The sequence below is a fragment of the Microbacterium kribbense genome (assembly GCF_039537285.1).
In the GTDB taxonomy this organism is placed as follows: Bacteria; Actinomycetota; Actinomycetes; order Actinomycetales; family Microbacteriaceae; genus Microbacterium; species Microbacterium kribbense.
Genome location: NZ_BAABAF010000001.1, coordinates 512,012 through 566,718, shown reverse-complemented (window position 1 = coordinate 566,718; position 54,707 = coordinate 512,012). Strand labels below are relative to the sequence as shown.

The window sequence follows — 54,707 nt, the reverse complement described above, 5'->3', positions numbered from 1 at the left end:
CTTGGCGGCCTCCCCCTTGGCCCGCTCGATCTCGACCTGGCGCTGCTCTTCCGTGCGTCGCCGGTAGTTCGCGTACTCGGCCTGCAGTCGCTTGAGGTCGTTCAGCAGCGTCGACTCCAGGTCGGCGAGCTTGGCCCCCTCGGCGTCCTCGGCCGCGGCATCCGCATTCTGCGCCGTGCCCAGAATGTCGTCGACGGTCAGGTCGTCGGTCGAGTCCCCATCCTGCGACGCAGGGTCGGAGGCGTGCGCCTCCGACCCTGCGCCCGGACGGACCTCGTCGTCATCGAAGTCCTTGTCGGTCATGTCCCTACTTCTTCTCGTCCTCGTCGTCCACGACCTCGGCGTCCACGACGTCCTCCTCGGGGTTCGGCACGTCGCCGTTGCCTGGGTCGGCCACGTTCGGGTCACCGGTCTCGCCGGCGGCCTGGCTCGCGGAGTAGATCGCCTCGCCCAGCTTGCCCTGACTCGCGTTCAGCGTCTCGAACGCCGCCTTCACGGCGTCGTCGTCATCGCCGGCCAGCGCCGACTTCAGCGCGTCGACATCGGCCTGCACGCTGGTCTTGACGTCCTCGGGCAACTTGTCCTCGTTGTCCTTGATCAGCTTCTCGATCGAGTACGACAAGGTCTCGGCCTGGTTGCGGGTCTCGGCGGACTCGCGGCGCTTCTTGTCGTCGGCCGCGTTCTCCTCGGCCTCGCGCACCATCCGCTCGATGTCCTCCTTGGGCAGCGACGAGCCGCCGGTGATGGTCATCGACTGCTCCTTGCCGGTGCCCTTGTCCTTGGCGGACACGTGCACGATGCCGTTCGCGTCGATGTCGAAGGTGACCTCGACCTGCGGCACACCGCGCGGCGCCGGCGCGATGCCGGTCAGCTCGAACGTGCCCAGCGGCTTGTTGTCGCGGGTGAAGTCGCGCTCGCCCTGGAAGACCTGGATGGCCACCGACGGCTGGTTGTCGTCGGCGGTGGTGAAGGTCTCGCTGCGCTTGGTCGGGATGGCCGTGTTGCGCTCGATGAGCTTGGTCATGATGCCGCCCTTGGTCTCGATGCCCAGGCTCAGCGGCGTGACATCGATCAGCAGCACGTCCTTGCGCTCGCCCTTGAGGACGCCCGCCTGCAGGGCCGCGCCGACGGCGACGACCTCGTCCGGGTTCACGCCCTTGTTGGGCTCCTTGCCGGCCTCGCCCTTGACGAGCTCGCTGACGGCGGGCATCCGGGTGGAGCCGCCCACGAGCACGACGTGGTCGATGTCGGCGACCTTGATGCCGGCCTCGCGGATGACGTCCGCGAACGGCTTCTTGGTGCGGTCGAGCAGGTCCTTGGTGAGGTCCTCGAACTTGGCGCGGGTCAGGGTCTCCTGCAGGTTGGCGGGGCCCGACTCGGTCAGCGAGAGGTACGGCAGCGAGATGCTGGTCGAGGTGGAGCTGGACAGCTCCTTCTTGGCCTGCTCGGCCGCCTCCTTCAGGCGCTGCAGCGCGATCTTGTCACCCGAGACATCCACACCGGTGGTGTCTTTGAACTGCTTGATCAGCCATTCCACGACGCGCTGGTCCCAGTCGTCGCCGCCGAGGCGGTTGTCACCGGCGGTGGCGCGCACCTGGATGGTGGAGAAGTCGTCGTCCTTGCCCACTTCGAGCAGGGACACGTCGAACGTGCCGCCACCGAGGTCGAACACCAGGATGAGCTCGTCTTCCTTGCCCTTGTCGAGGCCGTAGGCCAGGGCGGCCGCGGTCGGCTCGTTGATGATGCGCAGCACGTTCAGGCCTGCGATCTCACCGGCCTCCTTCGTGGCCTGGCGCTCGGCGTCGTTGAAGTACGCCGGCACCGTGATGACGGCGTCGGCGACCGCATCGCCGAGGTACTGCTCGGCGTCGCGCTTGAGCTTCTGCAGAATGCGCGCCGAGATCTCCTGCGGCGTGTAGGCCTTGCCGTCGATGTCCTGGGTCTTCCAGTCGGTGCCCATGTGACGCTTGACCGAAGTGATGGTGCGGTCGACGTTGGTGACGGCCTGGCGCTTGGCGGTCTCGCCGACGAGCACCTCGCCGTCCTTCGTGAAGGCGACGACCGAGGGGGTCGTGCGGAAGCCCTCGGCGTTGGCGATGACCTTCGGCTCGCCGCCCTCGAGGACGGAGACGACCGAGTTGGTCGTCCCGAGGTCGATTCCCACTGCACGTGCCATGTGTTCTCTTCCTTTCCGGGGGTCGCGGTGGTCGCCGCGGCCCGGGTTGTTCGGGTAAGTCGTGACGCGGCTCAGCAGTGATGTTGAGTCGCGATGACTCAAGTGTAAACACCGCGGGCTCTCATGTCAAGAAAGTTGATATGACTCGGCTCAAGTCTGTTGGGGATGCCGCGCCCGAGCGGTCCGTCAGCTCGCGTGCACGGGCGAGTCGTGGCATCCGCCCGTCATCTCCCGTAGCGTGAGCGACGTGACCGGCAACGATGCTCCCGACCCGCGCTTGTCGACTGCGGCCCTGCACAGCGCGTCCGCGGGCGCGCCGGTGCCACCGCGGCGGGTGTGGTCGTGGGCGATGTGGGACTGGGCGACGCAGCCGTTCAACTCGGTCATCCTCACTTTCGTCTTCGTCTCGCTGTTCCTGGTCTCGGACAGCTTTCTGCCGGCGAACATCGCGGCGCTGGATGCGTCCGATCCGATCAAGCAGAAGGCGCTGGCCGAGCTGACCAGCGGCTACGGCTTCGTCGCGTTCTGGGCGGGCATCGCGATCCTGGTGCTCGCGCCCGTGCTCGGCCAGAGCGCCGACCGCGCCGGGCGCAAGAAGCGCTGGCTGCTGATCGCGACGGCGCTGCTGGCGCTCACCCAGTTCACGCTGTTCCTCGTGCAGGCAGACCCCGCCTACTTCTGGTTCGGCGCCATCACCGTCGCGGTCGGGTCGGTGTTCAGCGAGATCGCCGGCGTCAACTACAACGCGCTGCTGGTGACCGTGTCCACGCCCAAGACGATCGGCAAGGTCAGCGGCCTCGGCTGGGGCATGGGCTACATCGGCGGCATCCTGGCTTTGGGCATCGTGGTCGCGCTGAACTTCGCGCGCTGGTTCGGCATGGACACCTCGGACGGGATGGCCTACCGGCTGATCGCGGCCGGCTGCGCCGTGTGGACGGTCGTGTTCGCAATTCCCCTGTTCGTCAACGTGCCCGAGACGCCGCCGAGCCTGGGCCCGCCCCGGGTCGGCTTCTTCCGCAGCTATGTGGAACTGGTGGGGGACATCGCGAGGCTGTACCGCGACCACCGCTCGACGTTCTGGTTCCTGCTGGCCAGTGCCGTGTATCGGGATGGCCTGGCCGGCGTGTTCGCGTTCGGCGGCGTGCTGGCCGCCGTCGTGTACGGGTTCTCGGCGAACGAGGTGATCATGTTCGGCATCGCCGCCAACATCGTCGCGGGCATCGCCACGATCTTCGCCGGGCGGCTGGATGACCGGTACGGCGCCCGCTCGGTGATCGTCACGTCGCTGAGCATCCTGGTCGCGATGGCGATCCTCGTCTTCGCGCTGCACGACGCCGGCACGCTGCCGTTCTGGATCGGCGGCCTGGTGCTGTCGGCGTGCGTGGGCCCCGCCCAGGCGGCGACGCGGTCGCTGCTGGCGCGGGTCACACCGGACGGCATGCAGGGTGAGATCTTCGGCCTGTATGCGACCACGGGACGGGTCGCGAGCTTCCTCGCCCCGGGGCTGTGGGCGCTGTTCATCGCCTGGTTCGGGGCGACCTACTGGGGCATCCTGGGCATCACCATCGTGCTGCTGGCGGGCCTGATCCTGCTGCTGTTTGTGCGGCTGCCCAGGCACGTGCGCATCGCATGAGGCGGCTCCTTCCGATCAGCGGCGATCGTACTGGCGCCGGGCCGCCGAATAGGGCATCGTCGGCTACATGACATCCCCCGTGCCCCCCGACCCCGAACCAGCCGGCGAGCAGGCCGTGCGCATGCTGCTGCGCGCCTCGGGCGTCGACCCGGACGACCCGGTGCTCGCCCGCACCCCGCAGCGGGTGGCGGCCACGTTCGCCGAGCTGTTCGCCGGTGTGCATGAGGACGAGACCGCGCCGCTGCGGCACGGCGACGCCGTGCCGCGCGGCACCCAGGTGGTCGCCTTGAACGACTTCGAGTTCCGCTCGATCTGCGCCCATCACCTGCTGCCGTTCAGCGGCACGGTCAGCATCGCCTACTCGCCCGTCGAGCGGATCGTCGGGATCGGATCGATCATCCGCACCCTGGAGATCCTCAGCACCCGCCCGCAGCTGCAGGAGCACCTGACCCAGCAGTTCGCCGACGCGATCGTCGCCGGGGCGGGCGCCTCGGGTGCGCTGGTGGCGATGGAGGCCCGGCACTCGTGCATCGCCGACCGCGGCCCGCGCGAGGCGGCCTCACGGCTGCGCACGATCGCCGCCGCGGGCGACCTGGTCGACGGCGAGAAGCGCCGCGAGGCGCTGCGCGCGATCCACGGCTGAGTGCGTCTTGCCGGCGGCGCGGCCGGCGCGGCGTCAGCGCGGCCAGCCGTCGGCGAGCTTGCCGAGCAGGCGGGCGAGGTCGGCCTTCTCGGCCTCGGTGAAGTCGGCGAGCGCTGATTCGACGGCGGCGCGCCGATCGCCGCGGAAGCGACGCATGATCGCCGCGCCCCGGTCGGTCAGCACGATCAGGGTGCGGCGCGCATCGCCCGGATCGGCCTCGCGCGAGACCAGACCGTGCTCGGCGCACTGCTGCACGAGACGCGAGGCACGCGGCTGATCGACGCCGATCTGTGCGCCGATCTCGCCCACGGTCAGCGGGGCGGATGCCGCCGCCAGTGCCTCGAGCACGCGCAGCCGGGCGGGACCCGCGAAGCGGCCACCGCCCCAGGGCCCGTGCCCCGAATGCATCCCGCTCGAGCCGCCGAAGCGGCTGGCATCGGGGTCGCCGTGGCCGAACGGGCCGCCGTGCCCGGGCGGGTGGTGCGGGCCACCATGCGCGAAGCGCCCGGCACGCGAGCCGTCCCAGCCGGGCGGATCGGCGTCGGACGGCTGGGGCCCGCGGCGTCCGCGCAGGCGCGCGAGCGCGGCGGCGATGATCTCGGCGGGGTCGCCGGCCGCGTCGGGCGTCTCGGTCACGGCATCCAATTTACATGTGAGTTGACATGGACCGCATCACATGTCACACTACATATACATGCCACATGACATGTACTGACTCTCTGTCAGCGCATGGCGGCATTCCATCGACACCTATCAGTCCCGGAAGGACTACCCATGAACAACGACGAAGACAACACACCTGCGGCGCCCGATGACGGCGCATCGCTGCCGGCCGACCGCCTCCCGCTGGGTGCGTGGCTGCGACTGGTCGACACTCTGATCACCCAGGAGTTCGCCGCCGCGTTGGCGGACGCGGGCGTTTCGCGGCGGGAATGGATGCTGCTGAACGCACTGTCCGGCGACGTCGGCGCCCCGTGGCCGGCCGCGCCGTCAGCCGGGCCGGACATGAGGCGGCGCCGCGGCAAGACGCTGCGCCGGCTCGCCGAGCGCGGCTGGATCGACGCGGTCGAGGACGGCTCGTGCACTCTGACCGACGAGGGCCGCGCGGCGCGTGAGCACCTGTCGGGCCCGGTTGCGGCGGTGCGCGCGAAGATCGGCGACGCCGTCTCGCCCGAGGAGTTCACCGCCCTGACGACCTCGCTCGAGGCGATCGCCGGCGCGCTCGGCTGGGACCGATCACAGCCGTTCCCGTCCCCGAGACGCGGCTTCGGCCGGCACAGTCGGGGTCGCGGTTTCGGTGACGGGCGCGGGCGCGGGCAGGACCACGAGTTCGGCGGGCGGCCCGAGCACGGTCGGCGCCACGGGTCCGGGCGCGAGTTCGAGCCTGGCTTCGGCCCTGAGCACGGCCGCCGGCATGAGTTCGGGCCGGAGTGCGGGCGTGGCTATGGTGACGCCCACGGGCGAGGTCACGGGTCCGCGCACGGATTCGGCCAGGGTGTCGGGTTCGGGCCGGCGTTCAGCCTCGGTGCGCGGCATGGCGCCTGACACGACGAGCACATGCAACCCGCGGGCCACGACCACCACGGCCACGGCCACGGCCACGGCGGTCACCGTCATGCGAGGCGGAAGGCCGAGCGCACGGCGCAGCGCGTCTTCGAGCGCGGCTACTCAGCCGGGTTCAACGCCGGGCACGCCGCCGACTCGGATGCCGCGGCAGAGGCGTCCACACCGGGCGCCTGACCCGCACCCCAGCTGAGAGCGGGCGCGAGCACCAGCCCGTGCCCGCTCTCTGCATCTCACCCTGCACCGCCGCGCAACGTCCCGGGGCGGCCACGCCCGTCTCGGCTCAGCGCCCGGGCGCTCCGGCATCCGAGATTCCGACGTCGACGACGTGGAAGTTCTGGAAGGAGCGGGATGCCGTCGGCCCGCGCTGACCCTGATAGCGGTTGCCGTACGGGCCGGTGCCATAGGGGTTCTCGGCGGCCGACGAGAGCTGGAAGAAGCAGAGCTGGCCGATCTTCATCCCGGGCCAGAGCTTGATCGGCAGCGTTGCGACGTTCGAGAGCTCGAGCGTGACATGGCCGGTGAAGCCCGGGTCGATGAAGCCGGCGGTGGAGTGCGTGAGCAGCCCCAGCCGGCCGAGTGAGGATTTGCCCTCCAGCCGCGCCGCGATGTCGCCGGGCAGTGAGACCTGCTCGAACGTCGACCCGAGCGCGAACTCACCGGGATGCAGCACGAACGGTTCGGCCGGGTCGACCTCGATCAGCCGGGTGAGGTCGGGCTGGTCCTGCGCCGGATCGATGAACGGGTATTTGTGGTTGTCGAACAGCCGGAAGTACCGGTCCAGGCGCACGTCGACGCTGGACGGCTGCACCATCGCGGGATCCCACGGCGTCAGCCCGATCCGCTCGTCGACGATCTGTTGGCGGATGTCTCGGTCGCTGAGCAGCACGAGGCCAGCCTACCGAGTGCCAGCGGTGTACTCCCACACCCGCCGCGCTTCCGACCCGCTGCGCAACGAGCGGTGGGTGCTCGCCCTGCAGGTCGTTCCAGCGCAGGCGCGCGAACGCGGCTTCGACACTGAGCTGCACCGCGACGTGGGCACGTCCGGCGCGCAGTCGGGGCATGATGCCGCGCACCAGCGCCGCATGAGCGAGCAAGTTCGTCCGCAGGTGCAGCTCGTACCCGTTCTCGGTGAGGTGGCGGGTGCGATCGCCGAGCAGGGCGGCGGCCATGCAGCCCAATCTGCCGGCGCGCTCACCGCCGGCCTCCCCCATAGAGCGTGGTGGTCTCCGCGAACGAGCGCTTCCAGTCCCACTGGTCCATGACGTACATCCCGAACTCGTCCTCGGTCAGCTCGATCTCGTCGTCGATCGACATCTGCGCCATCGCGAGCACGCGGTCGTAGTCGTCGGTGTGGTCTTGCGGTTCGGGCAGGTTGAAGTACAGGTCGATCGCGCGGCCCTTGGCGACGTCGCGCAGTCGTCGTTCGAGTTCCACGGTGAGGCGGTACCGGTACCCTTCCAGCGCTTCTTCGAACGCGGCCCGGTGTCCGTTGCGGTTCTTCTCGACCGCGTGGACGAAATCCTCGCGTCGAACGGTGATCTTCTGCATGGCTACACTCCTGTTGTCCGGGGCATCCGGATCGACGCCCTCACTCATACCTGTCGGATGAGCCTGACCTCAGGGGACAGCGGGAGGGAAAATGGTCGCGCACGAGCCGAATCTCACCGCGCCGGCCGTGCGCAACGACCCCATCTACCAGGCCGCGAAGCGAGCCGTCGCCCGCCGGTCGTCCGAATACCGCGATCTGTTCACCCACGAAGACCTGCAGGACCTCACCGGCGATGTGCTCACGGCCTACCACCGAAAGTGGACCGCCGGCAGTGCGCCGGACAGCCTGGATGCCTGGATGAGCCGGGTGGCCCAGGCTGCCGTCGTGGACGAACTGCGCCGTCGGAACGCGCGCCCCAAACCCGCTCCCCTGCCGGCCGGAACCGACCGTGCGGATGCCGCCGCCCGGCTGGAGCGCGCATTCATCGATCTGCGGACGCCGTCAGCGGTGACCCACTGCGCCCTGCTCGTGCAGACCGCGCTGGAGCGCCTCGGCCAGACGCATCCAAATGACCGCGCTCTCCTCGAACGCCGTCACCTGCTGGGTGCGACCGTCGCAGAGATCGCGCACGATCTGAATCTCAAAGAGGAGACCGTGAAGAAGCGCCTGCAGCGCGCGACGGCGCGGCTGGCGGCCATCCTCGAAACACTGGATGCCGGGGCCTGACGGCACGGTCCGTGTGCACGGGCGCGGCTGCGCTCTGGGTAGTATGGACTGCGGTGTCGTCATACGGTGCCACTTCTCTGTGAACATCGAGCCGTGAAAGGGATTGCGATCCCGTTGTTTCAAGGCCTCGGGGCTGTAGTTCAATGGCAGAACTTCTGCTTCCCAAGCAGATAGCGCGGGTTCGATTCCCGTCAGCCCCTCCACCTGTGGGTTCTCACGCAAGATGAGACTGTCCCGCGTCACGTCGTTGGCCGGCGTGGAAACGTGGCGCGCGCTCCCTCCGACCCAAATCTGAGGTTTTCCTCAAGAGGCGACTTTTGTCCCCTGTATGGGGGACAAAAGTCGTGTATGGTGAAATCCGTTCGCACGCTCTGGGGGCGTGAGGAATGCGGGCAACCGATACCGGTTCACTGCTGGGGAGTGGGCCGGTTGAGGCCTCTAAGTCTTCTGCTCCCGGCGGAAGAAGATGTGGGTGCCGCGGGTAGAACCCTGAGAAGAACCGGCCTGCGACACCCACTGAAGGCGGACATCTCCCGACGCGGCCACATCTGGGGAATGGGCGCTGATCAAGCTGGGGACTCGACGCGCCGAAAGGTGCCGACCCGCGCCCAGGGTACCGCACAACACCGGGACCCCACACTGGGCCTCGCACCCGCCGCATGCTCCGGCGGCGCGTGCAGATCGCTCCTGAAGCACCCGACTGCCGTTGGACTGCGCGGCAAGAGTCGGCCGTCGTTCTGCCCACAGTCCGTTGGGAATCGACCCATGCACACGCACGCACTCCGTGGTCCGACCACGACCGAGCAGATCGGAGGGGGGTCGGCAGAAGCGCCACCGTAGCCTGTCGCCATGGACGACGGTGGAACTCTGGCTCGAGCACGGCCACGGACTCGAGCACGGCCACGCCCCGGCTCGCATGGAGCCGCCATGATCGGGGTATCCGTGCGGCCAGTCGGCCGGGCTCGTCAGGTCAGCAACGGCGAGACGAGCACCATTGCGGCCGCGACCAGCGCGGTCACGATCAGCAGCACGCCTAGGACGATCGCGATCACCGCTGGCGCGAGACCCCGCCCGATACGCCGCGGGCGCGTGATCGCCACGGCTGCCAGAACGAGCGCGAAGACGCCGGCAGCCAGCACGGCACCCAGTCCCGGCCAGATCGGCACGAACGTCATCGCGACCATCGGCACGATGGCCGCGCCGATGCCGCTCACGATCAGCGCGACGACCGTGCTGCGGTTGCGCTCGCGCAGGCGGTCGTCGACGACGGCCTGACCGGTGGCGGGGCGCACTTGTGACGGAACGGAGTTCTTGACCCGCTCCGTCCAACTCGCGCCGTCCCACCACCGCATCTTGGACGGGTCGTGGTCCCGATACCAGCCCGCCGGCATCGCCCCAGTTACCTGTTCGACAGTCATGTCTCTCCCCAGTCAGATCACACCGTCACCCGCGCAAGTCCACTTGCCGACTCGGATGACGTCTCCAGTTGTTTCGGTGTACCTCTGTGCTGGCAGACGGCCTGGAATTCTCAGTAATCCGCGCAATCTGCCACCCTGCGTATGCATCGCACCCTTGAGGGGTGCGGATGATACTCTCATTACGGTTGTCGACTTCCACCGCGTCGGGTCCCCAGCTCGATACTCCATTCCCCAGATGGATGTGGTGGAACAAGTACAACCATCCGGTGGGTGTGGCGAGTTCTCGTTCCCAAACCTGATTACTCGCCGCACCCACCAACTTTCCCCCATGCGTCCGCGTGCACATAAGGGCTCACCGTCGGCAGATAACTCCCCAGTCGTTCGCTCTGCCTCTCAGAAGCCCAGCGCATTGCATTCCCAGCGCATCATGTCCCCTCAATGTACCGGAATCCGCGGACATTTGTCCCCCATATGGGGGACAAAATGTATTCCTGAGCAAATCTTCAGCTCGGCGGATGGCGTCGGCCGGAGACGGGCAGTCGGCCCCTCCGCTCCGAACCGGCCCCGCCGCCGCGGTGCGCTTGTAGCGTGGATGGCATGACCGACGCCTCGGCATCAGCATCCCCCGCACCGCGGTCGGCCGACGTGCCGCTGGCCGACCGCCGCGCCGAAGACGTACCGGCGCACTGGCTGCTGGCGCGTCTGGGCAAGAAGGTGCTGCGCCCGGGTGGCCGCCAGCTGACGACGCGGCTGGTCGGGATGCTGCCGCTGGCCGGCGCCGATGTCGTCGAGCTGGCCCCGGGCCTGGGCCTGACGGCGCGGATGCTGGTGAACGCGCACCCCCGGTCGTATGTCGGCGTCGAAGAAGACGCGGATGCCGCGGCCATCGCCGCCGATGCGGTCGGCGACGCCGGTGCCATCACGGTCGGCAACGCCAAGAGCACCGGCCTCGACTCCGCCAGCTGCGATGTCGTGCTCAACGAGGCGATGCTGACGATGAACACCAACCGCAGCAAGGGCGAGATCCTCGACGAGGTGGCACGCATCCTGCGGCCGGGGGGCTGCTATGCCGTGCATGAGCTGTCGCTGGTGCCCGACGACATCCCCGCCGCCACCGCCGAGGACGTGCGGCTGTCGCTGGTGCGCTCGCAGAAGGTCAACACCCGCCCGCTGACCACCTCGGAGTGGCGCGCCCTGTTCGAAGCGCACGGCATGCGGGTCGAGAAGATCGTGCATGCCCCGATGCGGCTGCTGCACTTCCGCCGGCTGCTGGCCGACGAGGGCGTGCGCGGCACGCTGCGTATCGCCGGCAACTATCTGCGGGATGCCGATGTGCGGCGCCGCGTGAACACGATGCGCGCGTCGTTCCGGCGCAACGAGCGCCACATCGCCGCCATCGCGATCATCGCCAGCAAGCCGTAGCACGCTCCACCGCGCTAATATCCACAACAGAACCTGTGAAAATTGCGAGGCGAGTGCGTGGGCGAAGGGATGCGGCTTTCGTCGCGAGGCGCGCACCCCGTTGATCTCTGCCCGGACGTCTCGGTGTTGACCCCGACGCTCCTGGACCCGTGCCGCGCCGACGCCCTGCTCGCGCTGCATGACGACCTGCTCGACCAGCGCGTCCGGTGGGAATGAATCCTGATCCCGACCTGACCCCCGATCCACCCGCTCCGACCGAAAGGACGACCATGACCGAGAACCTCCCCGCCGAACAGCTGCAGGCGCAGCCCGGCGAGCAGATCGTCGACGCCCGCGCACGCGGCGGACAGAGCTGCGCACAGCTCGCGATGGGCGCATTCGACGCGCTGGATGCCGGTGCCGGCTTCGTGCTGGTCGCCGACCACGATCCACGCGGCATCCACTACATGCTCGATGCCGAGCGTCCGGGCGCGGCGACGTGGGACGTCCTCGCCGACGGCCCCGAGCTGTGGCAGGCGCGGATCAGGCGCACCGCCACCGCCTGACCCGTGTGGACCCGTTGCATGCGCCCGCACGGCGAAGCCGGGCGCCGCGGCGCTCTACCGTAGAAGTGTGACCCCCGCAGCTGCCGCCCCCGGTGGACAGGCCCCGGCCTGGTCGGGGCACGCCCGCGGCTCGCGCGCATACCGGCGCCTGTTGGTGGCGCTGTTCTGCGCGGGCATCGCGACTTTCGCCCAGCTGTACTCACCGCAGGCCACGCTGCCCGAGATCGCCGCACAGCTGCGGGTGGATGCCGCCTCGTCGGCGCTGACGGTGTCGGCGGCCACGCTCGGACTAGCCGTCGGGGTGATCCCGTGGTCGAGCGTGGCCGACCGGCTCGGCCGGGTGCGCGCCATGTCGATCGCCCTGATCGGGGCGACCCTGTTCGGCTTCCTGGTGCCGTTCACGCCGAACTTCACGGCCCTGCTGGCGGGACGCTTCTTCGAGGGGCTGATGATCGCCGGGGTGCCCGCGGTGGCCATCGCCTACCTGTCTGAAGAGGTCGACGTGCGCAGCGCCGCCCGCGCGGCCGGCACCTACGTGGCCGGCACGACGATCGGCGGGCTGTCGGGCCGGCTCATCGCCGGCCCCCTGGCCGAGATCGCCGGCTGGCGCGTCGGCGTGCTGGCCGTGGTCGTGGTGTGCGCGGCGGCGACGGTCGCGTTCATGCTGCTGGCGCCGATCCCGCGCGGCTTCACCCCGCACGGGCGGCGTTCGCCCGGCCGCACCCTCGCGCAGCTGTGCGTGAACCTGCGCTCCCGACGCCAGCTCGCGCTGTACCTGCAGGCGCTGGCGCTGATGGGCGGCTTCGTCGCGCTGTACAACTACCTGACGTTCCGCCTGGCGTCCGCCCCGTTCGGGCTGCCGCCGGGCGTGGTCGCGCTGATCTTCCTCGCCTACCTCGCCGGCACCTGGTCGTCGGCGCAGGCGGGCGCCCTGGCATCGCGGTTCGGCCGGCTGCCGGTGCTGATCGCGAGCACGCTGGTGATGGCCGCGGGCGTCGCGATCACACTCGTCGACGTGCTGGTCGTGGTCATCGCGGGCCTCGTGGTCGCCACCGCCGGATTCTTCGGCGCGCACGCGGTCGCGTCGGGCTGGACGGGGGCGGATGCCGCGACCGGCCGGGCGCAGGCGGCATCGCTGTACAACCTGTTCTACTACACCGGATCCAGCGTGTTCGGCTGGCTCGGCGGCGTCTTCCTCGCCGGCGCCGGATGGCCCGGCGTGGTCCTCATGGTCGAAGTGCTCGTCGTCGCCGCGCTGGGCGTCGCCTCCCTCGTGCTGCGTCCCGGTCTCTGACAAGGGCCCGGGTGGGGCATCGCGGTTACAGCATCCCGCCGAGCCACAGGCCGAGGGCCGCGGCTGCGAGCGCGCCGATCAGCAGGCCGAACGCGTTCAGTGCGGCGGCGCGCCAGCGCGCGTCCTGGGCGAGCCGCACGGTCTCGAGACTGGCCGTGCTGAAGGTCGTGTAGCCGCCGAGCAGCCCGGTGCCCACCACCAGCGCCCAGGCACCGGGCAGCGCGTGCCCGGCGATGCCGGTGACCAGGCCCAGCAGCAGCGCGCCCGTCAGGTTGATCACGGTGGTGCCTACCGGGTAGGGCAGCCTCGTGCGTGCCGTGATCACGCCGTCCAGCAGCATCCGGCATGCCGCCCCGGCGCCTCCGGCGACCGCGACGGCCAGCGCCAGCCACGCCCCGGTCATCGGGCCGCCTCTCGTCGTCCCGATCCGAGCGCGACTCCGGCGAGGGATGCCGCGGCTCCCACCACGACGCTCGCCACCGCGTACAGCACTCCGACCCAGGGCCGATCGGCCGCGAACAGCCCGTCCGCGCCGACGGCGAACGTCGAATAGGTGGTGAAGCCGCCGAGCATGCCGGTGCCGGCGAACAGCCGCAGCGCGCGCCGGATGCCGCGGTCCGGCCCGCTGCGGGCGAGGGCGGTTAGCAGCGCACCGAGCAGGAAAGCCCCGACGATGTTGATCACGAAGATCGGCAGCGGCATGCCGAGCGGGTCGGGGACGGCGAGGCTGATCAGGTAGCGGGCGCCGGTGCCGAGGGTGCCGCCGACGAAGACCAGGCCGACGGACGACCAGCGCAAGTGCACGGGTGCGGGTCGAGTCACTCCCACGGAAGCGGTCCGCCGTCACTGCCCGGATTCAGCGGCACGACCAGCACGGGGCGACGCTGCCGGTGCGCCAGGTGGCTGGCCACCGACCCCTGGAAGAATTCGCGCAGCGTCTCGCGCATCGTGGCCTCGCGGGTGCCGACGACGATGTAGCGCGCGCTGACGGATTCGGCGAGCCGGCCCAGTGCGCGCCCGGGGTCTCCGGCCAGCTCGCGGCCGGTCCAGTCGATGCCGGTGCCCGAGAGCACGTCGTCGATGTGGCCGGCCAGCGATGCGTCGAACTCGCCCTCGCGCTCGTCGGGCAGGTCCGGATCGATCGAGCGGGTCATCACCGAGCCGTCCAGGTGCTCGCCGATCGTGTAGCGCGACAGGTCGACGTGCGCGCAGACCAACTCGGCGTTCAGGTCGTGCGCGAGGCGCGCGGCCTCGAGCAGAACGGCATCCGGCAGCCCCGCCTGCACGCCGACCAGGATCACCGGCTTCGCGCTCTCGTCCATCTCGACCCTCCTCCGCTCTGCTGCCTCCCAGTGTGCCACCCGCCGCCCCGCGAGAAGGTCCCTCCTCCCGCGAGAAGGTCCCTCCGACCGCGAGAAGGTGCGCCCTCCCGCGAGATCGCCTCCCACCACTTCGACGCAGAAAGCACCTTCTCGGCGCACGACGCACCACCTCGCGGCACGACGCACCTTCTCGGCGCACAACGCACCTTCTCGGCGCGGAACGCACCTTCTCGGCGCGGAACGCACCTTCTCGGCGGCGGGCTAGGCGCGGGGCTCGGCGAAGGGCTCTTCGGGGCCGGGCGGGGGCAGGGTCGTAAGCGGCCCGGTCAGCGGAGGGTTCAGGATGGCGAGCGGTCCGGTCGGGTCGGCCAGCATCGCGCCCGGCACGGTCAGCGGCCCGGTGGCCAGGCTCGGCGGGCCGGCCCCGGCGGACTCGGCGTCGGCCACGCCCATCCGCACCGCGCCGATCCCCGCGATGATCACCAGCAGGATGCCGGCCACCTCCAGGGTGCTCAGCTCCTGCCCGAGCACCACGAACCCGGCCAGCGCCGCGGTCGCCGGCGACATGCTCATCAGGATCGCGAACGCCGCCGCCGGCACCCGCCGCAGCGCGATCAGCTCGAACGCGTACGGGATGGTGCTCGACAGCAGCGCGACGGCGGCGCCCAGGCCCAGCACTTCGGGGCGCAGCAGCGACGCGCCCGCGGCGATGATGCCGAACGGCAGCGACAGCACCGCGCCGATCGTCATCGCGATGGCCAGCCCGTCCAGCTTCGGGAATGCCTGGCCGACCCGCGCGGCGGCCAGGATGTAGAACGCCCAACTGGTCGCGGCGCCCAGGGCGAACACTACGCCGAGCGGGTCGAGCCGGTCCCAGCCGCCCCCGCCCAGCGCCACGACGCCGCCCAGCGCGATCAGCGCCCACAGCCACGCCGACGCGCGGCGACTGGCCACGATCGACAGCACCAGCGGACCGAGCACCTCGATCGTCACGGTCACGCCCAGCGGCAGTCGGTCCAGCGCGAGATAGAACAAGCCGTTCATCGTGGCCAGCACGACACCGTAGCCGATCACCGAGAGCCAGGCATCGCCGGCGTATCCGCGCACCCTCGGCCGCGTCAGCACCACGAGGATCAGCGCCGAAAACACCAGGCGCAGCATCACCATGCCCAGCGGCCCCACGGTAGGGAAGACGAACACCGCGATGGCGGCGCCGACATCCATGCAGATCTCGCCCGCGACCACGAGGCCTACGGCGGCGAAGGCGCCGGCCCGACCGGCCGGGAACCGGAGCCCGGTCACTTCGGCTCAGGTGCGCACGCGACGGCCGCCTTGGCGATCGCGTCGTGGTACTGCTTGGCTGTCCACGGCAGGCCCACCGCGGGCGCCTGCCGGCTGCCGGTGGCCGGTGTCTTGGATCCGATCGCCGCCAGCTCGAGGGCCAGGTTGAAGATCGCATTCCGCCCGGCGGTGGAGTCGTTGAGCACCGCCGCCACGGTCAGCCCGCTGCCCGGGTCCGAGAAGACCGCGGTGAGGTAGCCCGGCGCCGACCCGTATTGGCCGACCAGGGGTCCTGCCTGCACCGCGCCGCCGCTGGTGGTCAGCCAGGACGGCGACTTGGCGGTGACCGGCAGCGGCTCGGCGAACCGGTTCTTCTGCGTCACGAGCGTGCCCTTGGCGAGGCTGCTGGCATAGCGACCGAGGTCGTCGATGTCGGAGACGACACCGGCGTTCGTGAAGCCGTAGCTGGCCGACTGCTCGGTGATCTCGGTCTGCTTGGTGCATTCGTACGCCCCGGACTTGGCCTTGGCCTCGAGGAAGAATCCGCGCAGCGGAGTCGAGGATCCCACCACCGGGTCGGCCGGGGCGTCCGCGGGCAGCGCCGACTCGGTCATGCCCAGCGGGGCGAAGACGTAGCTGTGCAGCAGCTGCGCCGCCGTCTTGCCGGTGGCGCCCTGCAGCGCGAGTCCCAGCAGCAGGTATCCCGCATCCGAATCGCGGAATGCCGAGCCGGGGTGCACTTCGCCGCCGACCTGACCGACCCCGTAGCCGACCAATTCCCGCGGGTCCCACACGCGGCCGGGATTGCCGCGCATCTGGCGATCCAGGATCACGCCGTACGAGCCGATGCCGCTGGTGCCCTCGCACAGGTCGAGCAGCGTGACGTCGCCGAACCCCGGCATGCCACCGACGTACGAGGTGACGCCGTCATCGAGCTTCACGGTGCCGGCGGCGGCGAGCCGGTAGAGCACGTCGCAGGTCATCGCGCGGGTGACGCCTCCGGCGCGGAAGGTCATGTCGGCCGTGACCGCGGTCTCGCTGCCGACCGCGACGGTGCCCAGCGCCTGCACCCAGGACCCGCTCCACGGCGCCCAGACCCCCACGATTGCGCCGGAGGATCCGGTCGCGGTCATCGCGTCGGTGACGGCCTTCTTCAGCTGCGCCTGGGTATCGGCCGGCAGGTGCTGCTGCGGGGCGAGCGGCTGCAGGTTCGCCATGACCGGGTCGCCGGAGCATCCGGCCGTCGACAGGGTGAGCGCGATCACGGCCGCGGCCACGGCCATGGCCCGCGTGACCGCACCGCGTGTGAATCTGGTGCGGACCGACATCCTCACCCCCCGATGTTCGTGCATATGCATTCAAACACACCCCGCGTCAGGATGCTGCGGTACGGACGCCGGCCATGAAACGCTGCACGTCGGGGTCGACCTGGATGTCACGCGGGCGCAGCGGGCGGGTCAGATACAGCCCCTCCAGCGAGGTCAGTCGGGACAGCGCGACGTACGTCTGGCCGGGCGCGAACGCCCCCGAGCCCAGGTCGATGACGGCCCGGTCGTAGGTCTTGCCCTGCGACTTGTGGATGGTCACCGCCCACGCCAGCCGCAGCGGGAACTGGGTGAACTCGGCCACGATGTCGCGGGTCAGCGACTTGGTGGACGGCTCATAGGCGTAGCGGAACTTCTCCCACACCGCGGGTTCGACGTCGTGCTCCTGCCCGTCCACGTCCACCCGCACCGAGCCGCCGGCGATGCGGGTGACGGTGCCGATGGTGCCGTTTACCCACCGGGGCGGCTCGCCGAACGAGCCGGTGTCGTTGCGCAGGAACATCACCTGCGCGCCGACCTTCAGCGCCAGATCCACGTCGGCGGGGTAGGAGCCCTCGCCACGCCCGAAGTCGCCGTCGATCTCGGCGACCGCGGTCTGGGCGCGGCCGGGCAGCGCATCCAGGTGCTTCTTGTTGATGGCGGTGACCCGGTCGTTGCGGGTGGCCAGCGTGATGATCGGCGCCTCGCCGTCGCCGACTGCCGGCGGCGTGCGCGCGCCGGTGTCGTTGAGCACCTGCGCGATCTCGGCCGTCACGTGCCCGTGCCGCACCGCGTTGAGCATCGCTTTGAACGCCGGATCGGATTGCCGATGGATGCTGCGCAGCTCGCGGATGTTCAGCGCGGCGCCGTAGGTCCCGACATCCAGCAGCCCGTCGGCATCCGCACCCGACCCCGCCCAGACGTGCGCGTCGAAGAACCAGAACGACCGGTAGTGATCGTGGATGTAGCGCAGCTCGTCGCCGCGCGGCGGCACCGGGGCCAGCTGGTACGGATCGCCGAACATCACCAGCTGCACGCCGCCGAATGCCTCGGCCCGGCGACCGCGGGCCGTGCGCAGAGCGCGGTCGACGGCATCCATCAGGTCGGCGTTGACCATCGAGATCTCGTCGATCACGAGCGTGTCGATCGCGTTCAGCAGCTTGCGGGTCGCGTCGGACTGGGGCTCGTCCTTGCCGCCGATCAGCCCGATCGGCAGTCGGAACAGCGAGTGGATGGTCTGCCCCTGCACGTTCAGCGCCGCCACCCCGGTGGGCGCGCACACCGCGATCTGCTTGTCGGTGTGGAAGGCCAGGTGCTGCAGCAGGGTGGATTTGCCGGTGCCGGCGCGGCCGGTGACGAAGACGTGCTCGCGGGTGTCTTCGATGAGGCGGTACAGCTCCTCCTGCTCGACGGACAGGGCGAAGGAGGTGGTCACCACACCATGGTAGGCGGCGTGCGGATGTCGCCGTGTGGCCGTGCACAGCTAGGTCCCGGGTGCCCTTTCCTACACTGGACCTGTGGACCAGCAGGGAGCAGTCGCGGCGGCGCGCACGGTGGCGCCTGCGGCGGGCACCGTACCGGTGCCGGATGCCCCGGCCGACGTCGCCGCCCCGGGCGACGCGGCCGTCATCCCGCCGCGCAAGAGCCACCTCGGCCGCGACCTGACCCTGATCGTGGTCGTGGTCGGCATGCTGCTGGCCGGCCTGGGCGTCGGCGGCGTCTTCGTGTACCGGGCGCTGTACAGCCCGGCCGCGTTCGTGCAGCACTACCTGGAGCTGCTGGCCGAGGGGCACGCCGCAGACGCTCTGAAGGTGCCGGGTGTGGTGATCGACCGGTCGCAGCTGGATGCCGCAGGCCTGCCCAAGAGCGCCTCCGAGGCGCTGCTGCGCCAGGCCGCCCTGTCGACGCTGACCCACATCTCGGTCACCACCGGCAAGACCGTCGACGGCGTGACCGACGTGACGGCGAGTTATCACGCCGGCGGCAACCCCGGCACGACGACGTTCCAGGTGCGCCGCGGCAACGACATCGGCTTCGTGCCGACCTGGCGGTTCGCCCGCAGCCCGCTGGCCGTGGTCGAGTTGACCGTGCACGGGGCGATGCAGTTCCAAGTGAACCGGTTCCGCGTCGACAAGCGCCAGGTGGGCCTTGCCGGAGCCGAGGTGAATCCCGCCGACCCGGTGCCGCTGCTGGTGTTCTCACCCGGCCTGTACTCGGTTCGGGTGGACACCCCGATCTCATACTCCCCCGGCGTCGCCGTGCTCTCGGATGCACCGCTGAAGAACGTGCCCGTGACGCTGCAGACCAAGCCCACCGAGACGTTCATCGCGGTCGTGCAGAACAAGGTCGACGACTACCTGAACACGTGCGCGGCGCAGCAGGTGCTGCAGCCGTCGGGATGCCCGTTCGGTTACACGGTGCAGAACCGCATCGAGGCGCCGCCGACCTGGTCGATCGCGCACAGCCCGAAGGTGACGGTCGTTCCCGACGGCGAGAACTGGGCGATCCTGCCCACCCGCGCCGACGCGCACATCGTGGTCGACATCCGCGAGATCTACGACGGCTCGCTGCGGCACATCGACGAAGACGTGCCGTTCACGATGAGCGGCACGATCACGGTCTCCCCCAGCGGCACCGCGTCGATCCGGGTCAGCTCGGACGACGACGGCTGAACCCGGCCGGGTCGCGGTGCGGCCGCGCTCAGCCGCCGATGCGGACTTCGTGCTGCTCGGCGCGGTCGTCGCGCGCGGCCATCGCCGCCAACCGCTCGTTGTAGGCGACCAGCTCCGCATCGCCGGTGCGGTCGGCCTCACGGTCGCGCCGCTTCTCCAGTTTCGCGTCGGACCGGCTCCACTGGATGCCGACCACGACCGCCAGGATCAGCGTCGGGATCTCGCCGATCGACCAGGCGGCACCACCGCCGATGTACTGGTCCATCATCGGCGTGGCGCCCCAGGTGCGGCCCATCGAGCCGAACCACTCGGCGACCATCAGGCCGGACTGCATCATGATCGTCACGCCGAAGAACGCGTGCGTGGCCATCACCAGGATCAGCAGCACCAGCCGCAGCGAGTGCGGCAGGCGCTGGGGCACCGGGTCGATGCCGACCAGGGACTGCACGAAGAGGTAGCCCGAGATCAGGAAGTGCACGATCATCAGCTCGTGCCCGAGGTGGTCGTACATCGCCCAGCGGAACAGGTCGGTGAAATAGAACACCCACAGCGACACGGCGAAGATCGCCGCCGCCACGACCGGATTGGTGACCACGCGGGCGTAGGGGCTGTGCACGGCCCACATGATCCATTCGCGCGCACCGCGGGTGCCGTCGTGCCGTTTGCGGATCGTGCGCAGCGCGAGTGTGACCGGCGCTCCGGGCACGAGCAGCACGGGGATCGCCATCGTCAGCAGCATGTGCCCGACCATGTGCACGCTGAACAGGTACTCCTGGTAGGCGTTGATCGGCCCGCAGGTCACCCAGAACAGGGTCAGGATGCCCAGCAGCCAGAACGCCGTGCGATAGATCGGCCACGAGTCGCCCCGCTGGTGCATGCGGTGCACCGCGGCGAGATAGAAGAAGACGGCGAACCCGCAGATGACGAGCCACGCCATGTCGAAGTTCCACTCGGTGAACCAGCGGCCCACGGTCAGCTCGGGCGGCAGCGATGAGCCGGTGAGGATCTGGGCGGGCGTCTGCGACAGCGGCGGCTCGGTGCCGGCCGGCGGGGGCGTGCGCGCGAGCGCGACGGCGGCGCCGCTGGCGATGCCCATGATCGCCAGCTCGAGCGTGACGAACCCCCAGAAGCGGCGGGATGCGACATCCTGGCGCAATCGTGCGATCAGGCGGGTGCGGTAGACGGCGCCGAACATGCCGAGCGCGACCAGGGCGGCCGCCTTCACGAGCACGATCATGCCGTACCCCGAGTTCAGCCCGGCGATGCTGCCGATGCCGATCGCGGCGCGCGCGATGCCCGAGATGCCCACGACGATGAACGCGACCAGCGCGATCGACGAATACCGCGCCAGCACGTCGGCCATCCGCTCGCGCGAGAGCGCGGGCCGGATCAGCACCATCAGCACCAGGCCGCCCAGCCACACCGCAGCGCCGACCATGTGCATGATCATCGCCGCCACCGCGATCTCGTGCGACGAGAGGTCGCCGGAGTGCCCCTGTGTGCCCATCGGCACCAGCGTGAGCAGCGCGAACCCGGCGGTGCCCAGGGTCAGCGTCCAGCCGCGCACGGCGAAGGTCAGCAGCGTCAGCACGGCACCGGCCAGCGTCGTGATCAGCCAGGTGCGGCCGGCCTCGGTCTGGGTCAGCCACGAGCCGAATTGCGAGCCGAAGGTGTTGTCCAGGCCCACGGTCGCGTTGAAGGTCAGCACGAACGTCAGAAAGCCGGTCAGCGCCGAGGCGATCGTGAACACGGCGGCCGAGACGGATGCCGTGTTCATCGCGATCTCGAACGGCTTCTCGCCGACCCGCAGCGCGAACAGGGCCGTGACCAGGGTGCCGCAGATGCCGGCAGCCGACAGGTTCACGACCATCGTCACCAGCGGCAGGCCCCACCGCACCGCCGGGCCCGGGTCGCCCAGCTGCAGCGGCACCGCGCCGCCGCCGTAGGCGAGCGCCCACACCGCCGCGACCAGCGCGGCCACGACCAGCAGCACTGGTCCTGTGGCCCGCAGCACGCGTGCCGAGCCGCCGCGCCCGGACGCCCCGCGGGGAGCGGTGAGGCCGGGGTGGGTGGGGGCGGAATTCACCCCTTCAGCCTAAGCGTGCCAGCTTGGAACCTGCCGCGGATGCGGAAGGGGGACGCCGCGGTGCGGCATCCCCCTTCACACGTGCGTCGTCGTTACTTGACGGCGGCCTTCAGCTTGGAGCCAGCGGTCACCTTCACGCGCTTGCCGGCCGGGATCTTGATCTCGGCGCCGGTCTGCGGGTTGCGGCCGGTGCGGGCCGCGGTGTCGACCTGCTCGAACGCGATCCAGCCCGGGATCGAGACCTTGCTGCCCTTGGCAACGGCCTCGGAGACGGTGGCGAAAAGGGAGTCGAGAACGCCCGAAACGGCGGCCTGGCTCTGGCCGGTCGCGCTGGCGATGCTCGCAACGAGCTCGGTCTTGGTGATGGACTTGTCGGCCATGTGGTGTGTCCTCCGGACGGCGGTGTCGCCGCCTTCGCTACGTGAACCGAGGGACCGAATTGCCCCCCGGCTGGTCTTGCGACCGGGTTGAATGTACCAAAGTTCCGCGGAATCACGCGGATTTGGCGGCACCTCCGGCGTATTTTCGGCGTGTCGTCCGGACGGGTGCTTGTCGTTGTGTGACTCATGTTGCGTATGTTGCTGATGTGACTGGTGTCACCTCAGCTCCTCAGTGTGGCGGGGATCGGCGCGCCATGCTCTGCCGGCGCCGTGCAGAACTCCTCCACTCCGGTCGTGACCGCGGCCGATACCGCCCCTGGCGGGTGCTTTCCGTCCGGATCGAAGGAGCTGTGCACACCCGGCGGGAACGCCGAAGGCCGGACCCCGGCGGGGTCCGGCCTTCGGATGAAACCTGGTGCCTACCAGCTCGACTTGGTCACGCCGGGCAGCTCGCCCCGGTGCGCCATGTCGCGGAAGCGCACGCGCGAGATGCCGAACTTCGACAGGTGCCCGCGGGGACGCCCGTCGATGACGTCGCGGCCGCGCAGCCGCACCGGCGATGCGTTGCGAGGCAGCTTCTGCAGGCCGACCCGGGCGGCTTCGCGCTCCTCGTCGGTCGCGGTCAGGTCGACGAGCTGCTTCTTCAGCTGGGCGCGCTGCTCGGCGTAGCGGGCGACGACCACCGCGCGCTGGTTGTTGCGCGCAATCTTGCTCTTCTTGGCCATGAGATCAGCGCTCCTCTCGGAAATCGACGTGCTTGCGCACTACGGGGTCGTACTTCTTCAGCACGATGCGGTCAGGGTTGTTGCGGCGGTTCTTGCGCGTCACGTAGGTGTATCCCGTGCCGGCGGTGGAACGCAGCTTGATGATCGGACGGACGTCCTGGCTCTTCTTCGCCATCAGAGCTTCACACCCTTCGCGATCAGGTCCTTCACGACCGACTCGATGCCGCGGGCGTCGATCACCTTGATGCCCTTGGCGGACACGTTCAGCGTGACCTTACGGCCCAGCGACGCGACGAAATAGGTCTTCTTCTGCACGTTCGGGTCGAAGCGGCGCTTCGTCCGTCGGTGCGAGTGCGAGATCGCGTGACCGAAGCCGGGAACAGCTCCGGTCACCTGGCACACTGCAGCCATGGTGGTGTCTCCTCAAATACCGTGAGGCCGGACGGCCTCACCCAAGATCCCTTGTCTGCACCCGCCGAACATCGGACCGATCACGGCCCGGCGATGTGAGGTGGGTGCGTACCACGCGCGGGAGTGCACGCAGACGAAGGATCAGTCTAGCATGGCCGCGCCCGGTGCCTGCGGCATCCTGCCGATGAACGCGCGGGATGCCGCCGGCACCCTCACGCCGCCGCGTGGCGGTTGAGCATCTCGACGGTCTGCGCGTAGTCGCCGCGCACCTCGCCGAAGCGCAGCAGCTTCACGTTCTCGACCAGGATCTCATGCGCATCGCGCTGAGCGGCGATCAGCTGCATCGTCTCGTCGGCGAACTGATCCAGCGGCATCGCGGCGGCGCTCGAGCTCTGCCCGGGCACCAGCTCGGTCGCCACGGCGGGCGGAACCAGCTCGAGCACGCGCACGCTCGTGTCGGCCAGCTGCAGACGCAGCGACTCGGACAGCTGATGGATGGCCGCCTTGGTGGCGTTGTAGCTCGGCGTGGTGCGCAGCGGGGTGTGGGCCAGGCCGCTGGAGACGGTGACGATCGTCGCATCCGGGCGGCTCTGCAGCTGCCCGATGAACGCCGCGATCAGTCGGATCGGGCCGAGCAGATTCGTCGTGACGGTCTGCTCGGCGTCGGCGAGGAAGGCGTCGGTGCGGTGCCAGTCCTCGATGCGCATGATGCCCGCCATCGCGATGAGCACGTTCAGCTGCGGATGCGCGGCGATCACCTCGGCGGCGGCACGGCGGATGCTCGCGGGGTCGGTGGTGTCGATGTGCACGGCGTCGAATCCGTGCTCGGCGCGCAGCCGCTCGAGCACGTCGGTGCGGCGCCCGCCGATGATGACGGTGTTGCCGGCGGCCTGCAGTCGGGTGGCGAGGGCGAGGCCGATGCCGCTGGTCGCGCCGGGGATGAAGACGGTGTTTCCGGTGATGTCCATGCGATCCAGCCTCACCGGCATCGCGCCGCGGTGTAAGAGACCGCTCGATCCAGGGACCCGCGATCCCTGGTTGCCGGCGGACATCCGCCGCACAATGGGACGATGGACCGCAGCGAGCTCGCCGACTTCCTCCGCCATCGCCGCGCGGCGCTGCAGCCCGAGGACGTCGGCCTGCCGGCCGGCGCCCGACGGCGTGCCCCGGGGCTGCGGCGGGAGGAGGTCGCGGGGCTGACCGGGATGTCGGTGGACTATTACACGCGGCTCGAGCAGAGCCGCGGACCGCAGCCGAGCGAGCAGATGCTGACCGCGCTCGCGCGCGCACTGCGGCTGACCGACGACGAGCGCGATTACCTGTTCCGCACGGCCGGGCACACCGCGCCCGACCGGCGCCGCGCCCTCCCCCGCGTCGCGGCTGCCCTGCTGCGGGTGCTGGACCGACTCGAGGACACCCCGGCGCTCATCCTCTCCGATCTCGGCGAACCGCTGGTGGTCAACCGGATGGCGCAGTCGCTGTTCGGTGACGTGTCGGCACGCACGGGGCTTGCCCGCAGCGACATCTACCGCTGGTTCACCGAACCCGCCTCTCGCGAGATCTACCCGGAGGACGACCGTCCCCGGCAGGCCCGCGCCCTGGTCGCGAATCTGCGGGTCGCCGACGGCGCGATGGGCGCGCGGTCCCGCGCCGGCGACCTGGTTCGCGCGCTGCAGTCCGCCAGCGCGGAGTTCGCTGAGCTGTGGGAGCGGCACGAGGTCGCGGCGCGATTCGAAGACCACAAGACCCTCATCCACCCCGAGCTGGGCCCGCTCGAGCTGGACTGCCAGGTGCTGTTCACCGAGGACCAGTCCCAGGCGCTGCTCGTGCTCACCGCCGCGCCGCACACCGAGGCCGCGCAGAAGCTGCAGCTGCTGAGCGTGCTGGGCACGCAGCGTTTCGGCGGTTAGCCGTCAGAGCGCTGCGTGGGCTTCGGCCGCGCCGCGCCCCCAGCGGAACGGCGAGACGCTGCGGTCGCCGGCGATCCAGAACCGCCACGGAAAGGCCCCGGTGCCGGGGATGCCGGCGATGCCCACCCGGGGCCCGACCGCGAACTCGGCCAGCGGCTGGGCGAGCAGCTCGAGCCGGGCCACGGCGCCGCCGAACTCGACGGCGTCGACCACGTCGATGCCGTCGTGCAGCGCGTGTCGCAGCCCCATCGCGTCGCCCAGCCGCCCAGGCCCCCTCGCCAGCTCGCGATCGGTGTGCGCCGCCGGCCGGCGCAGTCGCGCGATCTCGAGCCCGTCGATCACTTCGCCGGCGCGCAGCAGCACGCCGCCGGCCTCGCCGGCCGGCCCGCAGACCACGTTCGCGCAGGAGTGGATGCCGTGGCTGAGGTACACGTACAGGTGTCCCTGCTCGCCCCACATCGTCGCGTTGCGCGCCGTGTAGCCCATCCGGGCGTGCGAGCCGAGGTCGGGCACGGGGCCGGTGCCCTTGCCGTGGTAGGCCTCGACCTCGGTGATCCGCAGCCGGACGGTGGCGTCGTCCATCGTCGTGGTCAGGATCCCGCCCAGCAGCTTCGGGGCGACATCGATCGGCAGCGGGGCGAGGTCGGCGCGGGTGGCGGGGCGATGTGTCGTGGTCATTGGGAGAGCGGTGGTGGCACCTGACACCACGATATGCCGAATCCCGAGAACGTGTGCACGGGGGCGCCATCGGCCAGCTGCACGATGCGGGTGCGCACCGTGGTGGGCATCGGCATCAGGTAGTCGTCGTACGTGTTCGTGACGGTCTCGGGGGCGATCGTGAGGGCGGCGTACCGGCCACTGGGCGAGATGCAGGTCTGCAGCAGGGCGTCGCTGGGCGGAAGCCGCAGCAGCGGGGTCGCCGCGCCGTCGTCGTCGACCCGGAAGACGGTGGTGCCGTCGGGCACCCCCTGCCCGCCGCCCGAGCCACCGGCCACGTCGAGCACCGTGTAGGGCCGCACCGACGCGCCCGTCGTGCCGGGGATCGGGATGACCTGGCCCAGGTGGCCCGGCACGGCGCGGCCGTCGGCGGTCGCGGTGACCAGGTCCGACTCGGTGCCGTCGCTCAGGTCGATGGCCACGATCTCGGTGGTGCGCTGGATAACGGCGACCGAGGACCCGCGGGCGATCCCGTCGATGGCCGCCCCGGTGCCCAGCTGGGTCGGATCCGCCCCGGTCGCCCCCGACAGCAGCGTGCGCCCGTCGTAGGTCAGCACCAGGATGCTGTCGCTGTCGGGCACGAATCGCCAGTCGGCGACGCGCTTCTCGGTGCCGGGGACGTCGACCGCGACCGGTGCGGTGCGGGCGGCGGCATCCTTCACCGATGCGACGTAGAGCCGGCTCTCGCGGGTGCCGCCGCGGCCCAGGTCGGCGTCGGAGAAGGTGTAGCCGATCAGCTCGCCGCGGTCGGCGGTCTGCAGGCCGGCGATGGTGCCGCGGCCGGGCAGCGGCAGGTCGCGGGCGTGGCGGCCGTCCAGGTCCGTGACGATCAGCCGGGCGGCGCCGGTCGCCGCCAGCGTCGAGACGACCAGGTGACCGCTCGTGGCGCGGAAGTCCTCGATGTGGTCGGCGCGCAGCACCGGAACCGGGTCGGAGCCGGTGAGGTCGGTGCGCAGGATGCTGTCGCCGACCGGATTGCGCTGCAGCAGATATACCGCCAGCGCCGGCGTGCGGAACGTCTGGGTCACGCGGGCGGCGGGCCCGCCGCCGAGCCCGGTGACGTCCGTGAAGCGCACGGTGTACTCGGTGTCATCGTACAGCGGCAGCGTGAAGCGCACGCCCATGCCGCGGCCGGAGGTGTCGACCGTGAACGGGGTGGCCGGCGTGATGTGCACCTGTTCGGGCTTCAGCGTGTGCAGCGACTGGTTCATCGTGACGATCAGGCGCGCGCCGGAGGCCGATGCCGCCGCGACCGGGTCCACGTGCACGGCGGTCACCCGCGGACCCTGCGCGCTGCCGACGGCGGCGCCGGCCAGTCCCAGCACCGCCAGCACGCCGAGCACCGCGGTGAACGCGCCGATGAAGGCGCGCCCGCGCCGGCGCCGGGCGTACGCGCGGCGGGTGACCGGCCCGTCAGTACTCATACGGATCCTTGGGTTCGGGGATGCGCTTCAGCCCCGTCGCGGCGATCTCGAGGGTGCCGTCGGCGGCCGAGCGCACCGTGCCGGTCACGGTGACCCAGGCGCCGGTCTTCGGTGCGGTCTGCGACGCGGTGCCGGATGCCTCGACCGGCACGCTGGCCGTCTGCGCGTCGATCACGCAGTGCGTGATCACCAGTCGGGTCAGCTCGAATCCGCGGGAGCCCGGCGTGACGAAGCCGGTGAGGGTGACCGGATCGCCTTCGAAGGCGGCCGGGTTGGTGGCGGTCGCGAACACGCTCGCCCAGTCGCCGACGCCGAATTTAGTGGTGTCGCCGTGCGTGGCCAGGGCGAGCACGTCCGCCCCGGCGAACAGCGGCGCCGCGCCCACGTCGCGGCTCTGCGCGATCTGTGCGGACAGCGATGCCGGCGGCAGCACGAGCACCGCCGCGACGACTCCGGTGGCCACCACGCCGCCGGCAAGGCCGAAGATCGCACCGGCGCTCGGCCGCGGGTGGCGGGCGGGGTCGTGGCCCAGGTCGTGCGTGTGGGCGTTGCCTGAGCCAGTGGCGTGCCCTGCGCCGCTGCCGTGGGCTGCGCCATGCGGCGCCCGCGCGGACGCGGAGCCGGCGTGCCCGTGGTCGTGGCCGTGCTCGGCTTCGGCGCCCAGGGGCAGCAGAAAGCTCAGCACGGCGCCGGCCAGCAGCAGCAGCGCCATCGTGATGACGAACCAGTTCGACGAGGGGTTGACGTACAGCGCGAGGCGCCCGGTCAGGGCCAGACCCAGCGTGGTCACCGCGAGGCAGGCGGCGAGGCCGACGCCGACCCAGCGGTTCCAGGCGGCATCCCGTCGCGTCATCGCGTGGCTGTGGGGATCAGGCAATGAGGTTCACCCCCACGGCGATCGCGAAGGCGGCCAGCACCACGGTGACGACCATGCCCACCAGCACCTTGGTGGTGAAGGTGGTGCGCAGCAGCGCGAGCATCTTGACGTCCACGAGCGGGCCGACCAGCAGGAACGCGACGATCGAGCCGGGGGTGAACGTCGACGCGAACGACAGCGCGAAGAACGAGTCGACGTTCGAGCAGATCGACACGATCATCGCGAGCATCACCATCGCGACGATCGACAGCAGCGGGTTCGATCCGATCGCCAGCAGCGCGCTGCGCGGCACCAGCACCTGCACGGCTCCGGCTACGGCCGATCCTATGATCAGAGCCGGCATCACCGCGCGCAGCTCGACGATGAACTGGGCCAGGCTGCGGCGGCCGCGGCCGCCGGGCTCGGCCGCGACGAGCTCGCAGGTGTCGCGGAAGCGGTCGGTCAGCAAGCCGTCGGGGTCGGGGTGGCGGCTGTAGAGCCAGCCGATCAGGTTCGCGATCAGGTAGCCGCCGACCAGGCGCGAGATCAGGACGCCGTCGCCGAAGCCGAACGCCTGGTGGGTGGTGATGATCACGATGGGGTTGACGATCGGGGCCGCGATCAGGAACGTCAGCGTCTCGGGCACGCTGAATCCGCGCATCATCAGGCCGCGCGCGAACGGCACGTTGCCGCACTCGCACACCGGCACGACCATGCCCAGCAGCGACAGCACGGCCCGGCGGGCCCAGGCACGGCGCGGCATCCACCGCTCGATCACTCCGGGCGGAACCCATACCTGCACGATGATCGACAAGATCACGCCCAGCCCGACGAACGGCAGCGACTCGATGAGCACGCTGATCGCCAGGGTGAGGCCGTCCTGCGCGCGGCCCGGGATGCCCGGGATCAGGCCCGGTGCGAACGCGTCGATCGCGAACAGCACGGCGATCGCGGCGAGCCCGAGGCCCAGCCAGAGCGTGCCGCGGCCCCGGCTTGTACCCGCGCTCCGCGGGGCGCCCGGCCGGGGCCGGGTGGGGTCGCCGACGCCGCCGGTCCCGGGGGAACGGCGGTCGAGGCGCGCAGCGGTCGCGGTGTCGGGTCGCAGCGTCACATCAGGTCGCGTAGGGTCCGGAGTGGGCGGTGGATGGCGCGGGCGCCGCGGCGGTGTCCGCGGGAGCGCCCTGCGCGGCGTCTGCAGGAACTCCCCCGGCGCCGGGCTTACGCCGGGCCGTGCAGTCGGCGCACAGGCCGAAGATGTCCACGACGTGCTCGGCGTGCGTGAAGCCGTGCCGCGCGGCGGTGGCCCGCGCCCACTCCTCGACGTCGGCGGCGGCGATCTCGACGGTCAGCCCGCACGAGCGGCAGATCAGGTGATGGTGATGGCCCGGGCTCGAGCATGCGCGGTACAGACTCTCGCCCTCGGGGCTCTGCAGCGAGTCGGCGTGACCGGCCGAGGCCATGTCGGCCAGCGCCCGGTAGACGGTGGCCAGGCCGATGCCCGTGTTCTCGTCGCGCAGCGTCGCGTGCAGGGTCTGCGCGCTCACGAAGCCGGGAGCGTCGGTGAGCGCCTCGCGCACGCGATCGCGCTGCCAGGTGTTGCGCTGGGCCATGGTTCGAGTGTAGGCGGGCATGCCTGAGTCGGGCCTGGTGGTCTGCCCCGCGGTCAGCCGCTCAGCGGGATTCATCCCTGCGGGCTCATCCGGGCCCTCGGTCACGCCTCGCGAGCGGACGCCACGCGCACCACCCGGTCCCGCCGGCCGCCGGCCGCGCGGCAGACCAGGTAGATCACGAACGAGATGGTCGTGATGTAGGGGCTGACCGGCAGCTGCCCCATGACGGCCAACAGGATGCCGCCGACAGCCGCGACGACGCCGAACAGCGCCGACAGCACCGGCACCGCGAGGGGGCCGGCGGCCACGCGCATCGCGGCGGCGGCGGGGGTCACCACCAGCGCCAGCACCAGCAATGCTCCGATGATGTGCACCGCGACGGCGACGATCAGACCCAGCAGCATCATGAATCCGAACGACACCCACCGCACCGGCACGCCGCGCGCGGCGGCGGACTGCGGGTCGAGCGAGTCGAACCGCAGCGGCCGCCACATCAGCAGCAGCCCGATCAGAACGACGACGCTGATCACGGCGAGCCAGCCCAGCTGCGCGTTCTGCACCGTGACGATCTGGCCGGTCAGCAGGCTGAACCGGTTGGCGCTGCGCCCCGGATACAGCGACAGGAACAGGATGCCCAGACCCAGCCCGAACGGCATCAGCACGCCGATGATCGAGTTGCGCTCGCGCGCGCGGGCGCCCAGCCACCCGATCAGTCCCGCGGCGACCAGGGATCCGACGATCGAGCCGGCCACGACATCCACCCCCAGCAGCAGCGCCGCCGCGGCGCCGGCGAACGAGAGCTCGCTGATGCCGTGCACGGCGAAGGCCATGTCGCGCTGCATCACGAAGACGCCGACCAGTCCGCCGACCAGCCCCAGCAGCGCACCGGCCCAGACCGAGTTGCCCACCAGCGCGAGGATCGCGCCGTAGTCGGCGATGCCGCCGAACATGGCATCGAGCACGTCGTTCCAGCTCATGCGTGGTCTTCCTCGTGATGGTGGTGCGAGACCTCGGCGTCGGGCGCGCCGACCACGACGAGCCGGTTGCCGGCGCGCAGCACGAACACCGATGCGCCGTACAGGTCGGACAGCACATCCGAGCGCAGCACGTCGCGGGGCGCGCCCAGCATGAATCGCCCGCCGGCCAGATAGAGGATGCGGTCGACCTTGCCGAGCACCGGGTTGATGTCGTGCGTGACCAGCAGCACAGCGGCATCCGACTCGCGCCGATGGCGGTCGATCATTCCGACGACCCCCTGCTGGTTGGCGAGGTCGAGGCTGGTCAGCGGCTCGTCGCACAGCAGCAGCCGCGGGTGATCGGCGAGGGCCTGCGCCACGCGCAGGCGCTGCTGTTCGCCGCCCGAGAGCAGTCCGACCGGACGGTCGGCGAAGTCGGCGGCGCCGGCGGCGTGCAGCAGCGCATCGACGCGCTCGCGGTCGCCGCGCCGGCGGATCGGCAGCCCGAAGCGGTGCCCGTCGATGCCCAGCTGCACCAGATCCCGGGCGCGCATCGCGGTGTCCGGCGGCAGCGGGCGCTGCTGTGCGATGTAGCCGATGTCGCGGTTGCCGGCGTGGCGCACCTCGTCTCCGACGGCGCGGATGCTGCCGGCGCTGAGCCGCTCCAGCCCCAGGATGGCGCGCAGCAGCGTGGTCTTGCCCGAGCCGGACGGGCCGAGCACGGCGATCAGCTCGCCCGGGTGCACGGTCAGATCCAGGCCAGACCAGAGGGTGCGCGATCCGCGGCGCAGCGCCGCGTGCTCGATGACCAGCGGCGCGCCCGTGGCCTGGTCGGAATGCATTGTTCCACCTTACTGATAACCGTTCTCATCGCCGCATCGCAGCGCGGATCCGGCTCACCCCAGGGCGCCGGCCAGGGCCTGCACGTTGGCGGTCATCCAGGTCAGGTAGGTCGTGCCATCCGGCAGCAGCTCCGAGAACGAGATGACCGGGATGCCGTCCTTCTTCGCCTCCGCCGCCACCTGCGTCGTCTCGGGTCCGCCGGCCTGGGCATTGACGATCACGGCCGCCGCCTGGCCCGACGAGACGATGCGCAGCGCCTGCAGCAGGATCGCAGGCGCGACGTCCTGACCGTCCTCGACGGCCTGACTGAAGGCATCCGGCGTCTTGTTGGCGAGCCCGGCGGCGTCGGTCAGATACAGCGGCAGCGGTTCCGTGACGAACACGCCCGCGCCCCCGTGCGCCGCCCTCAGCGCGCCCAGCTTCGCGGTGATCGCCGCGATCCCGGCGTCGAAGGTCTTCGCGTTGGCCGCGAACTCGGTCGCCCCCGCCGGGTCGATCTTCGTCAGCGCGGCGGCGATCCGGTCGGCGAGCGCCCCCATCACGGCGGGGTCGTAGAAGACGTGCTCGTTGAAGTCGGCGAGGTGGTCCAGCGCGTGGTCGGCGTCGTGCTTCGCGGCGCCGTCGGCGGAGTACTCCGGCGAGAGCGTGACGGCCGTCAGCACAGTGGCCTTCGTGCCGGATGCCTTCACCAGCCCGTTCATGAACGGGTCGAATCCGCCGCCGTTGTCGATGACCAGATCCGCGCGGGCGACCAGCAGCTGATCCTGCGCGCCGGCCTCGAACTCGTGCGGATCCAGCGCCATCGAGTCGATCACCGACTTCACCTGCACCCGGTCGCCGCCGACCGCCGCCGCGATCGAGCCGTACACGTTGGTGGATGCCACCACCTGCACGGCGGCGGGGTCGCCCGCGGGCGTCGCGGCGCAGCCGGCCAGCATGGTCATCGCGGCCGTGGCCAGCGCCATCAGAGTCAGTCGTCGTCGCACGGGAACAGCCTAAGTGTAATGAGAATCATTCTCAACTTGGGCGGGTGGCCGGCTGTGCAGAACTCCTCCGAACCGGCCGATCCCGAGCCCGCAACGGCCTAGCGGCGCCCCCGCGTGCCGGATCGAAGGAGTTCTGCACGGGGGCCGCGAGCGAGTTCGGCACCAGGGGCCGCGAGCGAGTTCGGCACCGCGGCCGGGGGCGAAGAGGGGCGGGCGGGAAGAGCCGACCTCAGTCCAGCAGCAGCGCGGGCTCCTCCAGAATCGACGCGACGTCGGCGATGAACCGGCTCATTCCGTCGCCGTCGACCACCCGGTGGTCGAACGATCCGGCGACGGTGGTCACCCAGCGGGGGCGCACCTCGCCGTCGACGACCCACGGCTTCTGCTTGATCGTGCCCAGCGCGACGATGCCGGCTTCGCCGGGGTTGATGATCGGGGTGCCGGCATCCATCCCGAACACGCCGATGTTGGTGATCGTGATGGTGCCGCCCTGCTGCTCGGCGGGCGTCGTCTTGCCCTCGCGCGCGGTCACGGTGAGCTTCTCAAGCGCCTTGGCCAGCTCGCGCATCGACAGGTTCTGGGCGTCCTTGATGTTGGGCACCAGCAGGCCGCGCGGCGTCGCGGCGGCGATGCCGAGGTTGACGTAGTGCCGCACCCGGATCTCGGCGCCCCCGTCGACGTCGGCCCACGCCGCGCCGACCATCGGGGTGCGCCGCACCGCCCAGATCACGGCCCGCGCCATGATCAGCAGCGGCGAGACCTTGATGTCGGCGAAGTCCGGTGACGCCTTGAGCCGCTTGACGAGCTCCATCGTGCGGCTGGCGTCGACGTCCGTCCACACCGTCACGTGCGGCGCGCTGTAGGCCGAGCCGACCATCGCCGTGGCGGTGGCCTTGCGCACGCCCTTGACCGGGATCGTCTCGGTGCGCTCATCGACGGCGACCGGCGGCACCGGGATGGTCTCTTCGCGCACGTCCGACCACTCCGGGGTCTCGATGTTGCGGAAGACGCTGGCCTGTGACGCCTGCGCCATGACGTCGTCGCGGGTGATCTCGCCGGCGGCGCCGGACGGCGTCACGTCGGCCAGATCGACGTCGAGGTCGCGGGCGAGCTTGCGGATCGGGGGCTTGGCGACGACGCCGATGGATGCCCGCACCTGCCGCTGGGCCGCCTTGCGCCGCCTTGAGGCGACCTGGCCGCCGGTGCCGTAGCCGACCAGCACCGCGCCGGCCGGCTCGGACTCGGGCTCGCCGTGCGCGCTGCGGCCGACAGTGACGTCGCCGGGCGCCGCGGCGGGGCCGTCCGACGGTGTGCCGGCTTCCTCCCCCGCGATCGTGATGATCGGGGTGCCGACATCCACGGTCACGCCTTCGGCGACCAGCACGTCGCCGACCGTGCCGGCGAACGGCGAGGGCAGCTCGACGAGGGATTTGGCGGTCTCGATCTCGACGATGACGTCGTTGACCGCGACGGCGTCGCCGGGGCCGACGCGCCACTGCACGATCTCGGCCTCGGTCAGCCCCTCGCCGACATCCGGCAGGAGGAACGTCTGGGTGCTCATCGGTGGTGCCTCTCGATCGTCGGCGGGCAAGGGCTCAGTAGGCGAGGACGCGGTCGACGGCCTCGAGGATGCGGTCCGGGTCGGGCAGGAACACGCCCTCGAGCCCCGCCGGCGGGAACGGGACGTCGAAGCCCGACACGGTCAGCACCGGCGCCTCGAGCGCATAGAACGCCCGCTGCATCACGGTGGCCGCGACCTCGCTGCCGACCGAGACGTTGCCGGGCGCCTCCTGCGCACAGACCATCCGGCCGGTGCGGCGGATCGAATCCAGCAGCGGGCCGTAGTCGATCGGCGACAGTGAGCGCAGGTCGATGACCTCGCACGAGACGCCCTCGCCTTCGGCCAAGGCTGCGGCCTGCAGCAGCATCGTGACCATGGCGCCATGGCCGACCAGGGTGACGTCGGTGCCGCGGCGCACGATGCGCGACGCGTGCAGCGCGGCGGCGCGGGCGGTGGTGTCGACCTCGCCCTTCTGCCAGTACTTCGCCTTCGGCTCGAGGAAGACCACCGGGTCGTTCGAGGCGATCGCGTCCTGGATCATCCAGTACGCGTCGTTCGGGGTCGACGGCGAGACCACGCGCAGCCCGGGGGTGTGCGCGAAGTAGGTCTCGGGGCTCTCCTGATGGTGCTCGACCGCGCCGATGTGCCCGCCGTAGGGAATGCGGATCACGACGGGCATCCGCAGCGATCCCTCATGGCGGTTCGTGATCTTCGCGAGCTGGGTGGTGATCTGGTCGAATGCGGGGAAGACGAATCCGTCGAACTGGATCTCGACCACCGGGCGGAACCCGGCCATCGCCAGGCCGATCGCGGTGCCGACGATGCCGGATTCGGCCAGCGGCGTGTCGAGCACCCGCTGCGTGCCGAACTCGGCCTGCAGCCCTTCGGTGACGCGGAACACGCCGCCGAGCCGGCCGATGTCCTCGCCCATCAGCAGGACGTGATCGTCGGCGGTCATCGCGGCGCGCAGGCCCGCGTTGAGGGCACGGCTGAAGGGCAGGGTCTGGATGCCGGGCGCCGGCTGGTCGCTCATCGGACGCCCTCCTCGAAGGAGGCCTCGTACTCGGCCAGCCACGCTTGCTGCGCGTCGATGAGCGGATGCGGCTCGGAGTAGACGTGGTCGAACATCGTCGCGGTCGGGATCGAGCCCAACGCCATGGTGCGCGCGCGGACCTCCTCGGCGGCCGCGGCGGCCGCAGCATCCACGTCCGTGAAGAAGGACTCGGCGGCGCCGCGGTGCGACAGATACGCGCGCATCCGGGCGATCGGGTCGCGCCGGGCCCATGCCTCTTCCTCGGCCGCGGTGCGGTACTTGGTCGGATCGTCGCTGGTGGTGTGCGCGCCCATCCGGTAAGTGACCGCCTCGATCGCGCGCGGGCCGGAGCCGGCGCGGGCCGCGTCGAGCGCGCTGCGGGCGACGGCGAAGCTGGCGAGCACGTCGTTGCCATCGAGCTGAATCGACTCGATGCCGTACCCGGAGCCGCGGCGGGCGAGGGGCACGCGCGCCTGGGTGGTCACCGGCACCGAGATGGCCCACTGGTTGTTCTGCAGGAAGAACACCTCGGGACTCTGGTAGCTGGCGGCGAACACCATCGCCTCGTGCACGTCGCCCTGGCTCGAGGCGCCGTCGCCGTAGTACACGATGACGGCCTCGTCGCGGTCGGCGTCGCCGGTGCCGCAGCGGCCGTCGAAGACCAGGCCCATGCCGAAGCCGGTGGCGTGCAGCGTGTGCGAGCCGAGCACGAGCGTGTAGAGGTGGGTGTTGCCGACCGCCGGGTCGGCAGGGTTCCAGCCACCGTGCGTGAGCCCGCGCATCAGCCGGATGATGTCGATCGGGTCGACGCCGCGGATCATGCACACCGCGTGCTCGCGGTAGGAGGGGAACAGGTGGTCCTGGCGGCGGGCGGCGTGCGCCGATCCGACTTGGGCGGCCTCCTGCCCGTAGCTGGGCGGCCACAGCGCGAGCTGGCCCTGCCGCTGCAGGTTGGTGGCCTGGGTGTCGAAGGCCCGCACCACGACCATGTCGCGATAGAACTGCTCGAGGTCGGCGTCGGCGAGCTGCTCGATGTGGTGCAGGTAGGGCTCCGCGGCCGGAGTGGGGGCGTAGCTGCCGTCGGCGGCGAGGATGCGCACCAGGCCCGGCTCGTCCACGGTCAGGCGCTCGGTCTGGGTCACCGTTCTACGCTAACGCGCGCCCCGAATGGCCTTCTGGGAGGGCTTCGACAATGGATGTCGCGATCTGCAGTATCTTCTCCACAGACTCCTCTTCGCCGACCGAGACGCGGATGCCGTCCCCCGCGAACGGCCGGACGATGCAGCCGCCCGCTTCGAAGCGGGCGGCGGCATCCATCGTCTCGTCGCGGGTGGCCAGCCACACGAAGTTGCCCTGCGCGGTCGGCACGCGCCAGCCCTGCGCGCGCAGGCCCGCCGCGAGCCGGTCGCGGCGCTCGGCGATCACGTGCACGCGCGCCAGCAGCTCGGCCTCGGCGTCCAGGCTCGCCAGTGCCGCCTCTTCGGACTGCGCGGTCACCGACAGCGGCACGGCGGTGGAGCGGGCCGCGTCGAGGATGCGGCGGTGCCCGATCGCGTAGCCGACGCGCAGCCCGGCCAGGCCGAACGCCTTCGAGAAGGTGCGCAGCACGACCACGTTGGGGTGGTCGGCGCGGCCGAGCTTGATCAGGCCGTCGACGGCGTCGGGGTCGGTGACGAACTCGGCGTAGGCCTCGTCGAGGATCACCAGCAGGTCGGCGGGGACCTTGTCGAGGAACGCCTCGAACTCGGCCTGCGTGACGATCGGGCCGGTGGGGTTGTTGGGGCTGCAGACGATGATCGCCCGGGTGCGCTCGGTCACGGCGGCGGCCATCGCGTCGAGGTCATGACGGGCGTCGGGCGTCAGCGGCACCTCGACCGGAGTCGCCCCGGCGATCAGCACGAGCCCGGGATAGGCCTCGAAGCTGCGCCAGGCGTAGACCACCTCGTCGCCGGGGCCCGAAGCCGCCAGCATCAGCTGGGAGAGGATCGCGACGCTGCCGGCGCCGATGTGCACCTCGTCGGGCAGCACGCCGAACCGCTCGGCCAGTCGGTGCCGCAGGCGCGAGGCCGAGGCATCCGGGTACCTGTTCACGCCGACCGTCTCGCGCAGCGATTCGACCACGCTGGGCAGCGGCTCATATGGATTCTCATTGCTGGAGAGCTTGAAGGTGCCCGGCTCGGCCTGCTTGCCCTGCTTGTACGGCGGCAGCGCGGCGATCGCGGGGCGGATGCGGACAGGAACGTCTTCGGTCACGGTTCCGAGTCTACGAGAGTGCGTGCGTGGCAGCTGCGGCGCGGGCGGAACTCCTCCGATCCGCGCTCATCCGGCCGGAAATCACGCGTCTGCCGGGTGCCTGCGTCGATATCAGAGGAGTTCTGCCCGTGCCCGGGTGCGCACTCGGCCGCATCCAGGCGCTTCCACGCCCGTCCGTGCCACAATTGCCCGATGCGCTTCATCATCCGGGTCGTGATCAACGCCTTCGCCATCTGGGTCGTCACGCTGATCCCGGCGCTGACGGTGTCGGTCATCGCCTTCCCGCCCGGCCAGACTCTGCAGCTGGTGCTGACCCTGCTCGCGGTGGCCGCGATCTTCGCGATCGTGAACACGATCGTCGGCACGGTCATCAAGATCGTCGCGTTCCCGCTGTACATCATCACGCTCGGGCTGATCTCGCTGGTCGTCAACGGATTCCTGCTCTGGGTGACGGCGTGGCTCACGCATTGGTGGAGCTGGGGCCTGCGGGTGGACAGCTTCTGGTGGGGCGTGGTGGCGGCCCTGCTGATCACGGTGATCAACTGGATCTTCGGGGTCATCCTGCGCCCGCAGCGCAAGCGCTGAACCCGCCCCGAGGTCTATGCAGCGGAATAGACCAGCGGGCGCCGACGCTGTTCTGGGTATGGCGGATGTGTTCGATGGGCGGATGCTGCCGGTCGTCGTGATCGGCGCGGGGCAGGCGGGGCTCTCGGCCGCCTATTACCTGGCGGCACGCGGCCTGACGCCGTGGACGGACTTCGTCGTGCTCGACGCGAACGAGGGACCGGGCGGCGCATGGCGCCACCGCTGGGACTCGCTGACGTTCGGCGGCGCGCACGGCATCCATCCTCTGCCGGCGGCACCGATCGATTCGCCCGACCCGACCGAGCCGGCGAACCGCATCGTCCCGCGCTACTACGGCGAATATGAGCACCGCTTCGCCCTGCCGGTGCTCCGTCCGGTGCGGGCGACAGGAGTGACCCGCGACGATGCCGGCTTCGTCGTGCACACCTCGCGCGGGCCGCTGGCCGCGGCATCCCTCGTCAGCGCGACCGGCACCTGGGACAGCCCCTACATCCCGCACTACCCGGGAATCGAGCGTTTTGCGGGCAGGCAGCTGCACACGCACGATTACCGGTCGGCGGAGGACTTCCGCGGCGAGCGCGTGCTCGTCGTCGGCGGCGGCACCTCAGCGCTGCAGTTCATCCAGGAGCTGCACGCGCACGGCGCCGAGACGGTGTGGACCACGCGGCGCACGCCGCAGTGGACCGCACGTCCGTTCACCCCGGACTGGGGACTGGATGTCGAGAAGTCGGTGTCGGCGCGCACCCGGCAGGGGCTGCCGCCGCTGTCGGTGTCGGCGGCGACGGGCATCCCGATCAACGAGCTGTACTCGCCCGACACCGCATCCGGGCTGCTGGTCAGCCGGGGACCGCTGGTGCGGTTCGGCGCGCGCAGCGTCGTGCTGGACGGACCGGGGCCGGATGGCACCGACTATCCGACCCAGGGCGCGGCCGATCCGATCGCCGGGCCCGCGGCGCCCCTGCCCGGGCGGATGCCCGCGCCGGGAGGCGGGTCGCTGTGGGAGACCCCGATCGACACGGTGCTGTGGGCCACCGGATTCCGCGCGCACATCGCGCATCTGCGCGGGCTGGGCATCCGCGAGCGCAGCGGCGGGATCCTGATGGGCGCGGACGGCGTCACGGTCGAGAAGATGCCCGGGCTCTATCTGGCCGGCTACGGTGCGTCGGCGTCCACCCTGGGCGCCACCCGTGCGGGGCGACGCGCCGCGATGGCCGCGCTGCGCCGGGTGGCCGAGCCGGCGGAGGATGCCGCGGCCTGAGCCGTGCGCGCTACTGCTGCACGTGCGGGGGCCGGTTCTGGCGCGGGCGCAGCCGCACGGTCGGCAGGGTCGGCGCGGGGATGCGGGTCAGGCTGTTCGGGCCGCCGAGGCCGACGTATCCGTCGACCCGGCCGAAGCGGTCGCCGTGGTCCTGCCACTCCTGCCGGAAGCGGGCGATCTCGTCGGAGTCACGGCCGACGAAGTTCCACCACATCACGATGTCCTCTTCGAACGGCGCACCGCCCAGCAGGATCAGCCGCGCGGGCGAGGTGCCCTCGTTGCTGATGCGCAGCCGGTTCGACCCGATGCCGGTGTAGCCGAGGGCGCCCGCCGGCACCGGCACGCCCTCGAGGCTGACATCCCCCGCATCGACCAGCAGGCCGTGCTCGAAGGCGGGGTCGGCGTCGAGGGTGAGCGTGGCGGCCGCATCCAGGCGGATCTCGGCCCCCAGCAGCGGCGAGTGCACCGCGACGGGGGATGTCGAGCCGAGCATGGCGCCGAGGAAGACCAGGGCCGTGCCGCCGTCGAAGTGCACCGGCTCGGGCGCGTAGTGCTCGAAGACGCGGCCGATGCTGTTGCGCACGGCGTCGGGCAATGCCAGCCACAGCTGCACGCCGTGCAGCGTCGTCGTCTCGCGGGTGGACACCTCGCTGTGGCAGATACCGGTGCCGGCCGTCATCAGGTTCATCTCGCCGGGCAGAACCGCGCCGACGTTGCCGCCCGAGTCGATGTGATCGATCGCGCCGGCGAACAGCCAGCTGACGGTCTGCAGTCCGGTGTGCGGGTGGGGCGCGACATCCATCCCCCCGGTCTTCGACACGTCGTCGGGTCCATAGTGGTCGGCGAAGCACCATGCCCCGATCATCGAGCGCTGACGCTGCGGCAGCGTGCGCCGCACCGTCATCGCACGGGGGCCGCCCAGCGGCACCTCGCGGGCGGTGATGATCTCGACGGGTGCGCCGTCGGCGCACGCCGACCGCGGCCCGGGCAGCCCGCCGTCGTGGCAGACCACTTCTTGCGGGTCCTTCTCCAGGTTGCTCATGCCTGCCTCCCTGTGGCGAGACCGTGTGCACTTCAGTCTGCCCGGGAATTGCTGTGCGCGGGCAGACTGAAGTGCACGCACGGGCCTGCGGCCGCGTCCCGGGCCGCCCCGCGGGAGTGGCGGCTGTGGGCGATCTCATATCCCCGCCGCTTACGGTGGAGGCGATGAGAAAGCGCACCCTCACCGTCCTGATCGCCGGCGGCGTGGTGGCCGTCGGCGCGATCGCCGCGGTCTCCGCTCCGATGTTCTACCGCGACGTCGTCGTCGGCGCGGCGGCGCCGATCCCCGCCGTGACGGCGAGCGCCCTCACGGCGGGAGCCGGCGTCGACCCAGCCGACGTGCAGGGTGCCTGGCAACTCGGGCGCGGGTCGTACGCCGGCTACCGGGTGGACGAGGTGCTCAACGGCACCGACGTCACCGTCGTCGGACGCACCGACCAGGTCACCGGCGCGCTGACCGTCGAGGGGCAGGCGCTGACCGCGGCATCCATCACGGTCGATGTCGCCTCGATCACGAGCGACATGGGAAGCCGTGACTCGTACTTCCGCAACACTGCGATGAAGACGTTCCGGCACCCGACGGCGACGTTCGTGCTCACCGAGCCGGTGACGGCGGCATCCGCTCCGCGGCTGGGCGTCGCCCAGCCGGTCACCGCCACCGGCGAGCTGACTCTGGCCGGTGTGACGCGCACGGTCGCGGTGCAGTTGGATGCCGCCTTCGACGGCGAGTCGGGACAGGTCGCCGGCAGCATCCCCGTCACCTTCGCCGACTTCGGCGTCGACGCCCCCCACCTGGGGTTCGTGCAGGTAGAGGACAAGGGCACGATCGAGTTCTCGCTCATGCTCGTGCGGTGACGGATGCCGCGCGGCACCGGCGGCGGATCACGCGCGCGGAATACGCGGGATGCTCGCGAGCAGCTTCTGCGTGTAGGGGTGTGTCGGCGCGCCGAGCACGGCGGCCATCGGGCCCTGCTCGACGATGCGGCCGCGTTCGAGCACGATGACGTTGCGGCACAGCAGCGCGATGATGCTGAGGTCATGCGAGACGACGACCAGCGTCACCGGCGGCGCACCCGCTGTGCCGGCCGCTGCGGCGTCGCCGGCCGGTGCGCTGAGCCGCTCGAGCAGGTCGATGATCGTGACGCGGGTGACCATGTCCAGCGCCGAGACCGGCTCGTCGGCCAGCAGCACACGCGGTCGGGCCACCAGTGCGCGGGCCACCGCGATGCGCTGGCGCTGTCCGCCCGAGAACTGGTGCGGGTAGCGGCCGGCGGCGTCGGCTTCCAGGCCCACGGCGGCCAGGGCATCGCGCGCCCGCTCGTCGGCAGCAGCGCCCGAGGCGATCTTCAGCGAGCGCAGCGGCTCGCCGACGGTGCGGCCGATCCGCTGCCGCGGATTCAGTGAGGAGTAGGGGTCCTGGAAGACGGGCTGCGCGAAGCGGCGGTGCGCGCGCATCCGCTCCCGGTCGCCGACCTCCAGCGGTGTGCCATCGGCGCGCAGGGTGCCCTCGGTGGCGGCGGAGAGTCCGAGCAGCAGGCGCAGCAGCGTCGACTTGCCGGCACCGGACTCCCCCACGATGCCCAGGTGCTGACCCGGTTCCATCCGCACCGAGATGTCGGTGAGCACGGGGCCGCCGCGGCGGTATCGGAAGCCGACGCCGTCGAGCTCATAGAGCGCGCTCATCGCTCGCCCCCGACATCCAGCGCGTCATCCAGCGACCGCGCGGCGGTCACCAGCAGCCGGGTGTACTCCTCGCGCGGGGCCGTCAGCAGCTGCGCGACGGTGCCGCGCTCCACGGCGCGGCCGCCGCGCAGCACGACGGCGGAATCGGCCATCTGCGCGACGACGGCCAGGTCGTGGCTGACGAACAGCGTGGCCATGGCGCCGCCGGCGACGATGCCGTCCAGCAGCTGCAGCACTTCGGCCTGCACCGTGACATCCAGCGCAGTGGTCGGCTCGTCCAAGATCAGCAGGTCCGGGCGTGCGGCCAGCGCCATGGCGATCGCGACGCGCTGGCGCTGACCGCCCGACGCCTCGTGCGGGTACGACTGCGCGATGCGGTCGGGCTCGTGCAGGCGCACATCGCCCAGCGCGGCCCGCACCGCGGCGCGGCGCTCGGTGCGCGACATCCGACCGCGCGCCATCCGACCGCGCGCCATCTGGCCGCGCGGCGCCTGCCCGCCCGACGCCGTGCCCGACCGCGCGGCGGCGGCGCGGGTGAGCGCCTCGCCGAGCTGGTCGCCCAGGCGCTGCAGCGGGTCCAGTGCGGTCAGCGGCTCCTGGAACACGATGCCCACCGTGCGTCCGCGCACGCGCCGGGCCGCGGCATCCGACACCCCCACCATCTCGTGGCCGGCGACGCGGATGCTGCCGGCGGCCGTCATCCCGTCGGGCAGCAGGCCCATGATCGCCAGGCTCGTCAGCGACTTGCCCGACCCCGATTCGCCGATCAGGGCGAGCCGGGCGCCAGAGGGCACCTCGAGGCTGAGGTCGTCGACGAGCACCCGCCCGTCGTCGGTGCGGATGGTCAGATGCTCGACGGCCAGCGCGGGTTCGGTCATCGCCGCCTCCGGGTGGGGTCGAAGGCGTCCTGCATGCCGTCGGCGAGCAGGTTCATCCCCAGCACCAGCACGATCAGCGCGATGCCGGGGGCGATCGCGCCCAGCGGCGCGACGTAGACGGTGCCCTGCGCCTGCTGCAGCAGGCTGCCCCACGAGGCGTTCGGCGGCGGCGCGCCCAGCCCCAGGTACGACAGGCTCGCCTCGGCGAGCACCGCCAGCCCGAACTGCAGCGCCACGATCACCGCGAGGGTGGGCCAGATGTTGGGCAGGATGTGATGGATGACGATGCCCAACCACCTCGTGCCCGAGGTGCGCGCGGCCAGCACGTACTGCTGGCTCAGCACGCGTTTGGCCAGGATCCGGGTCAGCCGTGCCACGACGGCGCTGGAGGCCAGGCCGATCGCCAGGATCGCCGAGCCCAGGGTCGCCCCGCGGGCAGCGACCACGAGCATCGCCAGCAGCAGCGACGGGAAGGCGATCAGCACGTCGAGCACGGCGGCGACGCCGTCGTCGAACCAGCGCTGCGCGAACGCCGCGAGCAGGCCCAGCACGATTCCGAGCACCCCCGCCAGCAGCGCCGAGCCGGCGCCGGCCATCAGCGCGATCCGCGCGCCGACCATCAGCTGGGCGAGCAGGTCGCGGCCCAGCGTGTCGGTGCCCAGCCAGTGCGCGGTCGACGGGCCGGTGAGCCGGCCCCCGCCGATCTGGTCGGGCGGGTACGGCAGGTACACCAGCGAGATCAGGGCCACCGCGACGACGACGCCGACCATGACCAGGCCCAGCGTCGCGGTCACCGACCAGCGCCGCTGCCGGCGGGTCGGCCGGACGGGCGCGGTGGGCAGGGTGTCGGTCACAGCAGCCCTCCTCGCAGCCGCGGGTCGAGCAGGCGCTGCACCAGGTCGGCGATGAATCCGACCACGAGCACGAGCAGTGTGGTCACCAAGATGACGCCCTGGATGGTCGGGTAGTCGTGCTGGGCGATGCCGGTGACCAGCATCGACCCCAACCCCGGCAGGGCGAACACGTTCTCGACGACCACGGCGCCCAGGAAGGTGGTGGCCAGTTCGATGCCCAGCACCGACACCAGCGGCACGGCGACCGACTTCACGCCGTGGCGCAGCATCGCGTCGCCGAAGCTCGCCCCCAGCGCCCGGAAGGTGCGCAGGAAGTCGCTGCCGATCACGTCGATGCACGTCGAGCGCACGTATCGTGCGATGGATGCCGACATCACGACCGCGATCGTGATCACCGGCAGTGTGAGCGAACGCAGCGCGTCGCCGACATTCGCCCAGTCCTGCTGCGGGAACCCGCCGGCCGGCAGCACCCGCAGGCCGAGCGCGAAGGCCCACACCAGCAGGATGCCGATCCAGAACACCGGCACGGCGATGCCCAGCTGCGACACGGCCGAGAAGGCGATGCCGATCCACGACCGGCTGTACCGCGCGGCGATGAACCCGACCGGAGCGGCGATGACGATCGCTAGCGCGAACGCGATCAGGGTCAGCGGCAGGGTCACCAGCAGCCGCTGGCCGATCTGCGGGCCGACCGGCAGGCTGCTCACGAACGACGACCCCAGGTCCAGGCGCACCATCTGCCCGGCCCAGGTGAAGAACTGCTGCAGCAGCGGCTGGTCCGAGCCGATCGCGTGCCGTGCGGCGGCGATCTGCTCGGGCGTGGCGCCCACGGCGACCAGGGCGTTGGCGGGGTCGCCGGGCAGCAGCCGCAGCAGCGCGAAGGTGATCGCGGCGGCGGCCGCGAGCGACACGAGCAGGAAGATCAGTCGTCGCAGAACGTACGCGAGCATCGACTTCCCCCTTCACGCGCCGCGAGAGCGGATGCCGCGGTTACGGCATCCGCTCTCGATTCTCGCTGATCGCGCCCCTCAGCCCTGCTTCTTGATGTTGTAGACGTAGAACTGTGAGTTCAGCCCGTTGATCGGGTAGCCGCTGAGCGAGGTGCTGGCCACGACGATCTGCGGGTACAGGTAGAGCCAGTCGCTGGCCGCATCGCGCACGATGATCTCGTTCGCCTGCTTCAGATCGGCGGTCTGCTCGTCGGCGGTCCCGGCCTGCTCGGACTTGTTGATCAGGGCCGTCACCGCGGGGTTGTCGTAACCCCAGTAGAAGTCCGGGTTGCCGTACCAGACCACGTCACGGTCGTTGACGTGCTCCTGCATGGTCGCCGCGAAGTCGTGGTTCTGGTAGATCTTCGTGTACCACTCGTCGGGGGTGATGATGTTGATCTTCACCTCGACGCCGATCTTCGACAGCTGCTGCTTGATGAACGCGGCGGCCTGCGGGTGCGGGTCATAGTTGGGCGTGTCGAGCGTGAAGCTGAACCCGTTCGGGTAGCCGGCGGCGGTCAGCTCCTGCTTCGCCTTGGCCTGGTCGAACGGGTAGACGCCGCTGAGGTCTTCGTACCAGGGGTCGGTGGGCGGCACCATCGAGCCGGTGACGGTGCCGTAGTCGCCCCAGATCGACTTCAGCAGGGCCTGGCGGTCGATGGCGCGGGTGATCGCCACGCGCACCGCGGTCTTGTCGAACGGCGCCTTCTTGTCGTTGAACGCGAGCAGCAGCTTGGTCGTGGACGAACCGTTGTTGACCTTGTACTGCGGGTTGTTCTCGAACTGGCTGAGCGCATCTGGGCTCTGCTCACCCGTGACGATGTCGAGCTGGCCGGACAGCAGTGCGTTGTTCTCGGCGGTGGCGTCCTTGTAGTAGTGGTAGACGACCTGCTTGTTGGCCGCGGGCGTGCCCCAGTACTTGTCGAAGCGGGTCAGGGTCAAAGAGCTCCCCTGCTTCCAGCCACTGACGGTGTAGGGGCCGGTGCCGTCCTCGGTGGTCTTCAGGTTCTTCGCATCGCGCTGGATGACCCACACGTAGCTGAGGTTGTAGATCAGCGAGATCGAGGGCTTGGAGAGGGTGACCACGACGGTGCTGTCATCGGGGGCGGCGACCTTGCTGATCACGGCGAGGTCGCTCTTGCGCGCGGACTGCGAATCGGGGCCGAGCACCTTCTCGATGCTGTACTTCACGTCGGCGGCGGTCAGCGGCTGGCCGGAGTGGAACGTGACGCCCTTCTGCAGTGTGAAGGTGTAGGTCAGGCCGTCGTCGCTGTGCTTGTCGGATGCCGCGAGCAGGGGCGTGACCTTGCCGTCGTCGCCGAGCTTGTAGAGGGCTTCGTAGACGTTGCCGTTCAGCGCCTCGGTCACGCCCTGGCCGCCGCCGGCGGTGTTGTCCAGGTTCTGCGGCTCGTAGATGGAGCCGACGTTGATCGTCGCGTTCTGGTCGGATGAGCCCGAGGGTGCCTGCGGCAGAGTCGAGCTGCCGACGCAGCCGGCCAGGACGGTCGCGGCGGCCACCGCCAGGGTGATGATTGCGAGCGGGCGTGCCCTGCGCATTGTTCTCCTTGTTGTGCTGTGGATGATGAGGTGCGGCGTCGGCGGCGTCGCGGAGGCGCCACCGTCGTGCGCGCGGATCAGTGGGGTGTGGGGGTTGCCTGGGTTGCGGCATCCGGTGCGAACAGCACGACCTTCTCGCCGGCGCGCACCGGCACCGCGAGGCGGTTGGACGGCGGGGGGAAGGGGCAGTTGTACTGGTCGCTGAAGCCGCACGGCGGGACGAACGCGCGATTGAAGTCGAGCGTGACCTCGCCTTCGGCGTGATAGCTGTCGGCGTCGCGCTGCACGAAGAGGAAGCGCCCCGCGGCATAGGTCTCGGTGCCGCCGGAGGGGTCGGCGAACACGAGCAGCAGCGTGCCGTCGTCGTCGAAGGCGCTCAGCGCATAGGCCGCGCCGCCGATCTCGACGTCGATGCGGCCGGGCACGGCCAGGTCGCGGGTGCGGCCGTTGTCGCGCATGTGCTCGAATTCGACGGTGTGGCCCGAATCCAGCGGCGTGTAGCGGCCGGTGACCACCCAGGCGGGATCGTACGGATAGGCGTCGATGCCGGTGAATGCCTTGATCGCGGGCGAGCCGGCATCCCACCGGCGCAGGCCCTCCTGCGTCAGCCCGGTGTCGAGGTCGACTCGGCGCAGCGTCGTGATCGTGACGCCGTCTTCAGTGGTCTGCAGGTCAGCGGCGGGGATCGTGGTGCCGGCGGGGTACCACCGGGTCTCGACCAGCGCCAGGTTGCCCTGGGGGCCGGTCACCGACTCCGTCCGGTCGCGCCGCCAGTGCGCGTGCCGCTGTGCGGCGTCGCTGTTCGAACCCATCCGTCCATCCTCTCGCCGCCGGGCCGGCGTCACCGTCGCTGTTACGACGTGTTACCCGGGGGCGCACGAACTGGCCCCCGAGGTAGGACAACGCGACCGCGGGTGCACGGTATTCCGCCGGTGGCGGCGGCGCGCCCGCCCGAGAGTTGTGTGAGTTGCCAGAAGTGGCGGGAACAACCCGGGGCATTCCAGCCATTTCCGGCAACTCACAGAATCCGGGCGCGGTGCGCGCGTGCATGCATAATGCAGATTGTGACGCTAGAATAGCGGCGTGGCAGTGACGATCACCGTGCGCAACGTTCCGAACGACGTGCGCGACGAGCTCGCCGCGCGGGCCGCGCGCTCCGGGCGGTCGCTGCAGGAGTACTTAAGCCTGCAGCTGGCCCGGCTGGCCGCGACGCCGAGCGCCGCCGAGGCCATCGCACGTGCGCGGCTGGGCGCCCAGTCCTATCCGGACGTGGCGATGGATGACATCCTCGAGGCCGTGCATGCCGGCCGGCGATGAGGCGATCCCCGAGCCGGTCGTCGTCGACGCGTCGGTCGTGATCGCCCTCGTGACGTCGCGGTCGGATGCCGCATCCGCCCTCGCCGAACGGTTGAGCGCGAGCACCCTGCATGCACCCGCGCTGCTGCCCGCCGAGGTCGACAGCGGCGTGCGCGGTCTCGTCCTCGGCCACCACCTGTCGGCCGCACAGGGCGCCGCCGCCCGGTCCGCCGCCCACGCCCTGCCGGTCGACCTGTGGCCGTGGTCGCTGCTCACGGATCGCGCGTGGGAGCTGCGCGAGAATCTGTCGAGCCATGACGCCGGATATGTCGCCCTCGCCGAGCACCTGGGCGCGGCTCTGGTCACCGGCGATGCGCGCCTCGCCGACGCGCCGGGGCTGCGCTGCGCGGTCGAGGTGTTCCGCTGACGACCTCTGGTGCCGGACGTGTCGCGCCCGCCGCCCTGCCCGCGCCTCAGCGCAGGGCGAGGCGCGCGAACCGGCGCAGCGCGTCGCTGGGTGCCGCACTCGCGTCGAGCGGCGATCGCCGCAGCCCGAGCGTGTTCAGCACGCTGCGCGCCGGCTCGGTGAGCGCGAAGTACCAGCGCTTGTCCAGCGGCATGCCCTGCTCGTCGGTGTAGCCGAATCCGTTCACGATCTCGAACACCAGCGCGGCCCCGTCATCCTGGCGTGAGATCGAGCCGTCGGCGATGCCCAGCACAAAGGTCGTGCAGGCGAGTTGCTGCGCCTCATCCATGCGCTGCCGCAGCAGCACGTGGGCGACTTGTCGGCACAGCGCCTGCGGGTCGTCGCGCAGCGCGCGGGTGCGCGCGGCGAGTACGAGCCGTCCTTTGACCTTGCGCACCAGCCTCAGCCGCTCGGCCGTGGTGCGCAGCAGGTGCACCGGCCATGTGTTGTCTTCGCGGTCAGTCTGCCCGTAGACGAGCGAGCCCCAGTCGAGCTCGGCCACGGCGGCGCGCACGAGAGCCGGCGGCAGCCGGCCGGCCGCGGTCAGCGCCAATCCGTCGTCGCCGATGCGCTCCATCAGCCAGTGGTAGGGCCGCACCAGTTCGGCGGCTTCGTCGTCGGTGAGCGTGACCGGGTCGAGCACGCCGGACGTGCGCAGATGGGCCCGCAGGTTCGCGCGATACGGCACCGGCAGGTTCGCCGCGAAACCGACGATCGGAGCATCGTCGTCGATGTCGCGCGCCGCATCGACGAGCCCAGACATATCGGGTGTGGCCGGTCCGGTCAGAAGCTCCAGGTCAGCGCGGGCACCGTCCAGGTCGATCTGTTCCGGGTCGATCGAGCCCCAGGGCCCTGCGACCGAGCGCGCCCATCCGAGGATCTCGTTGTGCTCGGGATGACCGGGATCGGCCATGATCGCCAGCTTCTCGGCATAGCCGCCGAGGCCGCCGGAATCTTCGAAGGGGGCGCGCCGCGCACCGTCGACCAGGCGCACGGGTGCGGTGCCCGGCGGTGCCGCACGGGTGGCGACGAGATCGATGCGATGCATCCACCCGTCGCCCAGGTCGTACTCGTACCAGAGCGGTCCGCCGTCGCGGAACGCCTCGGCCAGCGTCGCGTCGGCCTCGTCTGCCTCGCCGGCCTCGCCGCCGCTTTCGAGCAGACTCCACTGGTCGACCCAGGCGCGCGGCTGGCGTCCGATGCGCGGGATGCCGCGCCCGGGGCTCGCCCACGGGTCTTCGTCGCTGAACCGGTGCAGGTGCGCCTGCTGCCAACCGAACGCGATCTGCAGGACGTCGTGCAGCTGCGCGAGCGTGAGCCAGTCGCCCGTTTCGACCTCGCGCCAGATCTCGGGGTCGCTGCCCTGAAGGCCTGCCCGCAGGCGCAGCATGGTCGGTTCGGTGCGGTCGTCGGCCATCCGCCCAGCGTACCCAGGACCACCGACAGGCACGACGCACTCACGCCCCGAGCGAGGCACCCGCGGGTGGCCGCGCGCGCCGCCAGTCTGCCGATCAGGGCACGCGCGGCTCACCGAGGGCCAGCATGAGCCGGTTCGCCCAGGCGAAGAACGCGGCGGCGTGGATGGCGTCGCTGATCTCGGCGTCGGCCAGCCCCTCGGCGCGCAGCGCGTCGGCGTGGGCGGGTGTGAACGCCGGTGGGGTCTGCGCGAGCGCCGCCGCCCCGTCGATGAGTGCGCGCCAGCGCGGCTCCTGCGCGCCGGCGACGCCCTCGTCCAGCAGCCGCTGCACGTCGTCGGGCCGCTTGCCGTAATGCGCGGCGAACCGACTGTGCACGGACGCGCAGTAGATGCATCCGTTCACACGAGAGGTGGCCGCGGCGCTCAACTCGCGCTCGGCCCGCGGCAGGCCGTCGACGGTGTTGTAGAAGATGTCCTTGTCGGCCAGTGTGCGCGCCTTCAGGATTGCGGGATCGCGGGCCAGCAGCCGGAAGTACGGGCTCTTGGCACGGCCGGCATCCACCAGCGCGTCGCGCTGCACGTCGCTGAGGGCCGATTCCTCGACCGGCGGCACCCAGGCATCCCAGTCCAGCTGCGCGGTGGTGAATCGGGTGGGGCGGCGCGCGGTCGACGCATCGGATGCCGCATCCGGCGTGCCGCGCTTGACCGCGCCATCGGTGCCGGCCGCGCTGCCCGCGCGGCGGGCGACGGGTTCGGCGTGCACGAGGGGGCTGCCGACCAGCGCCGCCAGACCGGCGGCCACCCGCAGCTGGAAGGTGAGGAACGCGACCTCCTGCGAGATCGTCACGACGGCCGATGCCGACCAGCCTGCATCGGTCAGAGCCGCCGGCCAGTCCGGCGTCGCGTCACGCGGATGGAAGACCAGCGCGTGGGCGTACTCGAGAGCTGCGGCCAGCCGCGCGCCGATGCGTTCGACCAGATCGGCGGGCGCGCGGTAGGTCGGCCCGGCCTGGTCGAACGCCGCCAGCTCGGCCGAGGGGAACCTGCCGTACGGGCCGTGGACGGCGGCGGATGCGGCCGCCGCACCGATGGCGGTCAGCCGGGCGTCGTCGTCGCCGGCGAGCGAGCGGTATCGGTCGGCGGCATGCTCGTCGCCGTGCAGTCGGGCGGTGAAGACGGCGATGGCGATCCGGTCGGCCCGCGACACGTCGGCGTCGGCGGGAACGCCGGCGAACAGCGCGTCATGGCTGGCTTGGGCCTGCGCGATGGTGATGGGCCGGCGGGCGCGCAGCTCGCTGACGATGGATGCCTCGGCGGCGGTGAGCCCGTTCAGGAGCGCATCGATCACATCGGCAGGAGCCGCGGTCGCGTCGAGTGCGGTGGTCGCGTCGGATGCGGTGTTCGCGTCGGGTGCCGCGGTCGGGTCGGATGCGCCGGCCGGGTCGGCGGGTGCGGTGGCGATGTCGGTGGGGGTGGTCATGATGGTGCTTTCCGGTGAGAGGAGTCGACGGGGACGATGCGGATCAGGTGTACGAGGCGCGCGCCGCCTGGCCTGCTGTGGTGCCGGTGGCGGCGCGACCCAGGTAGGCCTCGCGCACGAGCGGGTTCTGCAGCAGATCGGCGGCGTCGCCGGCCAGGACGATCTCGCCGGTGCGCAGCACATAGCCGCGGTGTGCGATCGACAGCGCCAGCTCGGCGTTCTGCTCGACCATCAGGACGGCCACACCCAGTTCGCGGTTGATCTGCTCGATGGTGTCGAGCACGCGCTCGACATACAGCGGCGACAGGCCCATGGTGGGCTCGTCCATGCAGATCAGCCGCGGCTTGCTCATCAGCGCGCGGGCGAACGCCAGCATCTGCTGCTCGCCCCCGCTGAAGGTGCCGGCCGCCTGCCCGCGCCGTTCGGCCAGCCGCGGGAACAGCTCGTACATCTCGCGCAGCGAGGTGCGCACGCCCGTGTGCGACCGACGTGTGAACGCGCCGGTCAGCAGGTTCTCTTCGACGGTCATCTGCGGGAACACGCGACGGGCCTCGGGCACGCTGCCGATGCCGAGCCGGATGCGGCGCGAGGTGCGCAGGGCGGTGATGTCGCGTCCGGCGAACGCGATCGTGCCGTGCCGCGGGCGGACCAGCCCCAGGATGGCCTTCATGGTCGTCGATTTGCCCGATGCGTTGCCGCCCAGCAGCGAGACGATCTCGCCGGTGCCGACGGCGATGCTCTCGCCGGCCAGTGCCTGGGCGGAGCCGTAGAACACCTCGACGTCGCGCACGTCCAGCAGCACATCGCTCATTGCGCTCCTCCTGCCGCCGTCACGGCGTCCGCCGCGTCCGCGGCGTCGGCACGCCGCCGCGTGCGGCCGGCGCCGAGGTAGGCCCGGACCACGCGCGGATCGTTCTGCACGTCGGCGGGGGCGCCTGCGGCGATGAGCCGCCCCGAGTCGAACACCAGCACCCGGTCGCTGAGGGCCATCACCAGATCGATCTTGTGCTCGATGAGCAGGATGGTCTGCCCCTGGCTCTTCAACTGCTGCAGCTGTTCGATCACCTCGGCCGTCTCCGTGGGGTTCATCCCCGCGGTCGGCTCGTCCAGCAGCAGCAGGCGCGGATGCTGCACGAGCGTGCGGGCGATCTCGGTGCGCCGGCGATTCGCGTACGAGAGCGTGTAGGCGGCGTCCTGCGCGCGCGGGGTGAGTCTGCCGCCGAACCGGCCGATCTGCGCATCGGTCTCGGAGTCGATCTCGCGCAACGCACGCCGCACGCCGCGCGTAGGCACCAGGGCGAGCCCCAGCTCCGCCAGCAGCGACACCCACCGCAACACCGGCACATCAATCAGCCGACGCGCCGGTCGCAGCGCCCGCTGGCGCGCATACGCGCCGACGAAGACGTTCTCCCGCACCGACAGCGCGGGGAACACCCGCCCGTTCTGGAACGTGCGCGCCACACCTCGGGCGTTGATCGCCTCCTGGCTGGCGCGGGTGACATCCTCGCCGTCGAGCTCGACCGTGCCGGCGTCCGGGCGCAGCACCCCGGTGAGCAGATTCATGGTGGTCGACTTGCCCGACCCGTTGGGGCCGATGATGCTCACCGTCTCGCCGGGCGCGACGTCGAATGAGACGTCGTCCACGGCCTGGACCCCGCTGAAGCTGCGGGCCAGGCCGTGCACCCGCAATAGCGCCGCACCGGCGACGAGCGCCCCCGCGCGTGCGTCCGACCCGGCGTCGTCCGACCAGGCGTCATCTCGACCGGCAGCCTCCGACCCGACGGCATCCCGTCCGGCGGCGTCTGACACCACGGCATCCGCCACGGCAACCTCCTCCACGCCTCTCATGCCTTCCTCGCCCACAACCCGCGCGGCCGGAACAGCACCAGCGCGAGCATCACGGCGCCGTAGAACAGCAGCCGGCCGGCGTCGGTGATGCGCAGCACCTCGGGCGCGGCGATGAGCACCACGGCCCCCAGCACGGCGCCGAACGGGCTGCGCATGCCGCCGAGCACGATCACCGTCAGCGCGAGGATCGAGATGTCGGGGGTGAAGATCGTCGGGTCGATGTAGGTGTACTGCGTGGCCAGCAGTCCCCCGGCGATGCCGGCGATGAACGCCCCGACGGCGAACGCCAGCGACTTGTAGTGGCTGGGGTGCAGGCCGGTGGCGCGCAGCGCGACCTGGTCGTTGCCGACTGCATGCCAGATAGTGCCCAGGTGTGAGCGCTGCAGCAGCGTGACCACGACCAGCACAATGCCCAGGATGACGGCATCCAGCAGATACAGCGCCTGCGGCGTGGCGAACGAGATGCCGAACAGCTCGGGTCGCGGGATGCCGAGCACGCCGCGCGGGCCGCGGGTGAGCCAGCCCAGATTCAGGATCACGGCGACGGTGACCAGTCCGATGCCCAGCGTCTGCATCGAGATGTAGTGGCCCGACAGCTTCCAGCTGGGCGCCATGATGACGGTGCTGAGCACGGCGGCGATCCCCGCCCCCGCCAGCAGCGCCGGCAGGAACTGCCAATGCTGCGTGGTCGTCAGCAGCGCCACGGCATATGCCCCGATGGCCATGGGCCCGACCTGGCCCAGCACCACCTGGCCGGCCAGGCCCGAGACGAGCACGAGCGACAGACCCATGATGGCGTAGATGATCACCTGGGTGCCGACCGTCAGCCAGTACCCGTTCAGCACGAACGGGAGCACGCCGATGGCGGCGGCGCTGAGCACGGCCACCTGCCACCAGCGCAGCCGGATCGGTCTGCCGCCGCCGAGGAACGTTCCGGTCAGCGGTTCGACCGACAGCGCGGTGGTGCGCCTCGTGGCGATCACCCCCTGCGGGCGGAACCAGAGGGTGAGCACGAGCACCCCGAAGATGATGAGATCGGACGCGCCGGCGCCGATCCAGGTCACCCCGAACGCCTCGACCACGCCCAGCAGCACCCCGCCGACCACGGCGCCGGCCACGCTCCCCAGTCCGCCCAGGGTCGCCGCCGTGAAGCCGGTGAGCATGGCCTGCAGGCCCGCCATCGGGGTGGTGATGGTGTTGTACATGCCCACCAGCACCCCGCCGACCCCGCCTACCGCCGACGCCACCGCGAACACGATCACCTCGGTGCGCACGACCGGGATGCCCATCATGACGGCCGCCTCGCGGTCCTGCGCCGTGGCGCGCACGGCGCGGCCGTACTTCGTCAGGCGCAGGAACCCGGCCACCGCCCCCATCACCACCACGCACACGACGAGGATGACGACATCCAGCGTGCCGAAGGTGAATCCGGCGATGTGCAGGTTGGCGGTGGGCAGCAGGTCGGGGTAGCTGCGGGTGTCGGGGCCGAAGATCAGCTGCGAGAGATTGTCGAGCAGGATCGAGACGGCGAAGGTGGCCAGCAGCGCGGCGATGTGCGGGGACCTGTGCAGCGGACGGACCGAGATCATGTGGATCAGGATGCCCAGGACCGCCGTCGCGCACGCGACCCCGATCAGCGCCGACCACAGCGGCCATCCCAGCAGCCCGGTGAACACCCACCCCAGCATTCCGCCGATGGCATACACCGAGCCGTGGGCGAAGTTGATGATGTTGGCCACACCGAAGATCAGCGAGATCCCCAGTGCGATCAGCGCGTAGGTGCCGCCGTGGATGACGCCGGCCAGCAGTGTGTCCAGCATCCGGTCACTCGACCCGGGTCAGGACGCCGTCCTTGACGACCAGGGTGATCATCGGGATGGCCGGGGGCCGGCGATCGGCGCCGAACGCGAAGTCGCCGAAGCGCACGCTGGGCAGCTTCTTGTCGGCCACGATCCCCTTCAGCACGCCCGCCCGGGTCGCGCCGCCCTGCTTGACGGCCGCCACCAGCTCGGTGACCGCGTCGTAGGCGCCGGCTTCGAACTGGTTGGGCAGGTCGCCGTCGTACTTCTTCTGGAATGCCGCGACGAACGACTTCACCGCGGGCACGTCGGAC

Annotated in this window: 59 protein-coding genes and 1 tRNA gene (2 of these 60 running past the window's edge); 17 read left to right on the top strand and 43 right to left on the bottom strand. The window is 70.9% G+C overall.

Features of this window, described 5'->3' with window-relative positions:
- Nucleotides 1-303: the 5' portion of a nucleotide exchange factor GrpE gene (locus ABD705_RS02600; RefSeq protein WP_344780204.1), read on the bottom strand. It extends 297 nt beyond the left edge of the window; only the first 303 of its 600 coding nucleotides appear in the window; it begins with the start codon at nucleotides 301-303; its stop codon lies beyond the left edge, outside the window.
- Nucleotides 304-307: 4 nt separating this feature from the next.
- Entirely contained in the window at nucleotides 308-2,176 is a 1,869-nt protein-coding gene (gene dnaK, locus ABD705_RS02595) for a molecular chaperone DnaK (protein ID WP_344780202.1), read from the bottom strand.
- Between the two features lie 238 nt (nucleotides 2,177-2,414).
- On the opposite strand from dnaK, the gene ABD705_RS02590 reads away from it, so the two are divergent.
- Entirely contained in the window at nucleotides 2,415-3,809 is a 1,395-nt protein-coding gene (locus ABD705_RS02590; RefSeq protein WP_344780200.1) for an MFS transporter, read from the top strand.
- Nucleotides 3,810-3,876: 67 nt separating this feature from the next.
- Nucleotides 3,877-4,452: a GTP cyclohydrolase I gene (gene folE / locus ABD705_RS02585; RefSeq protein WP_344780198.1), complete on the top strand. Its 576-nt coding sequence runs from the start codon at nucleotides 3,877-3,879 to the stop codon at nucleotides 4,450-4,452.
- A 33-nt stretch (nucleotides 4,453-4,485) separates the two neighbouring features.
- On the opposite strand, the gene ABD705_RS02580 is transcribed toward folE, so the two are convergent.
- On the bottom strand, nucleotides 4,486-5,088 hold the full coding sequence (locus ABD705_RS02580) for a MarR family winged helix-turn-helix transcriptional regulator (RefSeq protein ID WP_344780196.1): 603 nt from the start codon (nucleotides 5,086-5,088) through the stop codon (nucleotides 4,486-4,488).
- A 138-nt stretch (nucleotides 5,089-5,226) separates the two neighbouring features.
- On the opposite strand from ABD705_RS02580, the gene ABD705_RS02575 reads away from it, so the two are divergent.
- Together ABD705_RS02575 and ABD705_RS02570 are read left to right on the top strand one after the other, a co-directional pair.
- The gene (locus ABD705_RS02575; RefSeq protein ID WP_344780194.1) at nucleotides 5,227-5,997 is read left to right on the top strand and encodes a hypothetical protein; all 771 of its coding nucleotides are present in this window, start codon (nucleotides 5,227-5,229) and stop codon (nucleotides 5,995-5,997) included.
- Nucleotides 5,998-6,009: 12 nt separating this feature from the next.
- Complete coding sequence (locus tag ABD705_RS02570; protein WP_344780192.1) at nucleotides 6,010-6,192, top strand: hypothetical protein; 183 nt, start codon at nucleotides 6,010-6,012, stop codon at nucleotides 6,190-6,192.
- 106 nt (nucleotides 6,193-6,298) lie between these two features.
- Here the strand turns inward: ABD705_RS02570 and dcd are convergent, their stop codons facing one another.
- A complete protein-coding gene (gene dcd / locus ABD705_RS02565; protein WP_344780190.1) occupies nucleotides 6,299-6,904 on the bottom strand; it encodes a dCTP deaminase in 606 nt (201 codons plus the stop codon).
- A 305-nt stretch (nucleotides 6,905-7,209) separates the two neighbouring features.
- Nucleotides 7,210-7,566 (bottom strand): hypothetical protein, encoded by a 357-nt coding sequence (locus tag ABD705_RS02560; RefSeq protein ID WP_344780188.1) that lies wholly within the window; start codon nucleotides 7,564-7,566, stop codon nucleotides 7,210-7,212.
- 91 nt (nucleotides 7,567-7,657) lie between these two features.
- Here ABD705_RS02560 and ABD705_RS02555 point away from each other — a divergent pair, with 91 nt between their 5' ends.
- Both ABD705_RS02555 and ABD705_RS02550 read left to right on the top strand, forming a co-directional pair.
- Complete coding sequence (locus ABD705_RS02555) at nucleotides 7,658-8,233, top strand: RNA polymerase sigma factor (RefSeq protein WP_344780186.1); 576 nt, start codon at nucleotides 7,658-7,660, stop codon at nucleotides 8,231-8,233.
- 129 nt (nucleotides 8,234-8,362) lie between these two features.
- Nucleotides 8,363-8,436, top strand: a tRNA-Gly gene (locus ABD705_RS02550).
- Nucleotides 8,437-9,198: 762 nt separating this feature from the next.
- On the opposite strand, the gene ABD705_RS02545 is transcribed toward ABD705_RS02550, so the two are convergent.
- A complete protein-coding gene (locus ABD705_RS02545; RefSeq protein WP_344780185.1) occupies nucleotides 9,199-9,651 on the bottom strand; it encodes a DUF2510 domain-containing protein in 453 nt (150 codons plus the stop codon).
- A gap of 597 nt (nucleotides 9,652-10,248) precedes the next feature.
- Between ABD705_RS02545 and ABD705_RS02540 the strand changes: the two genes are divergently transcribed.
- The 4 genes from ABD705_RS02540 (at nucleotide 10,249) to ABD705_RS02525 (ending at nucleotide 12,912) form a co-directional block, all read left to right on the top strand.
- Nucleotides 10,249-11,073 (top strand): class I SAM-dependent methyltransferase, encoded by an 825-nt coding sequence (locus tag ABD705_RS02540; RefSeq protein WP_344780183.1) that lies wholly within the window; start codon nucleotides 10,249-10,251, stop codon nucleotides 11,071-11,073.
- 57 nt (nucleotides 11,074-11,130) lie between these two features.
- On the top strand, nucleotides 11,131-11,289 hold the full coding sequence (locus tag ABD705_RS02535) for a hypothetical protein (protein WP_344780181.1): 159 nt from the start codon (nucleotides 11,131-11,133) through the stop codon (nucleotides 11,287-11,289).
- 53 nt (nucleotides 11,290-11,342) lie between these two features.
- The gene (locus ABD705_RS02530) at nucleotides 11,343-11,618 is read left to right on the top strand and encodes a DUF2249 domain-containing protein (protein ID WP_344780179.1); all 276 of its coding nucleotides are present in this window, start codon (nucleotides 11,343-11,345) and stop codon (nucleotides 11,616-11,618) included.
- 67 nt (nucleotides 11,619-11,685) lie between these two features.
- Nucleotides 11,686-12,912, top strand: a complete 1,227-nt coding sequence (locus ABD705_RS02525) for an MFS transporter (RefSeq protein WP_344780177.1) — start codon at nucleotides 11,686-11,688, stop codon at nucleotides 12,910-12,912.
- Between the two features lie 25 nt (nucleotides 12,913-12,937).
- Here the strand turns inward: ABD705_RS02525 and ABD705_RS02520 are convergent, their stop codons facing one another.
- The 6 genes from ABD705_RS02520 to ABD705_RS02495 all read right to left on the bottom strand — a co-directional run bounded on the left by ABD705_RS02520 (nucleotide 12,938) and on the right by ABD705_RS02495 (nucleotide 18,254).
- Complete coding sequence (locus ABD705_RS02520; RefSeq protein ID WP_344780175.1) at nucleotides 12,938-13,315, bottom strand: fluoride efflux transporter FluC; 378 nt, start codon at nucleotides 13,313-13,315, stop codon at nucleotides 12,938-12,940.
- Nucleotides 13,312-13,716: a fluoride efflux transporter FluC gene (locus tag ABD705_RS02515; RefSeq protein ID WP_344780173.1), complete on the bottom strand. Its 405-nt coding sequence runs from the start codon at nucleotides 13,714-13,716 to the stop codon at nucleotides 13,312-13,314. The genes ABD705_RS02520 and ABD705_RS02515 overlap by 4 nt, the downstream gene beginning before the upstream one ends.
- A gap of 14 nt (nucleotides 13,717-13,730) precedes the next feature.
- On the bottom strand, nucleotides 13,731-14,234 hold the full coding sequence (locus ABD705_RS02510) for a universal stress protein (RefSeq protein ID WP_344780171.1): 504 nt from the start codon (nucleotides 14,232-14,234) through the stop codon (nucleotides 13,731-13,733).
- Nucleotides 14,235-14,495: 261 nt separating this feature from the next.
- Entirely contained in the window at nucleotides 14,496-15,536 is a 1,041-nt protein-coding gene (locus ABD705_RS02505) for an EamA family transporter (RefSeq protein WP_344780169.1), read from the bottom strand.
- Nucleotides 15,533-16,843: a serine hydrolase domain-containing protein gene (locus ABD705_RS02500; RefSeq protein WP_344780436.1), complete on the bottom strand. Its 1,311-nt coding sequence runs from the start codon at nucleotides 16,841-16,843 to the stop codon at nucleotides 15,533-15,535. Before ABD705_RS02500 ends, ABD705_RS02505 begins: the two co-directional genes overlap by 4 nt.
- Nucleotides 16,844-16,889: 46 nt before the next feature.
- Nucleotides 16,890-18,254 (bottom strand): ATP-dependent DNA helicase, encoded by a 1,365-nt coding sequence (locus ABD705_RS02495; protein ID WP_344780167.1) that lies wholly within the window; start codon nucleotides 18,252-18,254, stop codon nucleotides 16,890-16,892.
- 82 nt (nucleotides 18,255-18,336) lie between these two features.
- Here ABD705_RS02495 and ABD705_RS02490 point away from each other — a divergent pair, with 82 nt between their 5' ends.
- Nucleotides 18,337-19,491, top strand: coding sequence for a hypothetical protein (locus ABD705_RS02490; RefSeq protein ID WP_344780165.1), 1,155 nt, complete (start codon nucleotides 18,337-18,339; stop codon nucleotides 19,489-19,491).
- 28 nt (nucleotides 19,492-19,519) lie between these two features.
- Here the strand turns inward: ABD705_RS02490 and ABD705_RS02485 are convergent, their stop codons facing one another.
- The 6 genes from ABD705_RS02485 to ABD705_RS02460 form a co-directional block, all read right to left on the bottom strand.
- A complete protein-coding gene (locus tag ABD705_RS02485; RefSeq protein WP_344780434.1) occupies nucleotides 19,520-21,484 on the bottom strand; it encodes a bifunctional copper resistance protein CopD/cytochrome c oxidase assembly protein in 1,965 nt (654 codons plus the stop codon).
- A 185-nt stretch (nucleotides 21,485-21,669) separates the two neighbouring features.
- Nucleotides 21,670-21,957 carry an HU family DNA-binding protein gene (locus ABD705_RS02480; protein WP_344780163.1) on the bottom strand — a complete coding sequence of 96 codons (288 nt, stop codon included), beginning with the start codon at nucleotides 21,955-21,957 and terminating at the stop codon, nucleotides 21,670-21,672.
- Between the two features lie 419 nt (nucleotides 21,958-22,376).
- Nucleotides 22,377-22,682 carry a 30S ribosomal protein S14 gene (gene rpsN / locus ABD705_RS02475; protein WP_344780161.1) on the bottom strand — a complete coding sequence of 102 codons (306 nt, stop codon included), beginning with the start codon at nucleotides 22,680-22,682 and terminating at the stop codon, nucleotides 22,377-22,379.
- 4 nt (nucleotides 22,683-22,686) lie between these two features.
- Entirely contained in the window at nucleotides 22,687-22,857 is a 171-nt protein-coding gene (gene rpmG / locus ABD705_RS02470) for a 50S ribosomal protein L33 (protein WP_165140426.1), read from the bottom strand.
- Nucleotides 22,857-23,093, bottom strand: a complete 237-nt coding sequence (rpmB, locus tag ABD705_RS02465; protein ID WP_344780158.1) for a 50S ribosomal protein L28 — start codon at nucleotides 23,091-23,093, stop codon at nucleotides 22,857-22,859. Before rpmB ends, rpmG begins: the two co-directional genes overlap by 1 nt.
- Before the next feature lie 212 nt (nucleotides 23,094-23,305).
- Nucleotides 23,306-24,061: an SDR family oxidoreductase gene (locus tag ABD705_RS02460; RefSeq protein ID WP_344780156.1), complete on the bottom strand. Its 756-nt coding sequence runs from the start codon at nucleotides 24,059-24,061 to the stop codon at nucleotides 23,306-23,308.
- 102 nt (nucleotides 24,062-24,163) lie between these two features.
- Here ABD705_RS02460 and ABD705_RS02455 point away from each other — a divergent pair, with 102 nt between their 5' ends.
- Nucleotides 24,164-25,003, top strand: a complete 840-nt coding sequence (locus ABD705_RS02455; protein ID WP_344780154.1) for a helix-turn-helix transcriptional regulator — start codon at nucleotides 24,164-24,166, stop codon at nucleotides 25,001-25,003.
- Between the two features lie 3 nt (nucleotides 25,004-25,006).
- Here the strand turns inward: ABD705_RS02455 and ABD705_RS02450 are convergent, their stop codons facing one another.
- The 12 genes from ABD705_RS02450 to ABD705_RS02395 form a co-directional block, all read right to left on the bottom strand.
- Nucleotides 25,007-25,681, bottom strand: a complete 675-nt coding sequence (locus ABD705_RS02450; protein ID WP_344780152.1) for a DNA-3-methyladenine glycosylase — start codon at nucleotides 25,679-25,681, stop codon at nucleotides 25,007-25,009.
- Nucleotides 25,678-27,144, bottom strand: coding sequence for a hypothetical protein (locus ABD705_RS02445; RefSeq protein WP_344780150.1), 1,467 nt, complete (start codon nucleotides 27,142-27,144; stop codon nucleotides 25,678-25,680). Before ABD705_RS02445 ends, ABD705_RS02450 begins: the two co-directional genes overlap by 4 nt.
- A complete protein-coding gene (locus ABD705_RS02440) occupies nucleotides 27,134-27,997 on the bottom strand; it encodes a TIGR03943 family putative permease subunit (RefSeq protein ID WP_344780148.1) in 864 nt (287 codons plus the stop codon). The genes ABD705_RS02445 and ABD705_RS02440 overlap by 11 nt, the downstream gene beginning before the upstream one ends.
- Before the next feature lie 16 nt (nucleotides 27,998-28,013).
- Nucleotides 28,014-29,105 carry a permease gene (locus ABD705_RS02435; protein WP_425562019.1) on the bottom strand — a complete coding sequence of 364 codons (1,092 nt, stop codon included), beginning with the start codon at nucleotides 29,103-29,105 and terminating at the stop codon, nucleotides 28,014-28,016.
- Between the two features lie 7 nt (nucleotides 29,106-29,112).
- Nucleotides 29,113-29,610 (bottom strand): Fur family transcriptional regulator, encoded by a 498-nt coding sequence (locus tag ABD705_RS02430; protein WP_344780146.1) that lies wholly within the window; start codon nucleotides 29,608-29,610, stop codon nucleotides 29,113-29,115.
- Between the two features lie 101 nt (nucleotides 29,611-29,711).
- Entirely contained in the window at nucleotides 29,712-30,587 is an 876-nt protein-coding gene (locus ABD705_RS02425) for a metal ABC transporter permease (RefSeq protein ID WP_344780144.1), read from the bottom strand.
- Complete coding sequence (locus tag ABD705_RS02420; RefSeq protein ID WP_344780142.1) at nucleotides 30,584-31,408, bottom strand: metal ABC transporter ATP-binding protein; 825 nt, start codon at nucleotides 31,406-31,408, stop codon at nucleotides 30,584-30,586. The genes ABD705_RS02425 and ABD705_RS02420 overlap by 4 nt, the downstream gene beginning before the upstream one ends.
- 54 nt (nucleotides 31,409-31,462) lie before the next feature.
- On the bottom strand, nucleotides 31,463-32,395 hold the full coding sequence (locus ABD705_RS02415) for a metal ABC transporter solute-binding protein, Zn/Mn family (RefSeq protein WP_344780140.1): 933 nt from the start codon (nucleotides 32,393-32,395) through the stop codon (nucleotides 31,463-31,465).
- Between the two features lie 229 nt (nucleotides 32,396-32,624).
- Nucleotides 32,625-33,956, bottom strand: a complete 1,332-nt coding sequence (locus tag ABD705_RS02410) for a dihydrolipoamide acetyltransferase family protein (protein WP_344780138.1) — start codon at nucleotides 33,954-33,956, stop codon at nucleotides 32,625-32,627.
- A gap of 34 nt (nucleotides 33,957-33,990) precedes the next feature.
- A complete protein-coding gene (locus ABD705_RS02405) occupies nucleotides 33,991-34,989 on the bottom strand; it encodes an alpha-ketoacid dehydrogenase subunit beta (protein ID WP_344780136.1) in 999 nt (332 codons plus the stop codon).
- The gene (locus ABD705_RS02400; RefSeq protein ID WP_344780134.1) at nucleotides 34,986-36,131 is read right to left on the bottom strand and encodes a thiamine pyrophosphate-dependent enzyme; all 1,146 of its coding nucleotides are present in this window, start codon (nucleotides 36,129-36,131) and stop codon (nucleotides 34,986-34,988) included. Before ABD705_RS02400 ends, ABD705_RS02405 begins: the two co-directional genes overlap by 4 nt.
- A 4-nt stretch (nucleotides 36,132-36,135) precedes the next feature.
- Nucleotides 36,136-37,242 carry a histidinol-phosphate transaminase gene (locus tag ABD705_RS02395; protein ID WP_344780132.1) on the bottom strand — a complete coding sequence of 369 codons (1,107 nt, stop codon included), beginning with the start codon at nucleotides 37,240-37,242 and terminating at the stop codon, nucleotides 36,136-36,138.
- A gap of 192 nt (nucleotides 37,243-37,434) precedes the next feature.
- Here ABD705_RS02395 and ABD705_RS02390 point away from each other — a divergent pair, with 192 nt between their 5' ends.
- On the top strand, nucleotides 37,435-37,827 hold the full coding sequence (locus ABD705_RS02390; protein ID WP_344780130.1) for a phage holin family protein: 393 nt from the start codon (nucleotides 37,435-37,437) through the stop codon (nucleotides 37,825-37,827).
- 58 nt (nucleotides 37,828-37,885) lie between these two features.
- Nucleotides 37,886-39,085, top strand: coding sequence for an FAD-dependent oxidoreductase (locus ABD705_RS02385; RefSeq protein WP_344780128.1), 1,200 nt, complete (start codon nucleotides 37,886-37,888; stop codon nucleotides 39,083-39,085).
- A 10-nt stretch (nucleotides 39,086-39,095) separates the two neighbouring features.
- Here the strand turns inward: ABD705_RS02385 and ABD705_RS02380 are convergent, their stop codons facing one another.
- Complete coding sequence (locus ABD705_RS02380; protein WP_344780126.1) at nucleotides 39,096-40,127, bottom strand: pirin family protein; 1,032 nt, start codon at nucleotides 40,125-40,127, stop codon at nucleotides 39,096-39,098.
- A gap of 164 nt (nucleotides 40,128-40,291) precedes the next feature.
- On the opposite strand from ABD705_RS02380, the gene ABD705_RS02375 reads away from it, so the two are divergent.
- Complete coding sequence (locus tag ABD705_RS02375) at nucleotides 40,292-40,981, top strand: YceI family protein (RefSeq protein ID WP_344780124.1); 690 nt, start codon at nucleotides 40,292-40,294, stop codon at nucleotides 40,979-40,981.
- Between the two features lie 27 nt (nucleotides 40,982-41,008).
- Here the strand turns inward: ABD705_RS02375 and ABD705_RS02370 are convergent, their stop codons facing one another.
- From ABD705_RS02370 to ABD705_RS02345, 6 genes are all read right to left on the bottom strand, one after another.
- Entirely contained in the window at nucleotides 41,009-41,809 is an 801-nt protein-coding gene (locus ABD705_RS02370) for an ABC transporter ATP-binding protein (protein WP_344780122.1), read from the bottom strand.
- Nucleotides 41,806-42,687 carry an ATP-binding cassette domain-containing protein gene (locus ABD705_RS02365; protein ID WP_344780120.1) on the bottom strand — a complete coding sequence of 294 codons (882 nt, stop codon included), beginning with the start codon at nucleotides 42,685-42,687 and terminating at the stop codon, nucleotides 41,806-41,808. The genes ABD705_RS02370 and ABD705_RS02365 overlap by 4 nt, the downstream gene beginning before the upstream one ends.
- Complete coding sequence (locus ABD705_RS02360) at nucleotides 42,684-43,541, bottom strand: ABC transporter permease (protein WP_344780118.1); 858 nt, start codon at nucleotides 43,539-43,541, stop codon at nucleotides 42,684-42,686. Before ABD705_RS02360 ends, ABD705_RS02365 begins: the two co-directional genes overlap by 4 nt.
- The gene (locus tag ABD705_RS02355) at nucleotides 43,538-44,491 is read right to left on the bottom strand and encodes an ABC transporter permease (RefSeq protein WP_344780116.1); all 954 of its coding nucleotides are present in this window, start codon (nucleotides 44,489-44,491) and stop codon (nucleotides 43,538-43,540) included. Before ABD705_RS02355 ends, ABD705_RS02360 begins: the two co-directional genes overlap by 4 nt.
- A gap of 78 nt (nucleotides 44,492-44,569) precedes the next feature.
- Nucleotides 44,570-46,087, bottom strand: coding sequence for an ABC transporter substrate-binding protein (locus tag ABD705_RS02350; RefSeq protein ID WP_344780114.1), 1,518 nt, complete (start codon nucleotides 46,085-46,087; stop codon nucleotides 44,570-44,572).
- Between the two features lie 77 nt (nucleotides 46,088-46,164).
- Nucleotides 46,165-46,899, bottom strand: a complete 735-nt coding sequence (locus ABD705_RS02345; protein ID WP_344780112.1) for a DUF1684 domain-containing protein — start codon at nucleotides 46,897-46,899, stop codon at nucleotides 46,165-46,167.
- A gap of 271 nt (nucleotides 46,900-47,170) precedes the next feature.
- On the opposite strand from ABD705_RS02345, the gene ABD705_RS02340 reads away from it, so the two are divergent.
- On the top strand, nucleotides 47,171-47,404 hold the full coding sequence (locus tag ABD705_RS02340) for a FitA-like ribbon-helix-helix domain-containing protein (protein ID WP_344780110.1): 234 nt from the start codon (nucleotides 47,171-47,173) through the stop codon (nucleotides 47,402-47,404).
- Nucleotides 47,388-47,810, top strand: coding sequence for a type II toxin-antitoxin system VapC family toxin (locus tag ABD705_RS02335; protein WP_344780108.1), 423 nt, complete (start codon nucleotides 47,388-47,390; stop codon nucleotides 47,808-47,810). The genes ABD705_RS02340 and ABD705_RS02335 overlap by 17 nt, the downstream gene beginning before the upstream one ends.
- A gap of 46 nt (nucleotides 47,811-47,856) precedes the next feature.
- Here the strand turns inward: ABD705_RS02335 and ABD705_RS02330 are convergent, their stop codons facing one another.
- The 6 genes from ABD705_RS02330 to ABD705_RS02305 form a co-directional block, all read right to left on the bottom strand.
- On the bottom strand, nucleotides 47,857-49,266 hold the full coding sequence (locus tag ABD705_RS02330; protein WP_344780106.1) for a plasmid pRiA4b ORF-3 family protein: 1,410 nt from the start codon (nucleotides 49,264-49,266) through the stop codon (nucleotides 47,857-47,859).
- Between the two features lie 94 nt (nucleotides 49,267-49,360).
- Nucleotides 49,361-50,746, bottom strand: a complete 1,386-nt coding sequence (locus tag ABD705_RS02325) for an alkylhydroperoxidase domain protein (protein WP_344780104.1) — start codon at nucleotides 50,744-50,746, stop codon at nucleotides 49,361-49,363.
- Nucleotides 50,747-50,789: 43 nt separating this feature from the next.
- Complete coding sequence (locus tag ABD705_RS02320) at nucleotides 50,790-51,557, bottom strand: ABC transporter ATP-binding protein (protein WP_344780102.1); 768 nt, start codon at nucleotides 51,555-51,557, stop codon at nucleotides 50,790-50,792.
- Nucleotides 51,554-52,570 (bottom strand): ABC transporter ATP-binding protein, encoded by a 1,017-nt coding sequence (locus ABD705_RS02315; RefSeq protein ID WP_344780100.1) that lies wholly within the window; start codon nucleotides 52,568-52,570, stop codon nucleotides 51,554-51,556. The genes ABD705_RS02320 and ABD705_RS02315 overlap by 4 nt, the downstream gene beginning before the upstream one ends.
- A gap of 20 nt (nucleotides 52,571-52,590) precedes the next feature.
- A complete protein-coding gene (locus ABD705_RS02310) occupies nucleotides 52,591-54,414 on the bottom strand; it encodes an ABC transporter permease (RefSeq protein WP_344780098.1) in 1,824 nt (607 codons plus the stop codon).
- A 4-nt stretch (nucleotides 54,415-54,418) separates the two neighbouring features.
- Nucleotides 54,419-54,707 carry the 3' portion of an ABC transporter substrate-binding protein gene (locus tag ABD705_RS02305; protein ID WP_344780097.1) on the bottom strand. Its footprint extends 848 nt past the window's final position, so 289 of the gene's 1,137 nt are visible here — the last part of the coding sequence; its start codon lies beyond the right edge, outside the window; the stop codon is at nucleotides 54,419-54,421.

Coding starts and splice junctions, on each gene's coding strand:
- dnaK (WP_344780202.1), bottom strand. CDS start 2,176: ATGGCACGTGCAGTGGGAATCGACCTCGGGACGACCAACTCGGTCGTC.
- folE (WP_344780198.1), top strand. CDS start 3,877: ATGACATCCCCCGTGCCCCCCGACCCCGAACCAGCCGGCGAGCAGGCC.
- ABD705_RS02575 (WP_344780194.1), top strand. CDS start 5,227: ATGAACAACGACGAAGACAACACACCTGCGGCGCCCGATGACGGCGCA.
- ABD705_RS02570 (WP_344780192.1), top strand. CDS start 6,010: ATGCAACCCGCGGGCCACGACCACCACGGCCACGGCCACGGCCACGGC.
- ABD705_RS02560 (WP_344780188.1), bottom strand. CDS start 7,566: ATGCAGAAGATCACCGTTCGACGCGAGGATTTCGTCCACGCGGTCGAG.
- ABD705_RS02555 (WP_344780186.1), top strand. CDS start 7,658: ATGGTCGCGCACGAGCCGAATCTCACCGCGCCGGCCGTGCGCAACGAC.
- ABD705_RS02545 (WP_344780185.1), bottom strand. CDS start 9,651: ATGACTGTCGAACAGGTAACTGGGGCGATGCCGGCGGGCTGGTATCGG.
- ABD705_RS02540 (WP_344780183.1), top strand. CDS start 10,249: ATGACCGACGCCTCGGCATCAGCATCCCCCGCACCGCGGTCGGCCGAC.
- ABD705_RS02530 (WP_344780179.1), top strand. CDS start 11,343: ATGACCGAGAACCTCCCCGCCGAACAGCTGCAGGCGCAGCCCGGCGAG.
- ABD705_RS02520 (WP_344780175.1), bottom strand. CDS start 13,315: ATGACCGGGGCGTGGCTGGCGCTGGCCGTCGCGGTCGCCGGAGGCGCC.
- ABD705_RS02510 (WP_344780171.1), bottom strand. CDS start 14,234: ATGGACGAGAGCGCGAAGCCGGTGATCCTGGTCGGCGTGCAGGCGGGG.
- ABD705_RS02500 (WP_344780436.1), bottom strand. CDS start 16,843: ATGTCGGTCCGCACCAGATTCACACGCGGTGCGGTCACGCGGGCCATG.
- ABD705_RS02480 (WP_344780163.1), bottom strand. CDS start 21,957: ATGGCCGACAAGTCCATCACCAAGACCGAGCTCGTTGCGAGCATCGCC.
- rpsN (WP_344780161.1), bottom strand. CDS start 22,682: ATGGCCAAGAAGAGCAAGATTGCGCGCAACAACCAGCGCGCGGTGGTC.
- rpmG (WP_165140426.1), bottom strand. CDS start 22,857: ATGGCGAAGAAGAGCCAGGACGTCCGTCCGATCATCAAGCTGCGTTCC.
- rpmB (WP_344780158.1), bottom strand. CDS start 23,093: ATGGCTGCAGTGTGCCAGGTGACCGGAGCTGTTCCCGGCTTCGGTCAC.
- ABD705_RS02460 (WP_344780156.1), bottom strand. CDS start 24,061: ATGGACATCACCGGAAACACCGTCTTCATCCCCGGCGCGACCAGCGGC.
- ABD705_RS02455 (WP_344780154.1), top strand. CDS start 24,164: ATGGACCGCAGCGAGCTCGCCGACTTCCTCCGCCATCGCCGCGCGGCG.
- ABD705_RS02450 (WP_344780152.1), bottom strand. CDS start 25,681: ATGACCACGACACATCGCCCCGCCACCCGCGCCGACCTCGCCCCGCTG.
- ABD705_RS02445 (WP_344780150.1), bottom strand. CDS start 27,144: ATGAGTACTGACGGGCCGGTCACCCGCCGCGCGTACGCCCGGCGCCGG.
- ABD705_RS02440 (WP_344780148.1), bottom strand. CDS start 27,997: ATGACGCGACGGGATGCCGCCTGGAACCGCTGGGTCGGCGTCGGCCTC.
- ABD705_RS02430 (WP_344780146.1), bottom strand. CDS start 29,610: ATGGCCCAGCGCAACACCTGGCAGCGCGATCGCGTGCGCGAGGCGCTC.
- ABD705_RS02425 (WP_344780144.1), bottom strand. CDS start 30,587: ATGAGCTGGAACGACGTGCTCGATGCCATGTTCGGCGGCATCGCCGAC.
- ABD705_RS02420 (WP_344780142.1), bottom strand. CDS start 31,408: ATGCATTCCGACCAGGCCACGGGCGCGCCGCTGGTCATCGAGCACGCG.
- ABD705_RS02410 (WP_344780138.1), bottom strand. CDS start 33,956: ATGAGCACCCAGACGTTCCTCCTGCCGGATGTCGGCGAGGGGCTGACC.
- ABD705_RS02405 (WP_344780136.1), bottom strand. CDS start 34,989: ATGAGCGACCAGCCGGCGCCCGGCATCCAGACCCTGCCCTTCAGCCGT.
- ABD705_RS02390 (WP_344780130.1), top strand. CDS start 37,435: ATGCGCTTCATCATCCGGGTCGTGATCAACGCCTTCGCCATCTGGGTC.
- ABD705_RS02385 (WP_344780128.1), top strand. CDS start 37,886: ATGGCGGATGTGTTCGATGGGCGGATGCTGCCGGTCGTCGTGATCGGC.
- ABD705_RS02380 (WP_344780126.1), bottom strand. CDS start 40,127: ATGAGCAACCTGGAGAAGGACCCGCAAGAAGTGGTCTGCCACGACGGC.
- ABD705_RS02375 (WP_344780124.1), top strand. CDS start 40,292: ATGAGAAAGCGCACCCTCACCGTCCTGATCGCCGGCGGCGTGGTGGCC.
- ABD705_RS02370 (WP_344780122.1), bottom strand. CDS start 41,809: ATGAGCGCGCTCTATGAGCTCGACGGCGTCGGCTTCCGATACCGCCGC.
- ABD705_RS02365 (WP_344780120.1), bottom strand. CDS start 42,687: ATGACCGAACCCGCGCTGGCCGTCGAGCATCTGACCATCCGCACCGAC.
- ABD705_RS02355 (WP_344780116.1), bottom strand. CDS start 44,491: ATGCTCGCGTACGTTCTGCGACGACTGATCTTCCTGCTCGTGTCGCTC.
- ABD705_RS02350 (WP_344780114.1), bottom strand. CDS start 46,087: ATGCGCAGGGCACGCCCGCTCGCAATCATCACCCTGGCGGTGGCCGCC.
- ABD705_RS02345 (WP_344780112.1), bottom strand. CDS start 46,899: ATGGGTTCGAACAGCGACGCCGCACAGCGGCACGCGCACTGGCGGCGC.
- ABD705_RS02335 (WP_344780108.1), top strand. CDS start 47,388: ATGCCGGCCGGCGATGAGGCGATCCCCGAGCCGGTCGTCGTCGACGCG.
- ABD705_RS02330 (WP_344780106.1), bottom strand. CDS start 49,266: ATGGCCGACGACCGCACCGAACCGACCATGCTGCGCCTGCGGGCAGGC.
- ABD705_RS02325 (WP_344780104.1), bottom strand. CDS start 50,746: ATGACCACCCCCACCGACATCGCCACCGCACCCGCCGACCCGGCCGGC.
- ABD705_RS02320 (WP_344780102.1), bottom strand. CDS start 51,557: ATGAGCGATGTGCTGCTGGACGTGCGCGACGTCGAGGTGTTCTACGGC.
- ABD705_RS02310 (WP_344780098.1), bottom strand. CDS start 54,414: ATGCTGGACACACTGCTGGCCGGCGTCATCCACGGCGGCACCTACGCG.